The sequence below is a fragment of the Micromonospora lupini str. Lupac 08 genome (genome assembly GCF_000297395.2).
Lineage (GTDB): Bacteria > Actinomycetota > Actinomycetes > Mycobacteriales > Micromonosporaceae > Micromonospora > Micromonospora lupini.
The window spans coordinates 3,456,952-3,512,117 of the sequence record NZ_HF570108.1; the positions used below are offsets into that span (position 1 = coordinate 3,456,952).

Genomic DNA, 55,166 nt, shown 5'->3' on the forward strand with positions numbered 1-55,166 from the left:
GCCGACCCGTTCCTCCAGCTCGCGGACGTACTCACCCAGCTCGGCGTCCTGCTCGGCGGCGCTGCGCACCCGCTGCTCCCACTCGGCGGACTCCTCGGCCAGGTCGGCCATCGGCACCGGCAGGTCGACGACCTCCTCGACCCGGTGCAGCAGCGCGAGGGTCGCCTTGGGGCAGGGCGGATTGTTGGCGTAGTGCGGCACGTGCACCCAGAACGACACGGCGTCGACCTCGGCGCGGGCGCAGGCGTCGTGCAGCACGCCGACGATGCCTGTCGGCCCGTCGTAGCGGGTCGGGGTGAGCTGGTAGCGCTCCGCGGCCTGCGCGTCGGAGGCGCTGCCGCTGATCGGCAACGGCCGGGTGTACGGCACGTCGGCAAGCAACGCGCCGAGCAGCACCACCCGTTCCACCTCCAGGCTGTGGCAGATCTCCAGCACCTGCTCGCAGAACGTCCGCCACCGCATGCTCGGCTCGATGCCCCGGATCAGCACCACGTCCCGCTCGGTGCCCTCGGGGCTGGCCACCATGAACCGGGTCGTCGGCCACTCCACCCGGCGGGTCTCCCCGTCGGCCATGGTGATGGTGGGCCGGCTGACCTGGAAGTCGTAGAAGTCCTCCGGATCCAGCTCGGCGATCTGCCGCGCGTTCCAGACCTGCTCCAGGTGCTCGACGGCCGCGGTGGACGCGTCGGCGGCGTCGTTCCAGCCCTCGAATGCGGCAATGGCCACGGGGGACCGCAGTACCGGCAGTCCGTCGAACTCGGTCACGCCGTCACCTCACCCTGCTCGTCGCGGCCGACACCGGGACCGCGCCCGGTCGTCGGGCCGTGGTGCACGGTGGCGTCCCTGTTGTCCTTCACGTCCGTCAGCCTACGTGCCGGGCAGGGATGCGGCCCGTCGGCCGCGCCGGTCCGCTCGGTCCACCACCGGTCATACGGCAGCGAACCGGACAGCGTGATCCGCCCGACACAATATGGGATCGGGCACGGAGGGCGCTCGGGTTCACGCAGGACCGCACTAACCTGAACGGGTGCGGACTTCGTTGCTGGATGTGCTGGCCGATCGGATCCTCATCGCCGACGGGGCGATGGGCACGATGTTGCAGGCCGCTGACCTCACGCTCGACGACTTCGACGGCCTCGAAGGGTGCAACGAGATCCTCAACGTGACCCGGCCGGACGTGGTGCGGGGGGTGCACGACGCCTACCTGGCCGCCGGCGCGGACTGCGTGGAGACCAACACGTTCGGCGCCAACCTGGCCAACCTCGCCGAGTACGACATCCCGCAGCGCATCCGGGAACTGTCCGAGGCCGGCGCGCGGATCGCCCGGGAGGCGGCCGACGCGGCAAGCACGCCGCAGCGGCCCCGGTTCGTGCTCGGCTCGATCGGGCCGGGCACCAAGCTGCCGACCCTCGGGCACGCCCCCTACGCGACCCTGCGCGACGCGTACCAGGAGAACGCCGCCGGTCTGATCGTCGGTGGCGCGGACGCGTTGATCATCGAGACCTGCCAGGACCTGTTGCAGGTCAAGGCGGCGGTGGTCGGGTCGAAGCGGGCGATGGCCGAGCTGGGCCGGTCGGTGCCGATCATCTGTCACGTGGCGGTGGAGACCACCGGCACGATGCTCGTCGGCAGCGAGATCGGGGCGGCCCTCGCCGCCATCGAGCCGCTCGGCGTGGACCTGATCGGGCTCAACTGCTCCACCGGCCCGGCCGAGATGAGCGAGCACCTGCGCTACCTGTCGCAGCACTCCCGCATTCCGCTGTCGGTGATGCCGAACGCCGGCCTGCCGGTGCTGACCGCCGACGGGGCGTACTTCCCGCTGACTCCCGTGGAGCTGGCCGAGGCCCTGGAACGGTTCATCACCGAGTACGGCGTGGGGCTCGTCGGCGGCTGCTGCGGCACCACGCCGGAGCACATCCGGGTGCTGTCGGAGCGGCTGCACGGCCTCACCGCCCCGGCGCGCGAGCCGCGGCACGAGGCGGGTGTCTCGTCGGTCTACCACCCGGTGCCGTTCGCGCAGGACGCGTCGGTGCTGATGGTGGGGGAGCGGACCAACGCCAACGGTTCCAAGGCGTTCCGGGAGGCGATGCTCGCCGGTGACTTCCGCGCCTGCGTGGAGATCGCCCGCAGCCAGGCCCGCGACGGCTCGCACCTGCTCGACCTGTGCGTGGACTACGTCGGCCGCGACGGCACGCAGGACATGCGGGAGCTGGCCGGCCGGTTCGCCACCGCGTCGACGCTGCCGATCATGCTGGACTCGACCGAGCCGAACGTGGTGGAGGCCGGGCTGGAGATGCTCGGCGGTCGGTGTGTGGTCAACTCGGTGAACTTCGAGGACGGCGACGGCCCCGACTCCCGGTACGCGCGGGTGATGCCTGTCGTGCGTGAGCACGGCGCGTCGGTGGTGGCGCTGCTCATCGACGAGGAGGGGCAGGCGCGTACCCAGGAGTGGAAGGTCCGGGTCGCGGCGCGGTTGATCGACGACCTGACCGGCCGGTGGGGCATGGACCGCGCCGACATCCTGATCGACGCGCTGACCTTCCCGATCGCCACCGGGCAGGAGGAGACCCGCCGCGACGGCCTCGAGACGATCGAGGCGATCCGGGAGATCTCCCGCCGCTACCCCGGGGTCAACTTCACCCTGGGCATCTCGAACATCTCCTTCGGGCTCAACCCGGCAGCCCGGCAGGTCCTCAACTCGGTGTTCCTGCACGAGTGCGTCCAGGCCGGTCTGACCTCGGCGATCGTGCACGCCAGCAAGATCCTGCCGATGTCGAAGATCCCCGACGAGCAGCGCGAGGTCGCGCTCGACCTGGTGTACGACAGGCGCCGCGAGGGGTACGACCCGGTGCAGCGCTTCCTGGAGCTCTTCGAGGGCGTCGACGTGACGAGCGCGCGGGCCACCCGTGCGCAGGAGCTGGCGGCGCTGCCCCTGGACGAGCGACTCAAGCGGCGCATCGTCGACGGCGAGCGCAACGGCCTGGAGGCCGACCTGGACGAGGCGATGGCCGGCGGCCGGTCCCCGTTGTCGATCATCAACGACATCCTGCTGGACGGCATGAAGGTCGTCGGCGAGCTGTTCGGCTCCGGGCAGATGCAGCTGCCGTTCGTGCTCCAGTCCGCCGAGGTGATGAAGACCGCGGTGGCGTACCTGGAGCCGCACATGGAGACCACCGAGGACGGCGGCAAGGGCCGCATCGTGCTGGCCACCGTGCGCGGCGACGTGCACGACATCGGCAAGAACCTCGTCGACATCATCCTGTCCAACAACGGCTACGAGGTCGTCAACATCGGCATCAAGCAGCCGATCAGCGCCATCCTGGACGCCGCCGAGCAGCACCGCGCCGACGCCATCGGCATGTCCGGACTGCTGGTCAAGAGCACCGTCATCATGAAGGAAAACCTGGCCGAGATGGCCACGCGCGGGGTCGCGGAGCGCTGGCCCGTGCTGCTGGGTGGGGCGGCGCTCACCCGGGCGTACGTCGAGGACGACCTGCGGTCGATGTTCCCCGGCCAGGTGCACTACGCGCGGGACGCGTTCGAGGGGCTGTCCCTCATGGACAAGGTGATGACCGCCAAGCGCGGCGGCGCCCCGGTCATCGACCCGGAGCGGGAGGCGGCCCTCGCGACCCGGCGAGCGCGCCGCGAGCGGCAGCGCTCGGTCGTCACCGAGTCACTGCCGGAGCTGCACGACTCGTCGGTACGCTCCGATGTGGCCACCGACGTGGCAGTGCCCACCCCGCCGTTCTTCGGCACCCGGGTGGTCAAGGGCGTGCCGATGGCCGACTACGCGGCGCTGCTCGACGAGCGGGCCACCTTCCGCGGGCAGTGGGGGTTGAACGGCGCCCGGGGCGGCAACGGCCCGTCCTACGACGAGCTTGTCGAGACCGAGGGCCGGCCGCGCCTGCGGTACTGGCTGGACCGGCTGATCGCCGACCAGGTCCTTGAGGCAGCCGTGGTGTACGGCTACTTCCCCGCGTACTCCGAAGGCAATGACCTGGTGGTGCTCGACGAGAACGGGCACGCGGAGCGCGCCCGGTTCTCGTTCCCCCGCCAGCGCCAGGAGCGACGGCTCTGCCTGGCCGACTTCTTCAAGCCCAAGGGCGACCAGCTCGATGTGGTCGCGCTGCAACTGGTCACCGTCGGTCAACCCGTCAGCGAGTACGCGGCGAAGCTGTTCGCCCGCAACGAGTACCGCGACTACCTGGAGGTGCACGGCCTGTCCGTGCAGCTCACCGAGGCCCTCGCCGAGTACTGGCACCGGCGCATCCGCGCCGAGCTGACCCTGCCCGACGGGCGTCCGCTGGGGCACGACGACCCGACGGACCTGGCCGGCATCCTGCGCAACGACTACCGGGGCTGCCGGTACGCGTTCGGCTACCCGGCCTGCCCCGACCTGGAGGACCGAGCCAAGATCGTGGAGCTGCTGGGGTCCGAGCGGATCGGCGTCGAGCTGTCCGAGGAGTTCCAGCTGATGCCGGAGCAGGCCACCGATGCCATCGTGGTCCACCACCCGGAGGCGAGCTACTTCAACGCCAAGTAACGGGTGCAGGGTGGCTGAGCTCCTCGACGCCGGTCAAGACGCGCGATCAGCGGCTATCCGGATGCGGGATCAGAGGCCGAACGAGGCTCGGCAGCGGTCCATGCCGTCGACCCTGACGGCCAGCCGCTTGTGCTGGCGCCACCGCTGCAGAGTCAGCCGCAGGCGGTCGGAGACGACGGCCTCGCCGTCGCGCGCGTCGACGGAGATCCCGTCACGCTCGTAGCCGAGTTTGCGCGATACACCCTGGGAGGCGTGGTTATCCTGGAACACCTCGGTCAGTGCGGCGGTGGCACCGAGATGATCGAAAGCAAGGGTCAGTAGTCCAGCCCTGGCCTCCGTGCCGTAGCCCTTGCCCTGATGCTCCAAGCCGAGCCAGGCCGAGGTCGTCACCTGTCGCACCACCGTAAAGTCCTGTGCGCGAAGCGTGACCAACCCGATCGGCTGATCCGCCCGGAAGACCCCCATTCCGAGCCGCCATGCTGCCACGTCCCAAGACGCGAGCTGGTGCCAGTGCCCCTGCAGGACAGATTGGGCCCGGTCCGTATAGGTGCCATCCGTCCATGGCGTCAGGAATGGCCGTTCGTCGGGACGATGCACGCCCTGGCCCGCGAGACCAGCTAGCTCAGCGAGCTCATCCTCGCGTGGCAAACGCAGCTGCAGGCGCGGTGTGACGATGGTGAGACCGTACAGGGGCCACAGGTCAGCGAGCATGTCCCGCATCCTTCCGGCCAAGATCCGGCTGGGCAAACGGAATGCTGTCGACGCACCGCGATGTCGGGCTCCACTTGATGCGTTACGGAATGCGCTCAGATGATCCGTTACACATCCGGCTGGACGATCTTGGTTGTTTCTGGTCTCGGGCTACTGGTCGTCAGTCCCAGAAGTTGAACAGCAGCTCGCCGACGGTGATCGGCTTCCAGCAGTTGATCTGGTCGTGCTCGGAGGGGTCGAGAGCGCTCAGGTCGACCTGTGACAGAGGGGTTCGTAGCTGCTCGACGGTGAGGACCTGGGCGTCGGTCAGGTTGGTGATGGCGTCGGCAAGGTCGCGGTGGTCGACGAACGTGACGGTGACGTCGCCGCCGGCTCGGGTGCTTGCGAAGGCGATGAGGGGCAGTGCGATGTGCTGCAGCACCGCGATGTGGTGCTGGGCGTGGGCGATGTCGACGGTGTGGAAGTTAGGCGTGACACCGGCAGGAGTCACGCCGGTGACGGTGGCGTCGATGGCGCGGGCGGCGTGGTGACAGACGGCGGTGAAGGCGCCCAAGTCCGCCTGGTGGCCGGAACGCGGGTTGAAGCCGGTGGTTCCGGGTGGCAGCTTCATGGTCCGGCTCCCTGGTCGTCGCGGTCGGTGCAGGCTATCCGACGCTGTCGTGCAGGTTCGGGCTTGCGGACCTTGAACCGGGCGATGGGCTTGGTGGTCGTGCGAGGCACCTCGGTGAGGAGTTGGTCGCCGTCGGGACGCGGAAGGTAGTGTCGGGGCCTTCGACGATGAGGGTTCGAGCTGCCTGGCCGATGCCGACGTGGATTCTCTGGTCGGCGATGACGAGGGCGCCGGGGCTGCTGACGCGTTGTTCGACGCGTTGTGGTTCGGGTGTCGAGGTGGGTGGAGGTCCGCCCCAGCCTCGTCGTTCGCCGGGGCCTCAGCCCTCGTGTGAGCGTCAAGGTCCGCTTGACGGGTGGGTTGCGACTACGGTCGCACGATCTTGACCCTCTGCCGCACCTCTTGCCATGCTGCGCCGGTGCAGCACCCCATGCAAGACGGCGTTGAGGTGACGATTCTTCGTAACCGGCGAGATCTTCGCCGCACTACGCGCGAGATCTACACTCGCGAGATCGGCTGGGTAAGCCTAGGGGGAATGATTGCGGGGCTGACTGGAGTGATCGCCCTCTGCGCTGAGCAGTTGGTTGTGGCGGCTATTTGTTCGCTGGGCGTCTTGGCCGCTTGGACCTACCAGTGGTGGCGCATTGAACTGATAGTTTGGCGTTTCCCTGACTGGGCGTACAGGCCAGTCACCTTTCGGATCTCTGAGCAAGGTGTGGAGATAGAGACTGCGGTATCTCAGCGTCAGATCCGATGGGAGGACATGACGGACGTGCTCGTCACGCCCGACGCTTACTTCTTTGGATCGCCGAATCAGAAGGGAATTATTCTGCACCGCAGATCTCTGGCCGAGCTGGATACGGCTGCAATCAACTCAATTATGGAACGGTGTCGGGAGCCTGTGGATGGGTCAACGAAGCCAGTTCCGTTGGACTGACATTCGTGGGTAACGGCGAACAACGCTTCGGACGAAAGTTCAGCCTGCCCGTCCCGTGCCCCGACACGCGGGTTCACAGCGGCGACGCTTCCGCCTCCATGCCGACGCTCGGTAGCTGCGTCTCATGTGGTTCGACTACGTATCGTGCAGGTCGATGCGATTCCCAAGCTGAGCGTCCGAGCCTGCGATGATGTGTGCCGTGAGTCAGACGGTGGGATGGGACCGCGTTGTCGAGGGCGCTCGTGTCCGCTTCATGCCCGGCCAGGGCGACGATCCTGCGACGGCCGACAACATCGATGCCCACATCTATCTCGTTGACGGTAGCCATCGGCACGCCACCTTCATGACGACGGTTGAGGTCGGCCGGGTCCTGCGAAGGTGGGCTGAGACCGGGGAGGCCGGCGGCGGTCAGTACTTCTGGTGCTCCGACTTGGTCATCGTCCCGAGACCGGGCGTCGAAGCGATGGCGGCGGCCCTGGGAGAGATGATCCGCTCCGGTGACGTCGAGGTGATTCTCAGCAAAGTGGAGGACGGCTCGATCTAGCTGAGTGACTAACCGGGTGACGGTCGGCTTGGACGTCAACGGACGAGCGTGGACACGCCTAATCAAGAAGGGGGACCGCGCAGTCGTCCGGATCTGCCGGCGGTCCAACCACTATCACTCGTAGCGGTACTTGAGCGAGTCCGCCTCCGCCTGTTCGATGTCGGCGATCGTCAGCTCCGGCATCCGTAGCTGTGCCAACGTCACCTCGGCGGAGGTCGGCTGGGCGTCCGCTGGCAGCCACCGCTCCGGGTCCCAGACCCCGGTGCGTAGGAGCGACTTGGGGCAGTGCGGGTAGACCTCCTCGATGCCCACGACCAGCGCGCTGGCCGGTGGCTTGCCCACGGCGGTCAGCTGCGACAGCAGGTCGGGGCGGGTGGAGACGCAGGCCCGGCCGTTCACCCGAAGCGTCGTGGTGCGCCCCGGGATGAGGAACAGCAGCCCGGCCCGCCCGGTGGCGATGACGTTCTGCAGGGTGTCCAGGCGCTTGTTGCCGGTCGCGTCCGGGATCGCCACCGTCCGCGCGTCCAGGACGGCCACGAACCCGGCGGGGCCGCCGCGCGGGGAGACGTCGCAGTTGCCCTCGGCGTCCACGCTGGCGACCAGGACCAGTGACGAGCAGCCGATCAACCGGCGGGTCTGGTCGGTGAGTTCGGTCATCTGTTTACGCACGGCCGCCTCACTCGGAAGTTCGTAGGCCCGGGGCAACGTTTCCTGATCGGGCACGGCGTCGAGGCGCAGCGAGTCGAACGCGGTGGTGGCAGGGGCTGGCGTCATGCCGCCGACCCTATGGGGCCTACAGCAGCCGTGGGGGGACCACGATGGCCCCAGTTCAGACCGTCCCGGACGCGCCGGCATCCCGGCCGACCCAGGTGGCGACGCACACCTCGTTGCCCTCGGCGTCGGCCAGAACCCACCACATCGGCGCGTGCGCGTCGGACACCAACCGGCCGCCGGCGGCCAGGGCCGCGGCGATGCGCGCCTCGGCCTGATCATGCGGGACGGCGACATCGAGGTGCATACGGTTGCGGTGCGAGCGCGGTACGTCCATCTGCTGCAACCCGAAGCCGGGACCGCGGCGCGACGGGTCGTAGAGGTAGTCGTGGCCGATCGGGGAGTAGCCGAGCACCGCGCGCCAGAACGGCAGCACGTCCGCGCCGACGAGCGCGTCGAGGGTGACGTTGATGACCTGCACGGCGGTCGGGTCGGCAGAGAGCCCCCGATCCCGCGCGGCCGCTGAGATCCGCCGGGCCAGCCCGGCATCGCGCCGGGACAGGGACACCGTGACGCCGGCGCCGCGCAGGTCGATGCTCAAAATCTGTTGCTCGGCCTCGTCGGCGAGCCGGCCGATCTCGTCGACGAGGGCAATGCCGTCGGTCAGCGAAACGGTGGGGAAGTGGGCGGAGACCAGGTGGTACAGGGAGCGCCAGTCCTCGACACCCTCGGCGGCGTGAAACTCCGTTGCCGTGATCTGCCGAGTCATGCCGGCGAACCTAACATCGGACGCCCAACCGGAGAGCAGGCGAGACTCCGTCCAAGGACGGCGACGTCAGTCCACGAGAGTCTGTGCGTGCGTGACGGTCACCCTCGGCGGCGCTAGCGTTACGTTCAGCGTCCGTCGCTGCGCGACGCGCGATGTCGTCCACTCGTCTCCCTGGGAGTGATCGCCGTGACCGAACCATCGTTCCCGAGCCGTATGCGGCAGCTTCGCAGGGAGCGTGGCCTGTCCCTGCGTGACCTCGCGAAGGCCACCTACCACGCCAAGACATACCTGCACGAGCTGGAGACCGGCGCGAAGTCGCCCACCCCGCAGACCGCCCGTCGCGTCGACGACGCGCTCCAAGCCGCCGGAGAACTGGCCGCGCTCGCCACGACTTCCCCTGGCATTCGCCGCCGGGAGCTTGTCGCCGCAGCCGGGTTGGCCGCCGCGCTTCCACACACTCTGCTCGCGCACGGCCGTCGCGTCGGCACGGCCACGTCCGCCCAGCTCATCGAACGCACCGCCCGGCTACGTCGCCTCGACAACTACCTCGGCGGCGCTGACACCCGCGAGATCTACACCGCTGAGGTTGAGGCGACGACTCGGCTCATTCAGAACGGGGCATACAACCAGCCCACGGGCCGGCAACTGCTGGCGATCCTTGCCGAACAGGCGCAGTTGGCCGGTTGGGCGGCGTTCGACGCCGGCGACCACCGCGACGCGGAGGGGAAGTTCCGGTTCAGCCTTGCCGCTGCGCGCGACGCCGAGGACCGCGCGCTCACGGGGAAGGGGCTGGCATTCCTGGCGTATCAGCAACTGACCACTGGTGGTCGGGGCCCTGACACCGCCAGCGCGGCCTGCGAGGCGGCCGGTAGCACGGCGACGCCGAGGGTGCGGACCTTGCTGCACCTACGGGCCGCGTGGGCGTTTGCTGTCGCAGGCGACGCGCCGGCCGCTGTCAGGCACCTTGGAATCGGTACGACCCTTCTGTCTCAGCGGGCTGACCGGCCCGAGCCGGATTGGGTGTACTGGGTGGACTCCACCGAAGGTGAGATCATGACCGGCCGATGCTGGGCGGTGCTCCACCGACCCCTTCGCGCAATCCCCGTCCTGGAGCGCGCCCTGGCGACGTTTTGCGACACGCAGGCCCGGGACAAGGCGCTCTACCTGTCGTGGCTCGCTGACGCCTACCTTGACGCGAACGAGGTAGAGCAGGCATGTCAGACGGCGGCGGATGCGTTTCGTCTCGCCGGCGGAGTGGGGTCCGTCCGCCCGGTCCAACGGCTCCAGACGTTTCTCGATCGTTTGGAGCCGTTCGCCACGGTGCCCTGCGTCGTCGAGTTGCGGGCACTCGCGGCAGCCGCGCCTACACGTCCTCGACTGAGCGGCTCAACCACGCCAGGTACTCAGGAGAACCCTGAACGATGGGAACCGCGCTGACCTGAGGGTTGGTCCAGGGGTGCTCCTCCAGGACGAACCGCTCCAACTGCGGGTACCGCTCGGCCGTGGTGTAGAGCAGCACCTGCCACTCCTCACCCGTGCCCTGCGTCCCGTGATGCCAGAACACGCTCGTGATCGGACCGACGACCTGAGCACTCGCGGCTAGCCGCGCGGCGACTGCCCCTTCAGCAAGCTGCACGCCGACGTCGCGCGTCTCGGTGGCCGTTGACACCTGCAGGTAGTCACTCACCCGCCACACCCTAGCGGCGCGGCTGTCCGCGGACAGTGCGGACAGCCTGCGGACGCCACCAGCCTGGATGACCTGAGCCGCCGGGGAGACGCTGTCCGCACAGGAGTGGCGCGGCCCTGGCGAACATCCGCCTCCCGAGGACGGGCCGCGTCCGCGAGCGGAGGGGACCGATTTCGATGGAAACAATCGTCGGGTTGGGGAGGCTGCTGTGGCGGCGGCCGAAGACTCACCGGCAGGCGCCGGCGCCGTCCGGGACCGGTCAGGCCATCCAGGAGCGTGAGCAGCAGGCCGCGCACGGTCGCATTCTGGCGTACGCGCGTCGGATGCCCCATGAACAGCGGATGTGTGACGAAAGCCGGGTGGCATCAGTGACCGCCTGGAAGATGTCCGGCCACCCGGCCCACGTGTCGCTGCGGCCTGGTGAATGGCAGTCCAGCCCGGGCGTCGAAGGCCGCACCGATCAGAACATCCGGATCGTCTCTGTCCATCAGTCTCACGACCAGCGGTACGCCTGGGTGTACGGGCACACACTGGAGTGCGAATGGGAGTCGGCGGACTGCAACGCACCGTTCTGTAGGGAGTTGCTGGTTGACGTCGACGTCCTTGCCGCGAACGCCGCCGGTGGGTGGCCGTGAGCCCGCTGATGCTGGCCCGGCTGGCGGAACTCTGGGGACGGACGCTCGTCGAGCACCAACCCGTCAACGGCCGTTGCCCGCGCTGTCGCACCCGGGGCCGTTGCTGGGAGTGGGCCAACGCGTTCGGCCAACTCGTCGCCTACGACATGGTCCCCTCCACGGGCTGGCAGCCAGCCCATCACACCCAGTCGTGACGCCTCCAGCCTGAAAGCCGAGTGGGCGCTCAGCGTGTCTTCGGCCGAACCTGGGTGACGGCAGCGTAGGCGACGCTTCCGAGCAGGGCGCCGAGCGCGGCGATCAGAATGCCGTCCCAAGGGTGCGGTAGCGACCCCTGCAACAGCACCTCGGCAGCAAGGGCCGTCGGCACCGCAGTCAGCACCGCCGAGCCGAGGGCCCACTCCGAACGGCGATCGTCCTTGCGGTGCAGGAAGCCCAACGCGGTGAGGATCGCGAGCATCCCGTCGGAGTAGAACCACGACAGGGCCAGGACGAGGAGAGTGCCCAAGCCGAGGCCAATGGCCCAACGCCGCAGGGCGGTGGCGAGCGACACTCCCTGCCGAGGGGCGCTGTCACCGCCGACGGGGTCATCGTTCGTGCGTCTCCGCGTGTCGAGCCCAAGCTTGAGCGCGGCCTGCCTCCTCACCAGCTGGGCAGCCAGGGAGCGGCGGCTGGAGAGGTAGACGCCAATCAGCATCATGTAAAACTTTCAGATGACGACGAACGTGAAAGCCGTAAGCGCGACAATCAGGTACTCCTAGCGGAGCGTACGCAGAAATTCGCGCACTGTAGCCGATGTCATCAGCTCGTGCGGCCCCTGCCGAATCGGCCTTGATTGCCATCGCCCCACGTTCGAGTCTGCTTGCGAGAAGCGGCCCGCGAGGCCTGCCAGCACGCGCGAGCCGCCACTCACGTCCTCAGTCCCAACCCGGGTCTCATCCAGGAGGAACCATGCAACGGACGTGTCCAAGAGTAGTGCCCCGCGCGCTGATGGCGCTCGTCGCGACGATCACTTGCGTCATCGCCGCCACTCCCAGCGGCGCGGCCACGGCGGCCCCGGCGCAGCAACCTGCCGTCAGCGTCGCCGGGTTCAGCAGCGTGTTGACCCTCAATGGTCGACCCGCGCCGAACGCCTCGGGCGCCACGCCGATGGTGTTCCCGCCGTCGGGCAACCACGCGTTCACCCCGCAGGCACCGTCGTGGTCGTTCGGTGACGGCAACGGCAGCGGCTCCGAGCAGATCACCTACGGTAGCAGCCTTACTGAGGCCTGGGGCTACCTCTTGTCGTCCTACATGCGCTCATCGTCGGCAATGTCACGGAGAACGCCGACCTGTACTGCGGCAGCTCCAAGGTGACCAACTACGGCCAGCATGTCGTCGCTTCCAGCTACCAGTTCCACGGCAAGCGAGGCAGCCTCACCAACGGGTGCGCCTACCGCACGATCATCACGTTCGCCTTCCGACACAACCAGGGCGGCGGCGGCACCGGCACACTCACTGCGCAATGGAACTGGGTCATCACCTGGGTGTAACCCAGACTCACCACCGGAGGCCGGGCGCGGCAGTTTCGTGCCCGGCCTCCGCCCAGCCGATACTCTGGCAATCGTGAGTGATCAGGGCCTGCAGGACACCGGCGTGGTGAAAATCTGGCACCTCGAAGAGGGCTGGGGAACTATCGCCCTCGATCACACTGATCTGACCGTTTGGGTGCACTTCAGCCACATCGTTGCAGGGCCCACGGAATACCGAAGCCTGACGCCGGGTCAACGAGTGCGATGCCACTACGAAGTCCCAGGCCAGGACGGCTACCCCGCCCGAGCTGTCGAAGTCGCCACCCTCTGAGCCGGCGCAGCGCGCCCGCATTGGTACCGAAACAACCTGCCGATCAAGCCGGCTGTCCTCAGGATGGCGCCGAGTTCAGGTAACGATCTTTGACACTGACCGGCTAGCGATCAACGATCGACCACCACTGGTGGTGCCGAAAGAACCTGCCCGGGTGGTGCCGGTTCGACCTGCCGGACTCAACCAAGCACAACCTCAATCGCGGGCATCACCCGATGATGTCACTTCGGCAGTCCGAGCCGGCGGAGCCTGCGCCAGCGATCGGTTAGGTTCGAATCATGACCGGCCGGATGGTTGAGCTGATCGCCTTCAGCGATGGGCACCTCGACGACGGGGACGTCAGCCGTTTCCTGTTGGCCTACGAGCGCGCTCGCGGCGGGCTGAGCTGGGTTGGCGAGAGCGCGCAGGCATTCGACAAGATCGATATTTATGGCACGCGCGAGATCGGGCTCACGCACGCTTTTCTGGCGCCAGGGTCATGGAAGGCAGCTGCGATGGAGCAGCGGCTCCTTGCCGAGGTGCGATGGCTGGTGAAGTGGCTGAAGGACATCTCGGGTGACCTGGGGTTGGTCTTTGGGCTTCGCTTTGACGACCGCGACATCGGTTGGATACGCAGGGGCGTCACCGACGACGCCATCAGCGAAGGGCTGATCGGCCTTTGGGAGCGCGACGTGGAGCGCCTGAGACGAGAGTCGCCGACACGCTGAGCGCGCGGGCATCGACTGACCGGGGTCCCCTGGCAGCTGTGGCAACCGGGTCGGTCGCGACGATTGAGGACTGCTGGGGGCGATCGGCTGACCCTTGGAACCGATTACACCGATCGCGGGTGTCGAACAACCGCCGCGTCACGGTCTCCTTCGAGAAGATGATCCGGACAGTGTCGAGAACACGCCGGTGGCTCCGTCTCAGGGGAGGATGCGACCACGGCGGCCGCAGCAGAGCGAGGAGATCCGGCATGGCGATCCAGCGGATGGACAACGTCCTCATTGTTGTCAACGACCTTGACGCGGTCATCGCGTTCTTCGTCGAACTCGGCATGGAGCTGGAGGGCAGAGGGCCGGTCGAGGGACGGTGGGTGGAGCGTGTCCTCGGCCTCGACGACGTCCGCCAGGAGGTCGCGATGTTGCGGACCCCGGACGGTCACGGCAAGGTCGAGCTGGCGATGTTCCACACGCCGAAGGCGATCAGCCACGAACCGGAGAACGCGCCGACGAACACCCTGGGGATTCGCCGGATCATGTTCGCCGTCGACGACATCGAGGACGTCGTCGCCCGGCTGCGCGCCCATGGGGCCGAGCTCGTCGGGGAGGTGGAGCGGTACGAGGACATCTTCCTGCTCTGCTACCTGCGCGGTCCGGAGGGCATCATCGTCGGACTGGCCGAACAGCTCACCTGAGTGTCAGGCACCGATCTCGGCGACCATCGTGTCCGCGTCCGTGAACGACTCGACCGTGCGGAACCCTTCCGCCGCGTAGAGGCGGGCGGCGGCGTTGGCCCGCTCGACGCTCAGCGACACCGTGCGGATGCCGCGTCCTCGTGCGGCGTCCAGGACAGCGCGCAGCAGCGCCCGGCCCACACCCCGGCCCCGCCAGGCGTCCACGACTCCGATGGTCAACTCCGGCACGTCGTCGGCGACGTACCCGTAGCCGGGATCTTCGGCGGTGAGGTAGCGGAACCAGGCCGCGCCGACCGGCTGATCGGCGGGGTCCACCGCGACCACACCGAGGTCGTCCTGCCGCATCCACCCCGCCACGTAGTGCGCCAGCGCGGGGTCGGCCAGGATCCGCTCGCGCGGCCAGTTCCGTTCGGGCAGCCAGTTCACGGCCTCGGCGAGCATGTCCACCAGGAAGTCGGCGTCGGCCGGGGTGGCCGCGCGGATGCCGAAGTCGGTCACCGCGCAAGCCTCGCACACGCGAGCGGATGCGGGAGCCGGTCGGCGCCACCACAATGGGCGCCGGAGGTGATCGAGGATGGCCGAACAGGAGAGCGTGCCCACGCTGTGCCAGGTGGTGCTCGACTGCACCGACGCCAGGTCGCTGGCGGAGTTCTACCGGCAGTTGCTGGGTCTGGTCTACCGGCCCGGCGACGAGCCGCCACCGCCGGGGCAGGATGATCAGCGCGGGCGCGACTGGTTGGTGCTCAGGACTCCCGAGGGCGCTTCCCAGATGGCGTTTCAGCAGGTGGATCACCTGCCCGAGGCGACCTGGCCGGACAACGCGGTGCCCCAGCAACTGCACCTGGACCTGACCGTGAAATCCGTCGAGGAACTGCTCGTCCAGCACGAGCGGGTCCTGCGCCTCGGTGGTCGCCTGCGCTACGACCGCATCGACGACCCCGACGAGCCACTGCGGGTGTACGCCGACCTGGCCGGCCACCCCTTCTGCGTGTTCGTCGGCTGAGCGATGTGGCCTGTCCGGGGTGGCCGAGGGCAGAGTGCCCGGCAAGCGCTGCAACGTGGCCACAGTGCGCGGAGTCGATCGGCCCGGAGAGCCGTATACCTGTGAGTCATAGTTATGACTCACAGGTATACCGCTCAACAGCGATACCGCCTCCGGCTCACGGCGGTGGCGGCGGCCTCTCCGGGAGTGAGCCGAGCCGTCGTCCACGGCCTACTCGCCAGCAAGCAGGAACGTGCCGCTGAGAGCGAACATGCGGTACGCCGGAGCGTGCGGTCCCTACGATGTCCGAAGAGGTGACCGCTGTGGACGGGGATGAACATGCCGGAACCGCGCGCTTTCTGGATCGACGAGCACTTCGACCGGGAGCACGACGTCGACGGCCGCGGCCGGTACGAGGCCGAGGTGCTGAGGCGGATCGACGAGTTCACCCCCAGTTGGGACGACATCGCGCCGGTGAGCTTCGCGGCGACCGCGTGGCGCATCGCGGCTGAGCTGGAGCCGGGCTACGTCCGCTGGCACCGGCGGATCCTGTCGGCGTCCTGCACGCGCAGCCCGTGGGACGGGGGAATGGTCTGCGCCGTGACGGTGATCTCGCGCTGGCCGGCGGAGCTGACCTGGACGAAGCAGTGGCAACGCGACAGGGGTTGGCAGGACTGGCCGCAGATGTTCGGTCAGTACACGACCCCGTCGGAGCAGGACGTGACGCGCCGCCCGCACCTGCGTGCGCAGCTTCAGGTGGAGGCGCCGGTTCCGCTCGGTGAGCTGCCGCCGGCGCCCTCCGGGCCGCAGGATCAGGTGGCGTCCGCCGCGCGCAGGGCGGTCACGGTGCTGACCCGGGAGCTCAACGACCTGCTCGCGCCGATGATCGGCCAGCTCGAGGCCGGAGTGCCGGCCGACTCCTGAAAGCCGCCGAGCCTCGACGCCGCCGATCCGCCGGACCAGCGAAGCAGGCGTCACCGCGCCAGCCGCCCCACCCGGACACCGGTGACAGCGACACAGGGAGTCCGGGGCGACGGCAGCCGCCCCGGACTCCATCGGGTCACGCGGTTCGGTAGGCCCGCAGCACCGTCTGCGTCACCGTGTTGCCGGCGGTGTCGGTCGCCGTCACGCGCAGCGCGACGAAACCCGGCCGGCGGGGATGAGCGATGAGCGCGACGCCACGCACCACCGGCAGCGCGATCCACGTCCTGCCGTCGTCGAACGACGCGGAGACGCCGAGCTTCCGGTTGGGCGCGGCCGACGAGCCGGCCTGCCGATCCAGGCTGACCGGGATCGCCATGACCCGCCCCGCCCGGGCGGTGTTGGTGTCGTCGAGCGTCGGCGTCGGTCGGGCCGTGGTGAGGGGCAGCCGCTGCGGCGTCGAGGTGTGCGCAGAGGTGAACGTCCAGGCCACCGAGACCGACGTCGACAGGGTGTCCGGGGCGCCGCGCCCGGCGGTGGCCTCCAGCCGGTACTCGGCCTTGCCGGCGGGCACCGTGAACTCCGCCCACGGGCTGTCCGACGTGCCGATCCGCGTGCCGTTGCGGAACAGCCGGAACTCGACCGGCAGGTCGTCGCGGCTGGCGGGGCGGCCGGTCGCGTCACCGAACAGCGGCAGCCCGGCGATCGAGATGGTGTCGCCGTCGCGGCCCGCGTACCCCAGGGGGTTGAGGGTTGGCGCCTGGCCCACCGACGGGCCGAACGGGGCCGCGTTCCAGGTCTGCGTGTACGCCCGCCCGGGTTGGAAGGTCGACTCCTGGATGGTGGAGTTGTCGCCCTCGAGGAACGTGGAGGTCCAGGTGAGGCCGCCGTCGGTGTTGTAGTACTCGGTGCCGTGGAACGGCAGGTCGATGCGCGTGTTCGACCCGATCGGGCCCGATCCGCCGGGTGCCGCCGCGCGGTGGAACCGGACGGCCGTCGCGGTGCTGGACTGGCGGTGGTAGGTCGCGGTGACGGTGGCGAGGTTCTTCGGCGTCAGCTTCGTCGACAGGCCGGTGAACATGTCGCCCTGGCGGACGTAGGCGAGGTCGTACGTGTAGGGGCTGTTGCGGAAGGTCCCGTCCCGGCCGGGGCGGGCGAGCCCGACGCCGAGCGTCGCGGCGAACTCGGGGGCGGCGACGGCGGGCCCGATCCGGCCGAAGAACACGTCCGCGAACGACACCCCGCTGAGCTGCACGCCCGGGTAGCGGAAGCCGTCGTCCCAGTTCGCGCTCACGTTGATCGCGGTGGGCGCGGCGTCGCGCTGCGGCACGGTCAGGGCGACGGGCTTGGCGGTACGGGCGTCGACGGCCTCGGTGACCGGGCCGTGGACGTCGAGGACCGGCTGGACGAGCAGCGTCGAGGCGTCGCCCTCGTGGATGGTGCTGTAGAGCGCGTAGCGGCCCGTGGGCAGCCGCAGGGTGCCGCCGCCGGGCGCGGAGGTGAGGGTGCTGAACTCCCCGGTGGCGAGGTTCGCCGCCACTGTCGTGTACTCGGTGGCCGGCTTCCCGTCCCGGCCGGTGTGGGGGAGCGCGACGTCGTAGCTCTCGATCTCGCGGTTGAGGGCGAACGGCGTGCGTACCCGCAGGTCACCGGCGCCGGTGGCGAGGACCGCGCCCTGGTAGACGCCGTCGGCGGCGTCCACGCGGGTGTCCACGGTGATCGTGGCCTCGGCCCGGCCGCCGGCCGGCACGACAAGCGTGGTCGGGCTGACGGTGAGCATGCCGGCCGGCGCGGGGGCGACGGTCAGCGACAGGGTGACCGGCGCGGCGCCGGTGTTGCGGTAGCCGACGACCTGCGTGACGGGGGTGTCGTCGGCGTGCGGCCAGCGCTGCACCGGGAAGTCGATGGCGGCCACGTCGGCGGCGACCGGCTGGGCGACCGCGCGGGCGATGTCGACCCGGCCCGCGCCCTGCTCGTAGAGGGTGTCCGCGCCGGTCGGCTTGGCCGAGTCCATCAGCGCGGCCTTGAGCTGCGCGCCGGTCCAGTCCGGGTGCTGGCCGGCGAGGATCGCGGCGCTGCCCGCCACGTGCGGGGTGGCCATCGAGGTGCCCGACATGGTGGCGTAGTCACCGCCGGGGGCGGCCGCGACGATGTCGACGCCCGGCGCGCTGATCTCGGGCTTGATGTGGTTGTCGCCGACGCGGGGGCCCCGGCTGGAGAAGTACGCCCGCTGGTCGTCGGCGTCGACGGCCGCGACGGCGAGCGCGTCGTCGGCGGACGCCGGTGAGGACACGGACTTCGGCTTGCCCTCGTTGCCGGCGGCGACCACGAACAGCGTGCCGTACCGGTGGCTGAGGTCCTGCACCGCCGTCTCAAGCGGGTCGAGGCCGGGCGCGTCGTCGCCGCCCACGCTCAGGTTGACCACCCGGGTCTGCGGGGCGAGCCACTGCATGCCGGTGATGATGTCCGAGTCCTGGCACTCGGTGGTGGCGCAGACCTTGCCGACGAGGAGCTTCGCGCCCGGCGCGACACCCCGGTACCGACCGCCGGAGGCGGCGCCGCTGCCCACGATGGTCGACGCCACGTGGGTGCCGTGACCGACCGCGTCGGCGGGGTCGCCGCCGCCGGTGAAGTCCCGGACCTCGGTGAGGTGCCCGGCGAAGTCGGGGTGGGCGGCGTCGATGCCGGTGTCCAGCACGCCGACGGTGACGCCGGTGCCGTCGAAGCCGGCCTGCCAGGCCGCCGGGGCGCCGATCTGCGGCACGCTGCGGTCAAGCGTCACCCGCCGCTTGCCGTCGAGCCAGATGGCGCTGACCCCGTCGGCGAGGGTGCGCGCCATCGAGGTGCCCCGGGTGAGCGACGACCACAGCGTCACCCGGTCGTCGCGGCCCGCCCGTACCGCGAGGGCGTGGGCGGCGGGCAGGTCGGCCCGCACGCGCCCGTCGCCCCCGACGGTCGCGGTCCGCGCCCCCGCCGCGTTCTTCCCGGGGTACGCGACAAGCAGCGGCAGGTCGGTCGCCCGGTCGTCGTAGCCGAACCCGGCCAGCGTGGTGAGGTCGAACAGTCGCCGGTCGAGCCGGCCGTCGCGCAGCAGCGGCAGGGCGTCCACCGGGACGACGAACTGGTGGCCGCCCTCCCGGCTGGTCACGAAGCGCATCGCCGTCCGCCCGGGCCCCCGCTCGATCGCCGGGCGGCCGGCCCCGTCGACGGACACCCGGTCGCCGGTGATCAGCGTGAAGGTGCCGGGCGTGCCGGAGACGGTGGCCGCCGGTCGCACCTGCGCGCTCGCCGGGTTGGCCGCCAGGCCCGCCGCGACAAGTGCTGTCGCGAGCACCCCGGCCGTCAGGGCGCGTCGTTGACGTCGTCGCACATCGTCCTCTCCGCCACGGGTGTCTCCCGGGACGGCACGATGACGCCTGGGCCCGCCACCCGGTTGATCTCTACTGGTGTGACCGTGATCACAAACCGACCGGGGTGGACGTCGGCCAGGTCGGCGCGGCGAGTTCCATGCGCGGTGACCAGGGGGACGAGGCTTCGAAAGGCGCAGGTCGGATGCGTGACGCTGAGGAGTTCGACGCCCTCTACGCTGCCTGCGCCGGGCGGATCGTGGGGCACGTCTACGCGCTGACCGGCAACCGCAGCGAGGCCGAGGACGCGGTCGCGGAGGCGTTCATGCGGGCCTGGCAGCGCTGGCACACCGTCCGGGAGTCGGACAGCCCGGAGGCGTGGGTCCGCGCGGTCGCCTCCCGGGCTGCGGTGAGCAGTTGGCGCAAGACGTTCAACCGGATCCGCGCCCACCACCGGGCCGCCGTCGACCAGAGCGTGCCCGGCCTCAGCGAGGACCACGTCGCGCTGATCCAGGCGTTGCAACGGCTCAGCGCCAACGAGCGTCGCGCCGTCGTGCTGCACCACCTCAACGACCTCAGCGTCGCCGAGGTGGCAGCCGAGATGCGGGCCCCCGTCGGGACCGTCAAGACGTACCTCGCCCGTGGTCGCCGGGCGATGGCCGGGTTGCTGACCGAGGTGAACCAGGAGGGCTCCTCCCATGCCTGATCCGCACGACGACCTGCGGGCGATCGTCGACGAGGTCCGACGCGTCACGACCCTGCCCCCGGCGGGGGCGCTGCGCGGACGCAGCGACCGGCGGCGGCGACGCCGGGCGGCCGTCACCGGCGTGGGGCTGGCCGTGCTCGTCGCGGCCGTCGGCACCACAGTGCTGCGGGTACGCGCCGACGTCACGTCGCCGACCGCGGGCCCGGCGGGCGTGACCTCCCCGTCGACCGTCCCGTCGTCGCTCGCCCCGAGCGAGACCTCCCCGAGCCCGGCCTCCCCGGCGGGGCCGCAGGACATCCTCGGCGGTCGCCGGCAGGTCCGGATCGTGGTTCCCGGCGTGGGTGGGGCGGCGTTGGCGAGCGGCCCCGACGACGACCGGGTGCGGGCCACCGCCGGGGCGGGCGTCGACGACCGGGCGCTGTGGGTCCTGCGGCCGGCGGGGAAGGCGTTCCGGATCGTGGCGGCCACCCCGGCCGGCGCCGGCCAGATCTGCATGACAGTCGTGCACGACGCCCCGCCGGGCAGCGTCCGTGCCCGCGCCTGCGACCCGACGGCGGCGACGCAGCTCTTCACCATCGACCGGGTCGCCGACGGCAGCTACTCGATCCTGCAGGGCAGGCGCTACGTGCAGGTCGTCGACGGGACGTTCGCCCTCGTCCCCGACCTGCCGGAGGCGCTGACCACCACCTACGAGTTCGAGGACCGAGGCCCGTCGGGCCCCTGACCGCCACGGCCGTGCCCCACGAGCGACACTGCGGGGTCGGGCTCAGGAGACCAGGGTGCCGCCGTCGATGGTCACCACCGTGCCGGTCGCATAGGTCGCCCGCAGCAGGTAGAGGAACGTCTCGGCGACCTCCTCCGGCTCGCCCACCCGGCGCAGCGGCAGTGACTCGCTGAGGTGGGCGTACATCTGCTCTCGGGTCTCCTCCGACAGTGAGTCCCACAGCGGCGAGCGGATCACGCCGGCCGAGACGGCGTTGACCCGGATCGGGGCGAGTTCGACGGCGAGCGCGCGGACCAGCGCGTCGATGGCCCCGGTGATGCTGGACACCACCGACCAGCCGGCCTTCGGCCGATGGTGGGCGGTGCCGGTGGTCAGGGTGATCGACCCACCGGAGCGCAGGTACGGCAGCGCCGCGTTGACGGCCGACAGGGCGCCGAAGTACCGCAGGTCGAAGGCGGTACGAGCGGCGGCGAGGTCGAGGGCGTCGACGGACATCAGGACGAGCGGCTCACCGGCGGTGTAGACGAGGTGGTCGAATGGGCCGAGGCTCTGGAACAGCCGGGCCACGTCGCCGGGGTTGGTCAGGTCGACGACGTGCCCCTGGACGCCGGTCGGCAGGGTGGCCAGGGCGCTGTCGACGCTGCGCCGGGTGCGGGAGGCGACGACGATCTGGGCGCCCTCGCGGGCGGCCCGGATGGCGGTGGCGAGCCCGATTCCCGAGGTTCCGCCGAGTACGACGACACGGTGGTCGCTGAGATTCATGATCGTGTCCTTCCGGATCCGTGGTGGAGACGGTTTCCACCATGCGCCGGCGTCGACACCCACGTCCAAGACCTCTTTCACCTCCTGTGATACCCAGCGGGTATCGTGGATGTGGCCGCGAGGCGGGACCGGACGGGGGACCGGATGGATGTCGATCTGCGTAAGCTCCGCTACTTCGTGGCGGTCGCCGAGGAGCTGCACTTCGGGCGGGCCGCGGCGCGGCTGCACATCGCCCAGCCGGTCCTGTCGCGCCAGATCCGGGCCTTCGAGCAGGAGTTGCAGGCCGAGCTTTTCGTCCGGGACCGTCGTTCCACTGTGCTCACCGAGGCCGGCCGTCAACTGTTGACCGACGCTCGTCCGCTGCTCGCCTCGGCCGAGGCGCTGCGTCGGCGGGTGCGACGGGCCACGCACGGCAGGTCGACGTTCACCATCGCGTTCATGCCCGGCATCATCGTCACCGCCGAGGCTCGCGCGATCGCCGACCTGCACCCCGACCTGTCCGTCGATGTCGTCCGCACGTCCCCGAGCGACCAGGCCGACGTGGTGCGCGAGGGGCGCGCCGACGTCAGCTACGTCCGGCTTCCGATCGACCAGCGCGGCCTGAGCCTGCGCCCCCTGTTCACCGAACCCCGGGTCGTGGTCCTGCCTCGGGAGCATCGCCTGGCCGGCAAGGAGTCGGTCGAGCTCGCCGAGCTGGTCGGGGAACGGCTTCTCCAAGACCCGGACGTGGTGCCCGAGTGGCGGGACCTGCCGAACCGTCCGAGCGACAGCGATCCGCGCCCCCGGCCGGTGCTGAGCTCCGTCGAGGAAAAGCTGGAACACGTCGCCGCGTACGCGGGGATGGTGATCCTGCCGCTGTCGATCGCGACGTTCTACACCCGGCCGGACGTCACCCACGTCCCCGTCGGCGACCTCGGGCACAACCAGGTGTGCCTGGCCTGGGCCGAGGACGATCGTTCGCCGTTGGTGCGGGAGTTCGTCGACATCGTCGAGCGGCAGGCGCAGACGGCTGGGCGGGGCCACGAGTAGGGACGGCCACTGGCTACGCTCGGGGCATGTTCCGTGCGGCCCGGCCCGATGACTTCGCGCAGATCATCCGCCTCTACCGGCAACTCAACCCGGACGATCCGGTGCTTGACGACGGCGCCGACGAGGCGGTCTTCCAGCAGATCGTGGGTTCGCCGGGGCTGCGTCTCTTCGTCCTCGAATCCGACGGGGTCGTCGTCGCCACGACGTACCTCAACGTGATCCCGAACATCAGCCGGTCCGCGTCGCCGTACGCCGTCATCGAGAACGTCGTCGTCGAGGAGTCGCGGCGCGGCACCGGTCTGGGTCGGCAGATCATGGCCGGCACGCTCCAGGCGGCGTGGGACGCCGGCTGCTACAAGGCGATGCTGATGACGGGCTCGCGCAATGCGGCGACCCACGCCTTCTACCGCGCCTGCGGGTTCTCGGCCGACGTCAAGACCGCGTACCTCGCGCGCCCGACCAGCGCTCGTCCGAGCACTCAGGACGGCTGAGTACCCGCCCTCAGGTGGCCGGCGCGACCGGCCAATAGTGTTGCCGCGTGGTGACATTCCTGCGTCGGTGGACCCTGCGGGCCGCGAGCTTCGCCCTGACCTGGCTCTACACCCTCTACCGGATCCATCCGGCGGTGTGGCGGCTCACGGCACGTCAGTACCGTCCCTTCATGGGGCGCTTCGCCCGACTGCACGCCTGGATGACCTGCCAGTTCGCCGCGATCGACGTGCCCGCGTACGGCGATTTCCTCCGCCGCCACCAGTGGCGGTTCCGCTGGTTCGATCTGTCGTCGTACCCGCCCACCGACAAGCGGTCGTACGTGCAGGCGTACCCGGAGGCGCAGCGTTGTCGGCACGGGGAGATCGAGATCGCCGGCAGCGTGGTCGACGAGTCGTCGGGCTCGTCCGGCCAACCGTTCAACTGGATCCGCAGCCGCCGCGAGCTGCGCTCGGTGCACAAGAACCTGGCCGGCTACGCGACGATGGTGTTCCCGTCGAAGCGGCGGTTCGTCATCAACGCGTACTCGATGGGCGCCTGGGCGACCGGGACCAACACCGGCATCGCCATGTCGGCGATCGCGATGGTCAAGAACACGGGGCCCGACCTGCGCAAGATCGTCGACACCCTGTCGTACTTCGGCCCCGGTTTCGACTACGTCGTCACCGCCTACCCGCCGTTCCTGAAGCACCTACGCGACACGCTCGACGCCGAGGACTTCCCCTGGGCCGAGTACCGCATCAGCGGACTTGTCGGCGGTGAGGGGATGACCGAGGCGCTGCGCGACTACCTGGAGGAGCGCTTCGTCAAGGTGCGCTCCGGCTACGGGGCCAGCGACCTGACCATCGGCATGGCCGGGGAGAGCGACTTCAGCGTCTGGATCCGCCGACGACTGCGTACCGACGCCGCACTGCGGAGCGCCCTGCTCGGCGCCGACGAGCACCGGCTGCCGATGGTCTTCCAGTACAACCCGCTGGAGACGTACCTGGAGACCACGCCGGACCACGAGCTGCTCTGCACGATCAACTCGACGGCGGTGCTCAATCCCCGGGTCCGCTACAACATCGGCGACGAGGGCCGGCTGATCTCGTACCCGGATGTCCTGGCCGCGATCACCGACCCCACGGCGCGGGCCGCCGCGGACCGTGCCTGGCAGGTCGACCGGATGCGTCTACCACTGCTGTTCCTGTACGGCCGCAAGGACAGCACCATCTCGTACATGGGCGCCAACATCTACCCGCAGGACGTCGAGTACGGCCTCTACGCCGGCAATCCCCGGGCGCACCTGCTGCAGAGCTTCTGCCTCGCGGTGACCGAGCAGGCCGACCTGGAGAGCCGGCCGGTCGTCAACCTGCAACTCCGCGAGGGCCTGATGCTCGACCCGGTGCAGCGGCGAGCCCTCACCGAGACCTGCCGCGCGGGAGTGTTGCGCCACCTCGCCGAGGTCAGCCGGGACTTCGCCGAGTCCCTCGCCGAGGACCCGTCGGCGGCGGACCTGCGGGTGGAGGTCCACGAGTACGGCACCGGCCCGTTCGCCGACGCGGCATCCCGAATCAAGAACGTCTACCTGGTGAAGGGCGTGCCGGCATGAGGACCACGGACTTCTCCGCCGCGCCCCCGGTGGGCCAGGCGACAGCCATGTTCGTCGGCGCCACCCGTTACCGGGGGCCGCGCTCGATCCTCACGCTCACCCGGACCTGGTTCCGGATGGTCCGGCAGATGCGGCGGATGGACGGGTACCGGTGGCACACCGTCTACTACCAGTTCCCGTTCACACTCGGCACCATCGCCTTCTTCAGCGACCGTGACGCGCTGCTGACGTTCGCCCGCAGCCGCCACCACCGTGACCTCATGTGCTGGGTGACCGATCACGGCACGACGAACGCGACGGGCGGCTACATCCGCCTCTACAACGCCGAGCCCGAGGGCTACAGCAACGGCGTCTGGCGCGCCGAGGGAGACGGCATGGCGCACATACCGACCTTCACCCCGCTGTCGCGTGAGACGTCCGGCCCGCCGGTGCACCGCGCATGAGACTGGATCCCGTGCGATCGCGGGCCGACCTGCGGGCATTCGTCGACTTCCCGCTTCGGCTCCACCCGACCGACAGGTACGTGCCGCTGTTGTCATCGGTCATCGCGGCCCACCGCGGCGCCGCCGAGCTGTTCCTGGTCCGCGACCGGCGCGGCGAGGTCGTGGGACGCACCAGCATGCACCGCAGCGCGCCCCTCGACGCCAAGGTCGGGCCGCGGCAGCTGTTCGGGCACACCGAGTTCGTCGATGACGACGACGTCTTCACCGCCATCATGGACGCCGTCGAGGCCCGGGCCGACGGTCGACACCTGTTCGGGCCGGTGGCCCTGCTGCCCAACCAGACCGGCGGGGTGATCACCTCCGGCTTCGCCGACCGTGGCTTCGTGGACTCGGCGTGGAACCCCGCCTACTACCCGGACATGTACGAGCGGCACGGCTTCCACCGTCGCTTCGAGGCCGACACCTGGCGTGTCGACCTCGACGGCACCGCCACTGCTGCTCGGCCCGCCGCCGGCGCTCCGGCCGGAACCGACCACGGGTTCGCCTTCGACGATGCCCGGATGGCCGCCGAACGGCTCGTCATCCGGCACGGCTCCCGGTGGCGCCTGCGTAGCCAACTGCCGATCCTGCGCCGGATGCTCAACGCCAGCTTCGCGCAGTTGGGCTACTACACCCCCATCTCCGCCGAGCAGTTGGCGGAGCAGACCGACGGCCTGGCGTTCCTGCTCGACGAGGGGCTGCTCCTCTGGCTGGAGAAGGCCGGCCGACCCGTCGCGTTCGTCGTCACCGTGCCGGACATCTCCGAATACCTCATGAGCGTCGGCGGTCGGCTCGGCGTCCTCAACCAGCTCCGGCTTCTCGCCACCCGCGGCCGGTACCGGCGGGACGCGGTCCTCATCATCAAGGGCACCGTGCCCGACGAGCAGGGCAACGGGTACCTGACGCTGCTGTCCCGGGAGTTGCACCGCAACCTCGCCCGCAACGGCTACCGGACGCTGCGCAGCACCTTCGTCGAACGGACGAACGTCGCCTCGGCCGCCCAGTACCGGCGCGCGGGTGGGCGGCCACTGCACGGGTACACCTTCTACGAGCGGGGAGCCCGGTGAGCTGGGTCGAGCAGTTGCGGGCCACCGAGGCGATCTGCCGCCGGGCACCGAGCGCGCACAACACGCAGCCGTGGCGGCCGGAGTATCACACCGACGAGATCACCATCGACGTCGATCCCGCCCGCCGCCTGCCCGACTCCGACCCGACCGGGCGCGACCTGGCCCTCGGCATCGGCGCGTTCGTCGAGACCTGCCTCATCGTCTCCGCCGAACTCGGCCTCACCGTCACCGTGGCGCCCGGTCCACGACTGGTCCCCGCGGCGCACCGGTACGCGACTCCGTTCACGATCGCCGACATCGAGGCCCGCCGGGTCGCCCGTGGTCCGTACGCACCCGGGTACGTCGACGACGCCGTCCTCGCCGATCTCGAGCCGGGTGTCGCACACGTCCCGACCCGGGATCTCGTAGCGGACCTGGTCGTCGCCGACAGGTGGATGTTCGGCACACCCGCCGTCGCCGTCGAGTTGCGGGACTGGCTGCGCCTGAGCCCACGCCATCCCCGATATCACCTCGACGGACTCACCGACCGGGCGCTCGGCCTGTCCCGGATCGAAGCGCGCGTCCTGTCCGCCGCGCTGCGCGCGTACCCGGTCACCCGCCGGCTGGGCCTGCCGACGCTGCTGGCCGCCAGCGGCCGCGGCCTGTTGCGCTACGACGGCAGCGTCCTGGTCCTCCGCGCCGCCGATGGCGAAGACCAGTTCAGCGCGGGCCGACGTCTGCTGCGTACGTGGCTGGCTCTCGCCCGGCACGGCCTGGCGGTCCATCCGCTCAGCCAGCTCATCGACTGCCCCGCGACCGCCGGTCGGCTCGCCGAGCGGGTGGCAGGCCTTCCGCTCGCGGTGTTTCGGGTCGGCCGACCCCTCGTCGCCCCGGTCCGCTCAGCCCGACGCGGTGAGCAGCCGTCGACTCGGCCGGACTAGCCCTGTTTCGCTCTGGCACACCTGCTCAGGTCAGGCGGGGAACGTCTCGCGCAGCGCGGAGTCCAGCGACCGGCCGGTCGTCGGCTCGACGAACAGCTCGGCGAGCAGCAGGTCCGCGAGGTGGGTCGGGTTGATGCCCGACTCCTTGCCGCCGAGACCCTGCGCCGCGCCCCCGAGTCGGAGGGCTGCCTTCGCCGCGCCGGTCGGCAGTCGGCCGACCCGGCGGGGTCGGCCCACCGCCTCGGCGATGCGCCCGAGCATGTCGTGCCAGGTGAGGTTCTCGTCGGCGACCGGGATGTCCGCGCCACTGGCCTGCTCCAGAGCGTCCACCGTGGTCGCGGCGACGCTGCGCGCCGAGGCCGCGGCGCTCCCGCCGGTCGGGGCCACCAGAGGGGTACGGGAGCGGGCCCACCGGTCCAGCGGCCCGGCCCAGTTCGGCAGCCGGTCGCCGGAACGACCGAAGACGAACGGCAGCTCGAGGACGGCGACCGGCAGATCCGGGCCGGCCGCCGCGCGTCCCTCCCGGGCCTGCTCGACCCGGCACCTGACGTACGTGTGCCGCTCGGCGAGCCGCCACTGCGGATGCCGCCTGTCGAAGTAGGTGTAGTACGAGCCCATGACGACGCCGCGGGTGAGGCCCTCCAGGCGGGCGGCGGTGAACAGGCGCACGACAGGCTCGACGTTGTCGCGGCGGAACTGCGGATAGATCGGCTTGGGCAACGGCCGCTGCTCGTCGGTGCGGGTGGCGTACACGACGCCGTCGTGACCGGCGAGCAGCGGCCGCAGTTGCTCGATCGATGCGGACCCGACGTCGAGCAGGTGGTCGACGCCCGGCTGGGCGGTCCGCGCCACAGTGGTGGTGGCATGGCCGCGCTCGCGCAGCACGTCCACGACATGAGCGCCGATCAGGCCACTGCCACCCACCACGAGAATCCGCACGGTGCATCGTCCACTCTAGAACCGGGTGCCTGTCAAGCCACCGACCGGAAACGGGTCACTGCTTGTTCTTCGCCACGTTGTAGATGTCCAGGACGTCGTCGTCGAAGTACGGGCCGTACATGTTGCCCGAGTACTTGTACGACATCACCGAGTTGACGTACCCGAACCGGAGGTCGTTGTCCCAGGCGCGCAGGAACGGGCCTCCGCTGGAGCCGTGGTTGAGCGGGCAGTCCTTCAGCTTGACCCGCTGCGCCCCGGCGGCCTTGATGCCACCCTGTGCGTAGTACTGCGACTGGCCGTCGTACGGGGCCTCGCCGGGGTAGCCGAGCAGCAGCGCCGTGAGCGACTTGGACTTGTTGACGCTGAGTCCCTGCCCACCGGTGACGTGCACGAGCCGGTCGCCGTTGCGGGGGTGCATGGTGACGAACGCGAAGTCCCACCAGAGGTAACCCCAGTCGACCCAACCCTCGACCGAGGTGAACTCCTTGGCGAACCAGAGGCCGTGCAGCGCGACACCGTCGGTGAACTCCGGGGCGTACGCCCAGTTGTCGAACCAGACCGACCCGCCGTCACCGGGATGGACGCAGTGCCCGGCGGTGGACACCATGTTGGCCTGCGGGTTGTTGATGGTCCCGCCGGAGCAGAAGAAGTCCTCGTCGTTGTGGGTGAAGAAGACGCGCCCGACTCCGGGTGAGGCGTTCACCGACTGGGTGCCCTGGCTGGCGCCGTCCACTGCCGCGCGCACACCGGCCGTCGACGATCGTGGGGCCGCCGGCGTCGCCACGTCCCGGGCCGCGCCGATTCGGCCGGGACGGTCGGCGGCCTCCCCGTCGACGGTGTCGACCCCGTCCGGCATGGGGGCGGGCGGGCCGCGCGCATGCGCTCCGGCGTCCAGTAGGCGTTTCCCGCCGACGCCGCGGCGTCCGCGTCGGTGGACACCCGCCCGTGAATGGTGGCGCGCGCCCCGGTCACGGTCGCCGAGGCGCTGGGCGCGGTCGCCGCCGCCGCACCCGCCCGGGCCGGCGTCTGCGCGACGGCGAGAGTGGCCACCAGCATGATGCCCACCGGGACGAATCCGAGTTTCCTGCGCACGAGACCCCCTGAGGTTGACGGTCGACGTCACTACGCTCCGACGTCGCACCGCCCACGCTAGGCGCGGGCATTCGATCCCCAGTGGTCCTGTCGCGTACGGTCGGTGACGGTTGCCTGACTGCGGAACGCGCTCCGCCGTGTCTGAGAATCCTTCACTATCGCCTGTGGGGACTGGTCTCAGAAAGAAGCCGGGGCGGACGGTGTGCACCGTCCGCCCCGGACTTCCGCCGTTTCACGGCCCGGCCGCCGACCAGGCCGGGTAGCGCCGCCTAGCTGGTGGTGAGGACGAACCTCTCCCAGGACCCGACGGACGTGCGGTTGGCGATCAACGCGCCCGCCCCGGCGTTCTCGGCGGCCACGATCTGGTTGTTGGCCAGAGCCCGCAGGCCGATCGTCCCGTCCGAGTTGTTGATGATCTGGAAGGTCTCCCACGGGCCGATCGTCGTACGGTTCGCGATCAACGGGTTGGCGCCCGCGTTGTCAGCGCAGACGTACAGCCCGTTGGCGCGCGAGCGCAGGGCGATGTTGCCGTTGCCGGCGTCCACCCGGTCGAACTGCTCGGTCGTCGAGACGCTCGCCTTGTTGGCGATCAGCGGGTTGGTGCCGACGGCCGACACGTACTGGTTGTTGACCTGCGCCCGCAGCGTGATCCCCCCGGTGGGTGGGGTGGTGGTGCCGGTGGTGAAGGTGAACGCGTCGAGGTCGAACAGGTTGCCCGAGCCGCCCTTGAACACCAGGTACAGCGTGGTCGACGCGGTCGGCGGGTTGCTGATGGCCGCCGAGACGTCGACGAAGGTCTCCCAGTTACCGGTCACCGGCACCGTGGCGGTGCCGAGCAGGGTGCCGGTGGCGGACCCGGTGCGGACCTCGATGGTGCCGCCGGCGCCGGCCGAGGAGACCCGCGCCGTGAACCGGGTCGCGTTGGCCAGGTTGTACGGCTGGTACGAGATCCAGTCGTTGTTCTCGATGAACCCGGCCGTCCGGCCACCCTCGGCGTTGGTGTGGTCGGTCGCCTGCACGCCGGACTGGGCGCTGAAGTGCTCACCCTGCCGGTGCTTCGGCTGGAGGGTCCTGATGCTGTGCGTGGTGAGCCCACCGTTGTCGGTGTAGGCCGCGTCGAAGACCCCGTAGATGTTGGCCGCGGAGTCGTGCTCCCCGTCGGTCGGGACGGTGATGGAGCCGCTGCACCCGTTCTTCGAGGTGATCTGGTGCGCGTGGCTGTCGTGGCCCAGCGCGTAGGTCAGGCTCACCTTGGAGCAGTCGATCGTGCCGTCCTGCGGGTCGCTCACCGAGATCTGGTACGACACCGTGTCACCGAAGCTGAACAACTGCCCGTCCACGGGCGAGGTCAGCGTCACCGTCGGCGCGGTGTTCCCCACGGTGACGACCAGGCTCGCCGTGCCGGACAGGCCGGTCGGGTCGGTGACCTTCAGGGTGGGGGAGAAGGTGCCGTTGGTGGTGTACGTCTTGGTGGGGTTGGCCGCCGTCGACGTGGTGCCGTCGCCGAACGTCCACAGGTAGCTCAGCGCCCCACCCTCCGGGTCGGAGCTGCCGGCCGACGAGAAGTTGACCGTCAGCGGGTTCGACCCCGAGGTCGGGTTGGCCGAGGCCACCGCGATCGGGTTGCGGTTGCCGCCACCGATGTACTCGATCCGGAACAGCGCCTGGTTGTTCGAGCCGGTGCCGTAGTCGAGCACGTAGAGCGCGCCGTCCGGGCCGAAGGCCATGTCCATGACCTGCGTGCCGCTCCACGGGAAGCTGGAGATCTCCCCGCGCGAGCCGTCGGCGTTGATCGCGATCGGCTTGATCCAGCGACGGCCGTACTCGCCGGCGAAGAACAGGCCGTTGAGCGACTGCGGGAACTTGACGCTTGAGTTGAGCGAGGCGTCGTAACGGTAGACCGGCCCGGCCATGGGCGACTCGGAGCCGCTGCCGAACTCCGACGGCGATCCGGAGTCACCGGCGTACTTGATCCAGGCCGGCTTCGCCGCGGGCAGCGTGCCGAGACCGGTGTTGCGGAACGAGTTGTTGGTCGGCCCGCCGGTGCAGTTGTACTTCGACTGCGACGGCCCGGACGGGAAGGTGTATTCGTTGTATGTTTCCGTGCTGGTGTTGCTGCCGGTGCAGTACGGCCAGCCGAAGTTGCCCGGTGCCGTGATGCGGTTGAACTCGACCTGGCCGGAGGGGCCACGGCTGGAGTTCGTGGACCCGGAGTCGGGGCCGTAGTCGCCGACGTAGACCACGCCTGTCGCCTTGTCGACGCTCATCCGGAACGGGTTGCGCAGACCCATCGCGTAGATCTCCGGACGGGTGTTGGCCGTGCCGGGCGCGAACAGGTTGCCCGACGGGATGGTGTACGTCCCGTCCGCCTGCGGCTTGATCCGCAGCACCTTGCCCCGCAGGTCGTTGGTGTTGCCCGCCGAGCGCTGGGCGTCGAACTGCGGGTTGCGGTTGGTCCGCTCGTCCAGCGGCGCGTACCCGGACGACTCGAACGGGTTGGTGTCGTCGCCGGTGGTCAGGTACAGGTTGCCGGCGCTGTCGAAGTCCAGGTCACCGCCGACGTGGCAGCACTGCCCACGGTCGTTGTTGACCTGGAGCACGACCTTCTCGCTGCTCAGGTTCACCGTGTCGTCGCTGTTGAGGGTGAACCGGGACAGGTTGAGGTGCCCCTTCCACCGGTCCCAGTCCGACTGCGAGCCGGTGGTCGGGGCGTCCCCGGACGGGGTGCTCAACGTGGGCGAGTAGTACAGGTAGATCCACCGGTTGGTGGCGAAGTTGGGGTCGACGGCGACGCCCTGCAACCCCTCCTCGTCGTGCGTGTAGACGGACAGGGTGGCGGAGGTCTTGGTGTTGCCGTTCACGTCGGTGACCCGCAGGACGCCGTTGCGGGCGGTGTGCAGCACCGAGCGGTTGGGCAGGACGGCCAGGGACATGGCCTCACCCAGCTCGGCCGAGCCGGTGGCGAGTTTGACCTGCTGATAGTCGGAGGCCGGGATGACCACCGCCTGAGCGGTGGAGGGCGCGGCCACGGCCAGGGCCACACTCGCGGCGGTGGTTACCGCAGCGACGAGTGCCCGGGACCAGCGCCGGGGGTTCGAAAGCATGATCGTCCTTTCTCGACGACCAGGGCCGGGGCGTGCGGGGGCGCACCACGGCCAGGTGAGGTGGTGGAGAGCTAGCCGCGGAGCGGTCAGTTGGTGACGAAGTCGAACTTCTCCCACTGACCGATGGAGGTCCGGTTGGCGATCAGCGGGGAGGAGCCTCCGTTGTCGGCGGCCACGTACCGGCTGTTCACGGTGGCTCGCAGGCTCACCGTGCCGTCGGAGTTACGGATCAGCTGGAACGTCTCCCACGCGCCGGCGGTGGCCCGGTTGGCGATCAGCGCGGACGCCCCGGCGTTCTCCGCCGCGACGAACTGCCCGTTGCTCTTGGCGCGCAGCGCGACGTTGCCGTTGGCGAGGTTGACCACCTCGAACCGCTCACTGGTGCCGGCGGAGGTCTTGTTGGCGATCAGCGGGGTGGTGGCGTTGGGTGCGCTGACGTACTGGTTGTTGGCGCGAGCCCGCAGGGTGGAACCGGTGGCGGCGGGCGGCGGGGTGGTCGGCGGGGCCGTCGTCGGCGGGGGCGTGGTCGGCGGCGCGGTGGTCGGCGGGGCCGTCGTCGGCGGCGGGGTGGTCGGCGTCGTCCCCGGCGAGCAGTTGGCGCTCACCGAACCCGCGGCGACCTGCAGGCCGCCGAGCAGCATCCGGGTGAAGTTCGGGTCGGTGTACGACGCCTCGGTGTGCCCGAGACCCGTGTACCAGGCCCGTCCGCCGCCGACCGTCTTGCACCAGGTGATCGGGTGGTCGCCGTTCATGTTGCCGCCGCTGTAGGACGACTCGTCGAGGCTGGCGAGGACCCGCGCGGTGGAGCGGGGGTTGGTGCGGTAGTTGTACCACTCGTCGGAGCGGGACCAGGTGGCGGGCAGGTGAGCCGTCGACGGGTTGGTCCGGTCCTCGATCTTCACGGTCGCCGTCTGGATCGCCGGGTGCGAGTCGAACCACGCCCCGACGAGCTGGCCGTACCACGGCCAGCTGTACTCGGTGTCGGCGGCGGCGTGCACGCCGACGTACCCACCACCGGACCCGATGTACGACTCGAAGGCCGTCTGCTGGCTGGCGTTGAGGACGTCGCCGGTCGTCGACATGAAGACCACCGCCTGGTACTGGGCCAGGTTGGAGGTGGTGAACTGGCCGGCGTCCTCGGTGGCGGTCACGCTGAAGCCGTTCGCGGCGCCGAGCTGCTGGATGGCGGCGATGCCGTTGGGAATGGCCGAGTGGCGGAAGCCTGCGGTCTTGCTGAACACGAGGACCTTGGTCAGCGGTGCCGCCGAGGCGGTGGTCGGCAGTGCGACCAGACCGGCCATCATCACGGCCAGGCCGGTGACGAGGGCCAATAGACGGGGACGGGAACGCATGGTGTTGCTCCTCTGCTGAGCGTCGACCCCGAAGGTGTGCACGAGGGCACGCCGGGGCCACGGTGGCGGTGGTGCGGAAGCCGGGCCGCCGATGCTCGGCTGAGATGGTGCGGTGATGTGGTGCGGTGATGTGGAGCGGTGGTGAACGTGCGATTGGCCAGCCGATGACCCCGACCAACCTCAGTGGACGGTCGGCGTGCATCGACTCGCATCGCTGACGCAGTAAACCTCCGATGTCTGGGCCCCGTCAAGCCCACCCGCCCCGGCCAGGGACGCACCGTGGCACGGTCAGCGCCGGCGTCGGGGCGGGACGTAGGGTCGGCCGTATGTCCACCGACGAAGATCGGGAGCGGCTCGCCGGGCACCTCGCGGCGCTGCCGGTCCGTGAGCTGGTCGACGTCCTGCGGCGTGTCCTACCGCACTTCGAGCAGGAGGCGTACGGCATGCGGACGGCGCTGACCCTGGCCAACGTCACCTGGTACGAGGACGATGTCGACCCGGGCCTCGACGTCGAGCTTGTCGCCTGGCCCGATCGCGACCACTACGGCGGGGAACTGGGCCCGGATCAGGGTCTGTGGGAGAACGGCAGGTGCCCACGCTGCGACGTCGAGGTCACCTCGAACGCCAAGCGGGCGCACTGCCCGTACTGCGGCACCGCGTGCGCCCTGACCTGACGGTGGGCGCCGGCGTCGCGCTGGTCAGCTCCGGCTGTCCGTGGCGGGACCGCGAGTGCCCCGGGTCGCCATGAGGATGAGGTCGGCGATCGTCTCGGGGTGCGTGACCATGGCGAGGTGCGAGGAGTCCACCTCGATCGTCGTCGCGTCCATCCGCTCGGCCAGGAACCGCTCCAGCTCGGGCGCGGTGGTCCGGTCCGCCGTGGAGACGGAGTAGTAGCAGGGGCGGTTCCGCCAGGCCGCGACAGTCGTGCGGCCCGCGAACAGGTCCCCGGCGATCGGCCCCTGCGCGGCGTAGAGAGAACGCGCCCGGGACTCCTCGACGCCGCCGGCGAAGTCGTCGAGGAACGCCTGCTCGCTGAGCTGCGCGAAGCCGTCGTCGTGCACGAGCCCGGCGTTCGCCGGCGGGGTGGGGAACCGCGCCGCGAGCGCCGTGAAGTCCTCCCCGGCGTCCGGCGCGCGGGCGGCGACGTACACCAGGGCGGTGACCGCGGGATGGTTGCCGGCCTCGCTGATGACCGTGCCCGCCCAGGAGTGGCCCACCAGCACCGTCGGCCCGTCCTGCCGGTCGAGAGCGCGGTTGGTGGCCGCCACGTCGTCGGCCAGGGAGGTCAGCGGGTTCTGCACCGCGGTGACCGTCAACCCGGCCCGGTGCAGGAGGGGAATGACGTCGGACCAGGAGGAGCCGTCGGCGTACGCGCCGTGCACGAGGACGACGTTGCTGACGGGCCCGGTCGGGGTCGTGCCGCTCATCCGCACCTCCGCACGCCACGACGCCGTGCCACCGCCCGGCCGTCGACGACAGTTCTCGTCAGCACTCTTCCCCACCGGGGCGGGGTCGGTGGGCCGAACGGGCGAGCTTCCGCCAGCGGGGTCAGCGACCGAGGACGAGGTACGCGAGGCCGAGGACGTCGCGGTAGCCACCCACGTACTGGCGCAGCCGGTCGTCGAGCTCCGCGCGGACCTGGTCCGCGCGGGGATCCTCGGGGTACGTCAGCAGCCACTCCTGCCGCCCCGCGAGCCAGGTGGACTCGAAGTCGTCCCACTCGCGCTGATCGGCGGTGCTCAGGTGCAGCAGCCGCCAGCCCCGCTCGCGCGCGGCCTCGACGAGGCCCGCGAGATCGGTGACCTCCGTGCCGAAGATCTGCTCGGCCTCCGTCGTGGGGTCACGCTGCCAGTACGCCTCGCCGAACAGCAGTCGCCCACCCGGACGGACCACGCCGGCGAGCGCGTTGAGAGCCGCCCCGGTGCCGCCGAAGGCGTGCGCCGAGCCGATGCACAGGACCCGGTCGGCCGGCTCGTGCCAGGCCGCCGCCTCGCCCATCACGAAGGCGACGTGCCGGTTCAGCGACCTCTCGGCGGTGAGCCTGCGTCCCCGGGCGAGGGCCGCCTCGTCGGTGTCCACACCGACACCCCTCGTCGCGACCGGGCCCGTCACGCCGCCCGCGGCGACGGCGCGCAGCAGCAGCTCGCCCCAGCCGCAGCCCAGGTCGAGCACGCGCGCGCCGGGGCGTACGTCGAGTCGTCGCAGCAGCAGGGCGGCGTGCTCCTCCGACAGCGGCGTGTTCCAGCGCATCCGCGCGTAGCGGCTGGCGGCGAGGTGGTCGGTGCTGTTCATCCGTTCAGGGTGTCAAGTCGTGATCACCGGCGCGCACCGGGTGGGGCGCGTTCGCGTTGTGCGCAGGTCGGGACGCGCGTCGGGGCGTACGGCAGGATCGGTGGGGTGGACGCGGGCGCGGCGCAGCCCTGGCGGCCGCCGACCCGCCACGAGGTCGCGGCCGCGGCCGGTCGCGGCCTGGTGGACGTGATCGGTCCCGGCCTGCGGGTGCTCTTCTGCGGCTTCAACCCGGGCCTCTACTCGGCGGCGGTGGGGGAGCACTTCGCGCGCCGGGGCAGCCGCTTCTGGCCGGCCCTGCACGGCGCCGGCTTCACCGACCGGGAGCTGCGCCCGTGGGAGCGCGCCGAGCTGCTGCGCCAGGGGCTGGGCATCACCAGCCTGAGCAACCGGGCCACCGCCCGTGCCGACGAGCTGACCTCCGCCGAGCTGGTGGCCGGCGTGACCGGGCTGGCGGTCAAGGCGGAGCGACACCGGCCACGGTGGGTGGCGATTCTCGGGGTGACCGCGTACCGGATCGCGTTCGTCCGGCCGAAGGCCGGGCTGGGTCCGCAGCCGGAGCGGCTCGGCCCGGCCCGGGTCTGGGTGCTGCCCAACCCCAGCGGCCTGAACGCGCACTTCCCGCTGCCGGCGCTCACGGCGGAGTTCGCGGCGCTGCGCCGCGAGGCCGGCCCCTAGGCGTGTGGCGCGGCCTCGGCGGCGGCCAGCGCCTCGTAGTAGGGCGTCATGGCGGGGTGGTACTCGTCGAACTCCGGTCGGGGTGAGCCGTCCCGCGCGGCGACGAACAGGTCCAGGTAGTACTCCCAGCCGGCGCCCACCTCGGCGATGCCCTCCACGCTGGTGAGGTGCTGCACGAAGCGCAACCCGGTGGTGCCGTCGGCCTCGGTCAGCGCGAACTCCAGCAGCCAGGTGCCGTAGCTGTCGGTCATCGACACGGCGAGGCGCCGGTGCGGGTCGCACGCGTCGATGTGGACCTCGCACCAGGGCAGCTCCTCCTCGTACGCCATCTGGACCCGGATGGTCCGGCCGGGCCCGGCGTCGCCCTCCCACGGGCCGAACCAACGGGCCGTACGCTCCGACTCGGTCAGGCTCGCCCACACGTCCGCCGCCGGGGCACGGAACATGCGGGTGAGGACGAGATCGTGGCCGGTGGCGGTGCGAAACAGGCGTCCCGCGGGTGTACGCGTCATGCGACGTGCTCCGTTCGATGCTCTGCCGGGCCGCGGGCGCGGCGTTCCCGGCGGGTTCGATGGACCTCGGTCTCCAGCGCGTCGAGGCGCTGCTCCCACCTCTGCGGTGCGGTGAACTCGGCGAGCCAGTGGGCAAGTGCGGCGAGTGGGCCGGGGTCGAGCCGGTAGATCCGGCGGCGGCCGACCACCTCGTCGCGGACCAGTCCGCTCTCCCGCAGCACCCGCAGGTGGCGGCTGACGGCGGGTCGGCTGATGGCGAACCGTTGGGCGATCTCGCCGGCGGCCAGCGGCGCGTCGCGCAGCATGGTCAGGATGCGCCGCCGCACCGGGTCCGCGATCGCGGTGGCCACCTCGTCCACGCCGGAAGCGTAACCCATGGGTTACGGGTTTGGGTGCCGCTGCGTCGATGGTGGGCGCATGATCACGTCAGCTGGCACTCTTGACGGCATGCCAGCCCAGCTTCGATCCCGCCTGCTCGACTGGACCGTCGCCGTACCCGTGCTCGCCGTGCTGGTGTTGCTCGTGACGTGGGGACGAGACCTTCCCGCCCCCGTCGTCGTGGTGGTCGCCGCGTTGCTGGGCGGCGCCGTGCTCGCCGCCGTGCACCACGCCGAGGTGGTCGCCCACCGGGTGGGGGAGCCGTACGGCTCGCTGGTGCTCGCCGTCGCGGTCACCGTCATCGAGGTGGCCCTGATCGTCACGCTGATGATCAGCGGGCCGGAGAAGACCCAGTCGCTCGCCCGGGACACCGTCTTCGCCGCCGTCATGATCACCTGTAACGGGATCCTCGGCCTCTCCCTCCTGCTCGGGGCGCTGCGCCGACGCGTGGCCGTGTTCAATCCCGAGGGCACCGGCGGGGCCCTCGCGACCGTGATCACCCTGGCCACGTTGAGTCTGGTCATCCCGACGTTCACGGCCCGACCCGGCCCGCAGTTCAGCCCGGCCCAGCTCACGTTCGCCGCCGTCGCGTCGCTGGCGCTCTACGGGTTGTTCGTGCTGGTGCAGACCGGCCGGCACCGCGACTACTTCCTGCCGGTCGACAGCCAGGGCCGGGTGATCGACGCGGAGGAGCACGCCAGGCCGCCGACCACCCGCGCGGCGCTGGTCAGCCTCGGGTTGCTGCTGGTGGCGCTTGTCGCGGTGGTCGGCGACGCCAAGACCGTCTCACCGACCATCGAGGCCGGCGTGGCGGCCGCGAACCTGCCGCACGCGTTCGTCGGCGTGATCATCGCCCTGCTGGTGCTGCTGCCGGAGACTCTGGCCGCCGCCCGCGCCGCCCGCCGGGACCGGGTGCAGATCAGCCTCAACCTCGCCCTCGGCTCGGCGATGGCAAGCATCGGCCTGACCATCCCGGCCATCGCCGTCGCCTCGATCTGGCTGGACGGCCCGCTGCTGCTCGGCCTCGGCGGCACCCAGCTCGCGCTGCTCGCCCTCACCGCCGTGACCGCCGTGCTGACCGTCGTGCCGGGCCGGGCCAACGTGTTGCAGGGCGGCGTGCACCTGGTGCTGCTTGCCGCGTTCGTCTTCCTGGCCGCCAGCCCCTGACCCGCACGGCCCTGCCGGCTCAGCCCGGCGGGTCGTCCGCGAGACGGTCCGCGCGGGCGTTCAGGTAGCGCTGCTGCGCCAGGTTCGTCGAGCGTGCCGCCGCCATCCGGTACGCCTCCCGTGCCGCGACCCGCTCACCCACCCGCTCCCACAGGTGGGCGCGGGCGGCCGGCAGCCGCGGATCGTCGGCCAACCGGACGTCGTCGGCCAGGTCGGCAAGCAGCGCCAGACCAGCCGGCGCGCCCCGGCTCATGGCCACCGCCACCGCGTGGTTGAGCGCCACGACCGGATTGTCGGACAGGCCGAGCAGCACCTCGTACAGGGCGGTGATCTGCGCCCAGTCGGTGGCCGCCGCGGTGGGCGCCTCGTCGTGCACCGCCGCGATGGCGGCCTGGAGCTGGTACGGCCCGACGACCCCGCGCGGCAGTGCCCCGGTGATCAGGGCGACCCCCTCGGCGATCTGGTCGGCCCGCCACCGGCGGCGATCCTGCTCGGCCATCGGCACCAACTCGCCGTGCGCGCCGATCCGCGCCGGCGCGCGGGCGTCGGTGAGCAGCATCAACGCGAGCAGCCCCGCGACCTCGGGGTCGTCGGGCAGCAGCCGGTGCACCAGCCGCGTCAGTCGGATCGCCTCGGCGGTCAGGTCGGCGCGCAGCAACCCCGGGCCGGCGGTCCGCGCGTACCCCTCGGTGAAGACCAGGTAGAGCACGTGCAGCACCGCGGCGACCCGGTCGGCGCGCTCCGCGGGCGTCGGCGGCGCGAACCGGAGGCCGCTGTCGCGGATGCGCTGCTTGCCCCGGCTGATCCGCCGGGTCATCGTCGCCTCCGGCACCAGGAACGCGCGGGCCACCTCGGCGGTGCTCAACCCGCCCACCGCGCGCAGCGTGAGCGCGATCTGCGACGCCGGGGTCAGCGCCGGGTGGCAGCACAGGAACAGCAGCACGAGCGTGTCGTCCGCGTCCGCCGCCGCCGGCCGGTCGGCGGCCGGCGCCCGCCACTGCTCCGGCAGCACCCACCGCGCCACCGTCTCCTCCCGCCGCGTCCGTGCCTGGTCGCGCCGGAGCAGGTCGGTCAGCCGCCGGGACGCGACGGTGATCAGCCACCCCCGGGGATTGTCCGGTACGCCGTCGCGCGGCCAACCGTCCGCCGCCGCGATCAGCGCCTCCTGCACCGCGTCCTCGGCGGTGTCGAAGTGCCCGTAGCGGCGGACCAGCGCGCCGAGGACCTGCGGCGCCAACTCGCGCAGCAGGTTCTCGGCGGGCGTTGCCGGCACCGGTCAGCCGACCAGGTCCTCGACGCCGTCCAGCACCGGCCGCACGTCCACGTACGCGCCGGGGGTGTCCGGGTCGACCAGGCCGGCGGCGATCTCGGTGGCCCGGTCGAAGCTGGCGCACTCCACGATCGTGTAGCCCGCCAGGACCTCCTGCGTCTCCGGGTACGGGCCGTCGGTCACCACGGACGCCCCGTCGCGTACCTGCACGCGGCGGGCGTGCACCGGCTCACTGAGACCCCGCGCGTCGACCAGCTCCCCGGACTCGGCGAGCGCCTGGTGGAACGTCTCCATGTGCTGGTGCATGGCCGCGATCTGCTCGGCGGACATGACCGGCCGATCGGTTGCCCGCCCCGACAGCACGTCATAGTCCTGCTGCGACCCGTAAAGCAAGATCATGTACTTCACACCGCTGCCCCCTTCTGACAAGCGCACCGCCCGGACCGGGCCGGCGTCACCAGAAACGTCGAACCCACCCCGCCCACCCGGACACCAACCCCACCCCATCCCTGGTTGATCATGAAGTTATTGCCCTCGATGCCGGCGTGTCGGCGCAATAACTTCATGATCGACTAGGTGGGGCGGGGGTTGGGCGGGGTGGGACGCTCGGGTGCGCCGGCAGCGGTATGAGGCCGAGCGGCACGCTGACCAGGGCGACACCTGGCAGCGCGGACGCGATTCCAGCGGATGAGGGTCACTGACCGTAGGAGAGGCGGAGGCGGTCGTTGATCAGGTAGTTGAGGCGGTGGCGCAGGTAGCCGAGGGTGCTCTCGCTCGGCAGGTCCGCCTCGGTGGTCAGGGTCCAGCGCAGCGTGCAGTCCCCGCCGGGTGATCCGTGCGTCACGTCGAAGCGGATCCGGTCCAGCGGCCGGTGCGGCCACAGTGACGACCACACCAGCAGCACCGGCGCGTAGCCCGCCACCACCCGGGGCGGCACCTCGTCGTCGCGCAGCTCCAGCCAGGGGCGAGCGCCCGCCTCGTACGGGTCACGCAGCGACCGCCACACGACATGCGCCGGGGCCGGCTGGCTACGTCGGCGGCTGCCCAACACGTGCACGTCGCCCTCCTCGCCGGACGGTCCCGTCCGCCCCGGGTCATTGTGGCGGCCCGGCGCCGGCCCGTGAACCGTCCGGCCCGGTCGTGCGTGCATCCGGTGGGCGTGGCGGTCGTACCGTCGGGGTAACGCACAGCCTGAGCGCCGATGTCTGGGGAGGCACCGTGGGGGCATGGTCAGGACGCGACGCCCGGGGACCACTGGCCGGCCTGTTGGTCGCCGCGCTGGTGTCACTCGCCTGCGCCGGCGGTGGGCTGGCCGAGCCGGAGGGCGAACGCCCGGGGGCGAACCCGTCGGCAGCTTCGCCGGGGCCGAGCGCCACCCGCGCCGACAGCACCACAAGCGTGGCCGAGTTCAAGCAGGACGTCGCCGACGCGCAGGCGGTCGCCGAGCGCTACTGGGCGGCCCAGTTCAAGGCGTCCGGGAAGCGCTTCGCACCCATCCGGCGGGTCACCCCGTACCAGCGGGCCGGCGAGGTCTCCTGCGGCGGGCAGCCGCTGCCCCGCAACAACGCGGTCTACTGCTCGCAGGGCGACTTCATCGCGTACGACGTCGCCTGGTCGGTCGCGGCGTTCCGCGAGGTCGGTGACGCGTTCGTGTTCTACCTGCTCGGCCACGAGTACGCCCACGGCATCCAGGTGCGCCTCGGCATCAACTACAGCTTCACCATCCAGCAGGAGTTGCAGGCCGACTGCATGGCCGGGGCGTACCTCGGCGATTCGGTGCGCTCCGGCGACCTGAGTCTCGCCGAGGGCGACCTGGACGAGTTCCGGGAGGGGGTGGCGGCCGTCGGCGACGACCCCGACCAGCCGTGGTTCGCCGAGGGCGCGCACGGCACCGCCGAGCAGCGCACCGACATGTTCTTCCGCGGCTACGAGCGCTCGCTGAAGGAGTGCGACCTGGGCTGAGCGGGGTTGCCCGGATCACCCGGGCGCCCGTTGCCGCCACCGGCGACGGTCCGTGCTGGCAGGATCGCCGGTGTCGGCCACGACCCTGGAGGATCCGCTGAGCAGCCATCACCCCGCCGCCGTGCTCTTCGACATGGACGGCACCCTGGTCGACAGCGAGAAGCTGTGGGACGTCGCGTTGCAGGAGCTGGCCCGCGAGTACGGCGGTGACCTCTCCGCCGACGCCCGCCGGGCGATCATCGGCACCGCCATGGCCGAGTCGATGCGTATCCTGCACGACGATCTGGGACAGCCGGAACGGGATCCGGACGTCAGCGCGGCGTGGATCAACGCCCGGATCCTGGAGCTGTTCCGCACCGGTCTGCGCTGGCGGCCGGGGGCGTTCGACCTGCTGCGCGCGGTCCGCGCGGCGGGAATCCCCACCGCGCTCGTCACCTCCAGCCCCCGGGCGCTTGTCGAGATCGCCCTGGACACCCTGGTGCGGGACAACTTCGACGTGGTGGTCGCCGGTGACGAGGTGGTCGCCGCGAAGCCCCACCCGGAGCCCTACCTGACCGCGGCGAGGCTGCTGGGTGTGCCGATCGAGCGGTGTGTGGCGATCGAGGACTCACCGACCGGGGTGGCCAGCGCGCGCGCCTCCGGCGCTGCCGTGGTGGCCGTACCCGCCGAGGTGCCGCTGCCCAGCCTGACCGGCGTACACCAGGTGGAGAGCCTGACCGGGGTGGACCTGGAGCTGCTCGCGGCCCTGGCGGCCGACCGGGCCGGCGCGAGCGGCTGAGCCGGGCCGGCGCGGTTCAGGGACGCTCGGCGAAGACCGCCGCGACCACCTGGTAGCCGTCGAACGCCCGCGCCGCCCCCGCGTAGGCGGCCAGGTGGATGAACAGTTCGACGATCTCCTCCCTGGTCACCCCCGACTGCAGGGCGATGCGGAGTTGGCCACGCAGCGGTTCGTGGGTGCCGAGGGTTGCGGCGATCGCCACGGACACCAGGCTGCGGCTGCGCAGGTCCAAACCCGTTCGGGGCCATGCCTCGCCGAAGGTCTGCAGGGTTGCCAGGCGGCGGAACTCCTCGCCCACGGAGGGCTCGCCGTCGCCCAGGGGCAGCACGAGCGGTTGACCGAGCAGTCGCTCGGCGGTCGCGAGCGCGCGCTGGTACGCGTCCTCGTCGGTCATGTCGTCCGTCCCGGGTCTCGGCCGCCGCGACTCGTGGGCGGGCCGACGCCGTGCCGGCCCGACCAGCCTGGCAGCCGCGCGCGACCGACGGGGACGAATCGGCCAGCCCGGACGGCCGAGGCCCCCGACCGCGCAACGGCGGTCGGGGGCCTCGGTGGCGCGGTCAGTCGTGGGCGATCGCGCCCAGGACGTTGATCCGGGCCGCCCGCACGGCGGGGAGCACCGCGGCCACCACCCCGATGATCGCGGCGAGACCGAGGAAGACGCCCATCTGCCCCCACGGCAGGATCAGGTCGGTGATGCCCTCGTCCTTGAGTGCCTCGACGACTGCGGCGCCGAGGCCGCTGCCGACCGCCACGCCCAGCAGCGCGCCGAACACGGAGATCACCACCGCCTCGACCGTGATCATGCCCATGGTCTGCCCGCGGCGCAGGCCGATGGCCCGCAGCAGGCCCAGTTCCCGGGTCCGCTCCAGCACCGACAGCGCGAGGGTGTTGATGATGCCCAGGACGGCGATCACGATGGCCAGCGCCAACAGGATCTGGATCATCGTGAGCAGCCCGTCGAGCGAACTGGTCTGCTGCTTGATGAACGCGTCCCGGTCGGCCACCGACACCTCGGGGCTGTCCGCGAGAAGCGTCTCCACCTGCGGCTGCACGTCGGCCACCTGGGTGCCCGGCGCGAGCTGGATGAACCCCTGGATGGGCTGCGGGATGGCGAAGTCCTTCGCCGCGGTCGCCGGCAACGTCACCGGGTTGGTCAGCTGCGACGACTCGTAGATGCCGCTGATCGTGTACGTCCGGGCCTCGCCCCGGGTCAGCTGCACGTTGACTGTCGAGCCGACCGACCAGCCACGGGACGTGGCGGTGTCGGAGCTGGCGAGCATCTGGGTCGGCCCGAGCCGGTCGATGTCGCCGGCGGTGGCCTTCGCGCCGAAGATCTGCCGCAGCGATGCGATGTCGCTGCTCGCCGCCACCCACGTGCTCTCGCCGTCGATCCGGCCCATGTCGCCGTACTCGCCATCGACCATCCGCACGCCGGGCAGGGCCTTGGCCTTGTCCAGGACGCCCGGGTCGAAGCTCGGCGGACGCGGACCGCCCTGCTGCCCGGAGATCACCAGCTCGGCCTTGATGGTGTCCTGGGCGAGGGCGCTGATGCTGCCCTTGGCCGAGTCGAGGATCACCGTGACGCCGGTGACCAGCGCGATGCCGACCATCAGCGCGGCCGCGGTGATCGCGGTGCGGCGCGGGTTGCGCCCCGAGTTCAGCCGGCCCAGCTTGCCCGGCACCGACCAGGAGAAGATCGCCCCGAGCAGGCTCACCACCGGCCGGCTGATCAGCGGCGTCAGCAGCGCCACGCCGATGAAGGCGAACAGCACCCCACCCAGGATGGTGGACAGGGTCTGACCACCCGCGTTGCCGCTGAGCCCCAGGAAGAGCAGCACCGCGCCGATGCCGGTGACGACCGCCCCGGCCACCGTGACCTTGGTCAGTGGCCGGTCCGGGGTGGCCACGTCCTGCATGGCGGCGATCGGCGGGATCCGGGATGCCCGCAGCGCCGGCAACAGCGCCGCCACCACGGTGATCACCAGACCGACGCCGAACGACCCGATCACCGCGGCCGCCGGCACACCGATCCCGGCCAGGGTCAGCCCACCGGCCAACTTGCCGAACAGGAACGCCAGCAGCGCCCCCACCCCGATGCCGGCCGCCAGGCCGAGCACCGACGCGATCAAACCGACCGCGATGGCCTCCAGCACCACCGAGCCGATGATCTGCCGGCCGCTGGCCCCGATCGCGCGCATCAGCGCCAACTCCCGGGTGCGCTGCGCCACGATGATCGAGAAGGTGTTGAGGATCAGGAAGGTGCCCACCAGCAGCGCCACCGCGGCGAAGCCGAGCAGGATCTTGTTGAAGAAGGACAGGCCCTCCTTCAGGCTGGCCGAGGCGTCCGCGGCCACCTGCTCGCCGGTCTTCACGTCGAAGTCCGCGCCCAGGTTGCGGGCCACGTCGTCGCGCAGCGTCTCGTCCGAGACGCCGTCGGCGGCGCGCAGCGTGATGCTGCTGAACGTGTCCGGCTCGCCCAGCATCAGCCGCTGCGCGACAGGCGTGGTGAAGAAGACCTCGTTGACCCCGCCGATCGAGTCCCGGTCACCGCTGTAGCCCATGATGCCGACGAGCGTGAAGTCCCGCTTCTTCGACTCGAACGCGGTGAGCACACCGACCTTCTGACCGACCTGCACCTTCGCCGTCGTGGCCAAGGCCTTGTTGAGGACGATCTCGTTCTCGGCCTGCGGCGCGCGCCCCTCCCGCAGCTGCATCAGGTCGCTCTCGCCGATCCAGTTCTCGCCCAGCTGCGGCGGACCGAACGACGTGACGACCTTGCCGTTGCTGCCGATCACCCGGGCGCCGTCGGCGTTGACGATCCCGGTGGCCGAGGCCACCCCCGGCACCTGCTTGACCCGGTCCACCACGGCGGCCGGCAGCGGAGCGGCGGTCTGCTCGCCCTCCATCTCGTTGACCTCGACCTTCGGCTTCGCCGCGACGTTCACGTCGATCTCGGAGAAGCCGTCGGCGAAGACGGAGTCGAAGGAGCGGCCCAGCGTGTCGGTCAACACGAACGCGCCGGAGACGAACATGACCCCGAGCACCACCGCCAGCCCCGACAGGATCAGCCGGACCTTGCGGGCCAGCAGACTCTTGAGTGTCGCCCGGAACATCAGTTGCCCACCTCAGCCGGAGCGTCCAGCTTCTTCATGGTGTCCAGCACCGTCTCGGCGGTCGGCTCGATCAACTCCGAGACGATCTGCCCGTCGGCGAGGAAGACCACCCGGTCGGCGTACGCCGCGGCGGTCGGGTCGTGGGTGACCATGACGATGGTCTGGTTGTGCTCACGCACCGAGTTGCGCAGGAAGCCGAGCACCTCCGCGCCGGAGCGCGAGTCCAGGTTGCCGGTCGGCTCGTCCGCGAAGATCACCTCGGGGCGGGACACCAGGGCCCGCGCGCACGCCACCCGCTGCTGCTGACCGCCGGAGAGCTGCGCCGGCCGGTGGTCCAACCGGTCCTGCAGGCCCACCGTCTTGATCACCGTGTCGTACCAGGCCGGGTCCGGCTTGCGCCCGGCGATCGACAACGGCAGCAGGATGTTCTCCTTCGCGGTGAGCGTCGGCAGCAGGTTGAACTGCTGGAAGATGAAGCCCACCTTGTCCCGGCGCAGCTTCGTCAGCCCCGAGTCGCCCAGCCCGGTGACAGTCGTCGCACCGATCGACACCGTCCCCCGGGTCACCGAGTCCAGACCGGCCAGGCAGTGCATGAGCGTCGACTTGCCGGAACCCGACGGGCCCATGATCGCGGTGAAGCGGCCACGTTCGAACTCCGCGCTGACCCCCCGCAGCGCGATGACCTGAGCCTCGCCGCTGCCGTACACCTTCCACACGTCGTTCGCCCGGGCCGCGGCCTGCGCCTGCTGGCCTACCGTCGCGGTCACGTCATCTACCTCTTCCGTCTGTCCGTATCTCACGCCGCCCCCCGATGGTCCGGCGCGACTGTTCCATCATCGGCGCTGCTCGGGCCCGCCTTGTCCGCCCACGGGGGGACCCGGCGCGGATTTCCCGCTGCGGGTGCACCCCCATGCCGCATCAGGGTTGCCCCTGACCCGACGGCCGGTCGACAGGTTTCCCGACCGGCGAAACACCGCCGGACACGACACTTCCCCCTCACGCCACAGGAGGGTCAACCGCGCCGAGCCACCTACGGTCACGGTAGGTGACCACGGCAACAGGGCCGTCCCCCCACGGAGGGATCTTCGAGTACGCCGGGTGGGGTATCCGCCGCGCGGCCACTACGCCCGCGGGCGGACCAGACCCGACTCGTACGCCAGCACGACCGCCTGCACCCGGTCGCGTAGCCGCAGCTTGGTCAGCAGGTGCCCGACGTGGGTCTTGACGGTGGTCTCGCTCACCGACAGCACCGCGGCGATCTCGGCGTTGGACAACCCCCGGGCCACCTGCACCAGCACCTCGCGTTCCCGGTCGGTGAGCGCGCTGAGCGCCGGCGACGGTGTCGCCGCCGGGTCCGGCAGCAGGTCGGCGAAGCGTTCCAGCAGCCGCCGCAGGATCCGTGGCGCGACCACCGCGTCCCCGCCGGCCACCGTGCGGATCGCCGCGATCAGATCCTCGGCCGGCACGTCCTTGGCCAGGAACCCGCTGGCACCGGCCCGCAACGCGCCCACCACGTACTCGTCCAGGTCGAACGTGGTCAGCACCAGCACCCGCACCGGCAGGCGGGCGTCGACTATCGCCCGGGTCGCCGCCACCCCGTCCATGCGGGGCATCCGAATGTCCATCAGCACGACGTCGGGCAGCAGCCGACGGGACAGCTCCACCGCCTCCACGCCGTCGCCGGCCTCCGCCACCACGTCCAGGTCGCTCTCGGCGCCCAGCACCATCCGGAAGCCCGTGCGCAGCAGCGGCTGGTCGTCGGCGAGCAGGATCCGTACCGGCCGCGCCGAGGGCGCCTGATCGCTCATCTCGTCTCCCGTCCCGCCGACGTCGTGGCGCGCACCGGTCATCCTCGCGTACCGGAGCCGGTGCGTCGCGGATCACCGTAGAGGCCGGCCCGTCGAACTGTCCCGACCGCTGCGGCACCGCTGCGGTCGGGCCCCCGGGCGTCGGCGTGCGATCCCGGCGGCCCGGGTCGCCGCGCCGCGCGTACGCGTCGCTCGGGCCGGGTCAGTCGTCGGCGCCGGGCACCACCGGAGCGGATCGGGCGTCGCGCAGCGGATCGGCGTTCGCCGCCGCGACCGGGAACGGCGGCGGGGTCCCGCCGAAGGTGGGGCAGAGCGCCTGGTGACTGCACCAGTCGCACAGCTTGCTCGGACGGGGCCGGAAGTCCTGTCGGGCGGTGGCCTGCTCGATCGCCCGCCACAGCGCCACCACCGTGCGCTCGAAGCGGACCAGCTCGTCGGCGTCCGGGGTGTAGTCCAACACCTCCGCGTCGCGCAGGTAGAGCAGGCGCAGCACCCGGGGCACCACCCCCCGGGTGCGCCACAGCACCAGCGCGTAGAACTTCAGCTGGAACAGCGCACGGGCCTCGAACGCCTCCCGGGGAGCGCCGCCGGTCTTGTAGTCGACCACCCGCAGCGCGCCGTCCGGGGCGACGTCGAGCCGGTCGAGATAGCCCCGGATCAGCAGCTCCTCGTCGACCACCGCGGAGATCAGGCTCTCCCGCTCGGCCGGCTCCAGTCGGGTCGGATCCTCCACGGCGAAGTAGCCCTCCAGCAGCCCCGCCGCGGAGCGCAGGAACTCCACCGGGCCGGCCGGCTCGGCGCCGTCGAAGATCCCGGCCAGCTCCGGCTGCTCGGTGACCAGCCGGTCCCACTGGGGAGCCACCAGGTCACCGGCCGCGGCCGGTGTGCGGCCCTGCGCGGGCAGGTCGAACAGCCGCTCCAGCACCGCGTGCACAAGCGTGCCCCGCGCCTGCTCGACTGTCGTCCGCTCCGGCAGCCGGTCGATGCTGCGGAACCGGTAGAGCAGCGGGCAGGTCTTGAAATCCGCCGCCCGCGACGGGGACAGCGAGGCCCGCACCGTCGTCGGCGTCTGCGCCGGGGAGGAGGACTGGGGGGTGGTGACCGGTTCCGCCGTCATGTCCGCAAAGGTTAGGGCACCGGTGTGACACCGCCCGCCGCCCGCCCCACGCCGGGCCGGTCCGTAGCATCGGTGCGATGGAGCAGACATCCCCGCCGCCGCGTCGGTCCGACCGGCGACCCGGTCTGAGCGTCGGCCGGGTGCTCGGGGTGCCGCTGCACCTCAACGCCTCGATGCTCCTGCTCGCCGTGCTGGTCGCCGTGCTCTACGCCGAGTTCGCCCGCCGGCAACTGGACCTGCCGCAGGTCAGCGGCTACCTGATCGGCTTCGGGTTCGTGGTGTCACTGCTCGGCTCGGTGCTGCTGCACGAGCTGGGTCACGCGCTCACCGCCCGCCGCTACGGCATCGGTGTGCGCGGGATCACCCTGGAACTGCTCGGCGGGTACACCGAGATGGACCGGGACGCCCCGACGCCCAAGGTCGACCTGCTGGTGTCGCTCGCCGGCCCGGCGGTCTCCGCGGTGCTCGGCGTCCTGGCGGTCGCCGCCACCGTGGCCCTGCCCCAGGGCACCGTGGCCCACCAGCTCGCCTTCCAGCTCGCCCTGAGCAACGTCATCGTCGCGGTGTTCAACATCCTCCCCGGGCTGCCGCTGGACGGCGGGCGTGCCCTGCGCGCCGCCGTGTGGGGTCTCACCCGCGACCGGCACCGTGGCACCGAGGTCGCCGGCTGGGCGGGCCGCGTCGTCGCCGTCGGCACCGCCGCCCTGGTCGGCCTGCTGACCCTGGCCGACCAGCTGGCGCCGGTGGCGCTGCCGCTGATGCTGCTGGTCGCCGTCACGCTCTGGCGCGGCGCCGGGCAGTCGATCCGGGCCGCGCGGGTCGGCCGACGGTTCCCGCTGATCGACCTGTCCCGGCTGGCGCGGCCGATCTGGCCGGTGCCCACCGGCACACCACTGTCCGAGGCCCAGCGCCGCCGCGCCGAGGGCGGGCAGCCCACCGCCGCGCTGCTGGTCACCGACTCCACAGGTCACCCCGTGGCGCTCGTCGACCCGGCCGCCGCCGCGGCCGTCCCCGCCGAGCGTCGACCCTGGCTGGCGGTGGACGCCGTCGCCCGCGCGCTGGCCGGTCTCCCCACCCTGCCGGTCGGGCTCGACGGCGAACGGGTGATGGAGGCCGTGCAGACCCACCCGGGCGCGCAGTACGTGGTGACGTCAGGCGAAGATGTCGTCGGCATTCTGCACATCGGGGACCTGGCACAGCTCCTCGAACCCAACCGGAAGATGACATCGTGACCGCAACTCCCTCCACCGTCGCCGCCGACACCGCCCCCGGAGCGCTGACACCCGTGCACCGTGGCCCGTTCCGGCCCGGCGACCGCGTGCAGCTGACCGACCCCAAGGGGCGGATGCACACCGTGACGCTGGAGCCCGGCAAGGAGTTCCACACCCACCGCGGCATCCTGGCGCACGACGCGCTGATCGGGCTGCCCGACGGCAGCGTGGTGACCACCTCCGGCGGCGGCACCGCCTTCCTGGCGCTGCGCCCGCTGCTCTCGGACTACGTGCTGTCCATGCCGCGCGGCGCCCAGGTGATCTACCCGAAGGACTCGGCGCAGATCGTGGCGATGGGCGACATCTTCCCCGGCGCGAAGGTCCTCGAGGCCGGCGCCGGCTCCGGCGCGCTCAGCTGCTCGCTGCTGCGCGCCGTCGGCACCGAGGGGGAGTTGCACTCGTTCGAGCTGCGCGACGACTTCGCCCAGATCGCCAAGCGCAACGTCGAGGCGTTCTTCAACGGGCCGCACCCCTCCTGGAACCTGCACGTCGGCGACGTCGCGCAGTGCCAGGAGACCGGCTTCGACCGGATCATCCTGGACATGCTCACCCCCTGGGAGACCCTCGACATGGTCGAGCGGGCACTGGTGCCCGGCGGCGTGTTCATCGGCTACGTCGCCACCACGCCCCAGCTCTCCGAACTCGTCGAGGCGCTGCGCGAACGCGGCGGCTGGACCGAGCCCCGCGCCTGGGAGTCGCTGGTGCGCGACTGGCACGCCGAGGGCCTCGCCGTCCGCCCCGACCACCGGATGATCGCGCACACCGCGTTCCTGGTCTCCGCGCGCAAGCTCGCCCCGGGCGTCACCGCGCCGCCGCGCCGCCGCAAGCCCAGCAAGGGCACCGAGGCGTACGTGCAGCGCCGGCAGGACCTGCGCGACGCCGAGGCGGCCCGACAGGCGGCAGCCGCCAGGGCCGCCGACGCGCAGCCCGACGCGACCGGGGAGATGGACAGGCCGTGACCATCGGCGAGCGGGGGGAGGCGGCGGCATGAGCCGACCGGGTTACGGCGGCGGCGACCTGCCCGCCGTGTTTCCGGACTGGTCGCCCTATCAGGACCTGGAGTCGGCGGCGCGGGCCTATCTGCGCGACCCGGACGTCGCCCTGGAGGCGCTCGGCGGGGTGCTGCGCGGCGCCTCGGTGCTCGGCTTCACCCTGGAACGGTTCGTCAACGAGGTCAACGGCGTGTGGCAGGAGGTCGTCGTCTGCGACGGCAGCCGGCTGATCCTCTGGCACGGTGAGGACGTGCCGCCGGGGGAGGGCCCGCCGGGCTCGATGACGTCGTCGCTGCGGGTCGTGCCGGTCTCCACGGTCACCGAGGTGGGCTGCCGGCGGCGGCTCAACCGCTCCGACAGCGGCGAGATCCGGGTCGACAGCATCGACGTCTACCTGCTGCTCACCTCGCTGGACGAGGCGCCGCCGAGCGAGGAGATGGCGGGTACGCCCCGGCACGACGCGCTGCGCTTCGGCAAGACCCTCGACGACGGCGGCGCCGGGCAGATCGCCCGGCTGGAGGAGTTCGCCCGGCTGGTGGCGTCGGTGGTCGGCCGCCCGATGCTCTGAGGACGTACACCGGACGGGTGGAGCCGGCGCCGCGCGGACGGCGCGACGTCGGCTCCCGTCGGGCTCAGTCGTCCTCGGCGTCCGGCCCGGCGACCTCGACACCGTCGCCGCGCACCACGTGGATGCAGTCGCCCGGACACTCCTTCGCGGAGTCGATCACCTCGAGGCGCAGGTGCGCGGGCACGTCCACCCGGCTGCCCGGCGCCATCCGCAGCTCACCGTCGACGCCCTTGACGTACGCCAGGCCGTCGATGTCGAACTCGAAAACCTCCGGCGCGTACTGCACGCAGAGCCCGTCACCCGTGCAGAGATCCTGGTCCACCCAGACCTGCAACTGGTCGGTCGCGACCTCGGCCACCGGTGCACCCCCCATGTTCTCCCGTACCAGCCTCCGACGGTACCCGAACGCCCGTACCGGCCCGCCGGGCCACCCGTGGCGATCAAGGTTCGGTGACGAGGGTGTTGCGTGGGACCGAATCGGGCTCATAGCGGCTAGTGTTAGGTCAGAACGTTCAAGCCCCCCGGGGAGGTGGGACGTGGCAGCACGCAGCGACGACGCGGACTCGCGCGCCGCACGGTGGGAGAAGGAAGCCCACGATCTCTCCACGCAGGTCGCGTTCCTTCAGGAGGAACTCGCTCTGGTGCGGCGTAAGTTGACCGAAAGCCCCCGACACGTCCGGCAGCTCGAAGAGCGGCTGGCGGCCACCCAGGCACAGTTGGCGCGGCTGACCGAGAACAACGACCGGCTGGTGAGCACCCTCAAGGAGGCTCGCACGCAGATCGTCACGCTCAAGGAGGAGATCGACCGGCTCGCGCAGCCGCCGAGTGGCTACGGAGTCTTCCTGGCCAAGCACGACGACGGGACGGTGGACGTCTTCACCGGCGGCCGCAAGCTGCGGGTAGCCGTCTCGCCCTCACTGGACGTGGACGAGTTGCGCCGCGGCCAGGAGGTCCTGCTCAACGACGCGCTCAACATCGTCGACGCGTTCGGGTACGAGCGGGTCGGTGAGGTCGTGATGCTCAAGGAGATCCTGGAGGGACCGAACGGCGGGCCGGGCGACCGGGCGCTTGTGGTCTCCCACTCCGACGAGGAGCGCATCGTGCACCTCGCCGAGACGCTCATCGGCTCGGCGATCCGGGCCGGCGACTCGCTCATGATCGAGCCCCGCTCGGCGTACGCGTACGAGCGGATCCCGAAGAGCGAGGTCGAGGAGCTGGTCCTGGAGGAGGTGCCCGACGTCGACTACGGCGACATCGGTGGCCTCCAGTCGCAGATCGAGCAGATCCGCGACGCGGTGGAGTTGCCGTTCCTGCACGCGGACCTGTTCCGCGAGCACCAGCTCCGCCCGCCCAAGGGCATCTTGCTCTACGGCCCGCCCGGCTGCGGCAAGACGCTTATCGCCAAGGCGGTGGCCAACTCGCTGGCCAAGAAGATCGCCGAGCGGCAGGGCAAGGAGAAGCACACCAGCTTCTTCCTCAACATCAAGGGCCCGGAGCTGCTCAACAAGTACGTCGGCGAGACCGAGCGGCACATCCGGCTGATCTTCCAGCGGGCTCGGGAGAAGGCCGGCGAGGGCACCCCGGTGATCGTGTTCTTCGACGAGATGGACTCGATCTTCCGCACCCGCGGCTCCGGCGTCTCCTCCGACGTGGAGAACACGATCGTCCCGCAGCTGCTCAGCGAGATCGACGGCGTGGAGGGCCTGGAGAACGTCATCGTCATCGGCGCCTCCAACCGGGAAGACATGATCGACCCGGCGATCCTGCGCCCCGGTCGGCTCGATGTGAAGATCAAGATCGAGCGACCGGACGCCGAGGCGGCGAAGGACATCTTCTCCAAGTACATCCTCTCCGGGCTGCCGCTGCACCCGGACGACCTCGCCGAACACGGAGCCGACCCCCAGGCCACCGTCGCCGCGATGATCGACGCCGTGGTGCTGCGGATGTACTCCGAAACCGAGGAGAACCGCTTCCTCGAGGTCACCTACGCCAACGGTGACAAGGAAGTCCTCTACTTCAAGGACTTCAACTCCGGCGCGATGATCCAGAACATCGTCGACCGGAGCAAGAAGATGGCCATCAAGGAATTCCTCACCTCCGCTCGCAAGGGCCTGCGCCTGCAACACCTGCTCGACGCCTGCGTCGACGAGTTCCGCGAGAACGAGGACCTCCCCAACACCACCAACCCCGACGACTGGGCCCGCATCTCCGGCAAGAAGGGCGAGCGGATCGTCTACATCCGCACGCTCGTCTCCGGCGGCAAGGGCGCCGAGGCCGGCCGGTCCATCGAGACCGCCAGCAACACCGGCCAGTACCTCTGAGCAAACGGTGACACCAGCGGGCCCGGGACGCGACGCGTCCCGGGCCCCACCCGTTACGCGGCCGCCCCCACTCGCCCGACCGCAGCCGGTACGCTGTGGCGCCCCCCTCCATCGACCCGTCGAGGACCCGCGTGCCGTCCGAGCTCACCGTCACCGCCCCGCCGGCACACACCGCGGTCGACCCGGGCACCCCGCCGCCCGTCCGCCCGTCCCGTTCGGTGCTCATCGCCCTCGCGGCAGCCTGGCTGATCCCCGCGGCGGCGTACCCCCTGCACCTGGCCTGGCTGCTGCCCCCGCTCGTGCTGCTGGCCACGGCCAGCCTGCTGCGCGGCGGCCGGACCCTGCTCGACCGCCTGCTGCTCGGCACTCTGCTGCTCGTCGGCGCCACCACGGTCGCCGGCCTGCTCTTCACGGTCTGGCCGTGGGGGCTGCACCCGGTCGCGGTCAGCGGCACCGCGCTGACGGCGCTCACACTCATCGCGGCGGCCACCGGCCGACGTCCCACCCTGCCGCGCCCTAACTGGACCGACCTGCTGCCGATCATCGCCACCGCCGGCGCCGTCGGCTATCTCGCCCAGCCCTGGCTGCGCGCCGGCACCCTCGCCGGCCGACTCAGCCTGCTCGCCCTCGGTGAGGACAACTTCCGCCACGTCGCCCTCGTCGACGCCATCGGCCGGCTCGGCGGGTACGTCTTCCTCGACCCGGCGGGCTCCCGCGACCACATCGTCTCGGTGCTCGTCCGCTACCCGCAGGGCTGGCACCTCACCACGGCGCTCCTCGACACGCACCTGCGCTCGGCCACCGGCACGCCCAGCGGGATCAGCAGCCTCACCCACTACGGGTGGTGGTGCCTCGCCACCTTCGGTCTGCTCACGCTCACCCTGTTCTGGGCCGCCCAGCGACTGCCCGGCCCCCTGCACCCGTTGCACCGGGTCGTCCTGACCGTCGTCGTCGGCGCGCTCGTCCTCGGCAGCCAGATGCCCCGCCTGCTGATCGCCGGCTACCCCAGCGAGGTGCTCGGCCTCACCCTCGCCGTCGCGCTGACCGCCCTGG

Annotated in this window: 57 protein-coding genes and 1 pseudogene (2 of these 58 only partly in view); 31 read left to right on the forward strand and 27 right to left on the reverse strand. The window is 71.0% G+C overall.

The annotated features are described in order from the left end of the window. On the reverse strand, nt 1-765 hold the 5' portion of the coding sequence (locus MILUP08_RS16940) for a PAC2 family protein (protein WP_007459801.1). The gene continues 105 nt to the left of window position 1, outside the view; 765 of the gene's 870 nt are visible here — the first part of the coding sequence; it begins with the start codon at nt 763-765; the stop codon falls past the left edge of the window. Between the two features lie 262 nt (nt 766-1,027). Here MILUP08_RS16940 and metH point away from each other — a divergent pair, with 262 nt between their 5' ends. Beyond that, entirely contained in the window at nt 1,028-4,543 is a 3,516-nt protein-coding gene (metH, locus tag MILUP08_RS16945; RefSeq protein ID WP_007459803.1) for a methionine synthase, read from the forward strand. A gap of 69 nt (nt 4,544-4,612) precedes the next feature. Here metH and MILUP08_RS16950 read toward each other — a convergent pair whose 3' ends face one another. Then, nucleotides 4,613-5,254 carry a GNAT family N-acetyltransferase gene (locus MILUP08_RS16950; RefSeq protein WP_007459805.1) on the reverse strand — a complete coding sequence of 214 codons (642 nt, stop codon included), beginning with the start codon at nt 5,252-5,254 and terminating at the stop codon, nt 4,613-4,615. Between the two features lie 160 nt (nt 5,255-5,414). Continuing rightward, the gene (locus MILUP08_RS16955) at nt 5,415-5,864 is read right to left on the reverse strand and encodes a hypothetical protein (RefSeq protein ID WP_007459806.1); all 450 of its coding nucleotides are present in this window, start codon (nt 5,862-5,864) and stop codon (nt 5,415-5,417) included. A gap of 418 nt (nt 5,865-6,282) precedes the next feature. On the opposite strand from MILUP08_RS16955, the gene MILUP08_RS16960 reads away from it, so the two are divergent. Together MILUP08_RS16960 and MILUP08_RS16965 are read left to right on the forward strand one after the other, a co-directional pair. Continuing rightward, complete coding sequence (locus tag MILUP08_RS16960) at nt 6,283-6,801, forward strand: YcxB family protein (RefSeq protein WP_144056946.1); 519 nt, start codon at nt 6,283-6,285, stop codon at nt 6,799-6,801. Between the two features lie 199 nt (nt 6,802-7,000). After that, nucleotides 7,001-7,345, forward strand: coding sequence for a hypothetical protein (locus MILUP08_RS16965; RefSeq protein ID WP_144056947.1), 345 nt, complete (start codon nt 7,001-7,003; stop codon nt 7,343-7,345). A 114-nt stretch (nt 7,346-7,459) separates the two neighbouring features. Here the strand turns inward: MILUP08_RS16965 and MILUP08_RS16970 are convergent, their stop codons facing one another. Together MILUP08_RS16970 and MILUP08_RS16975 are read right to left on the reverse strand one after the other, a co-directional pair. Next, nucleotides 7,460-8,119, reverse strand: a complete 660-nt coding sequence (locus MILUP08_RS16970; RefSeq protein ID WP_007459816.1) for an MSMEG_1061 family FMN-dependent PPOX-type flavoprotein — start codon at nt 8,117-8,119, stop codon at nt 7,460-7,462. A 55-nt stretch (nt 8,120-8,174) separates the two neighbouring features. Then, nucleotides 8,175-8,825, reverse strand: a complete 651-nt coding sequence (locus MILUP08_RS16975; protein ID WP_007459818.1) for a VOC family protein — start codon at nt 8,823-8,825, stop codon at nt 8,175-8,177. A 186-nt stretch (nt 8,826-9,011) separates the two neighbouring features. Here MILUP08_RS16975 and MILUP08_RS16980 point away from each other — a divergent pair, with 186 nt between their 5' ends. Continuing rightward, entirely contained in the window at nt 9,012-10,262 is a 1,251-nt protein-coding gene (locus MILUP08_RS16980) for a helix-turn-helix domain-containing protein (protein ID WP_007459820.1), read from the forward strand. Here MILUP08_RS16980 and cutA read toward each other — a convergent pair. After that, nucleotides 10,189-10,521: a divalent-cation tolerance protein CutA gene (gene cutA / locus MILUP08_RS36745; RefSeq protein WP_337588116.1), complete on the reverse strand. Its 333-nt coding sequence runs from the start codon at nt 10,519-10,521 to the stop codon at nt 10,189-10,191. The genes MILUP08_RS16980 and cutA overlap by 74 nt on opposite strands. A gap of 167 nt (nt 10,522-10,688) precedes the next feature. Here cutA and MILUP08_RS36750 point away from each other — a divergent pair, with 167 nt between their 5' ends. Next, nucleotides 10,689-11,147 carry a hypothetical protein gene (locus tag MILUP08_RS36750; RefSeq protein ID WP_007459824.1) on the forward strand — a complete coding sequence of 153 codons (459 nt, stop codon included), beginning with the start codon at nt 10,689-10,691 and terminating at the stop codon, nt 11,145-11,147. After that, nucleotides 11,144-11,341, forward strand: coding sequence for a hypothetical protein (locus tag MILUP08_RS16990; protein WP_007459825.1), 198 nt, complete (start codon nt 11,144-11,146; stop codon nt 11,339-11,341). Before MILUP08_RS36750 ends, MILUP08_RS16990 begins: the two co-directional genes overlap by 4 nt. A gap of 29 nt (nt 11,342-11,370) precedes the next feature. Here MILUP08_RS16990 and MILUP08_RS16995 read toward each other — a convergent pair whose 3' ends face one another. After that, nucleotides 11,371-11,841: a hypothetical protein gene (locus tag MILUP08_RS16995; protein ID WP_167626055.1), complete on the reverse strand. Its 471-nt coding sequence runs from the start codon at nt 11,839-11,841 to the stop codon at nt 11,371-11,373. Nucleotides 11,842-12,134: 293 nt separating this feature from the next. Here MILUP08_RS16995 and MILUP08_RS17000 point away from each other — a divergent pair, with 293 nt between their 5' ends. From MILUP08_RS17000 to MILUP08_RS17015, 5 genes are all read left to right on the forward strand, one after another. Beyond that, entirely contained in the window at nt 12,135-12,500 is a 366-nt protein-coding gene (locus MILUP08_RS17000) for a hypothetical protein (protein ID WP_144056949.1), read from the forward strand. Then, a complete protein-coding gene (locus MILUP08_RS36350; RefSeq protein WP_007459831.1) occupies nt 12,497-12,676 on the forward strand; it encodes a hypothetical protein in 180 nt (59 codons plus the stop codon). Before MILUP08_RS17000 ends, MILUP08_RS36350 begins: the two co-directional genes overlap by 4 nt. 73 nt (nt 12,677-12,749) lie before the next feature. After that, nucleotides 12,750-12,986 (forward strand): cold-shock protein, encoded by a 237-nt coding sequence (locus MILUP08_RS36355; protein WP_007459833.1) that lies wholly within the window; start codon nt 12,750-12,752, stop codon nt 12,984-12,986. Between the two features lie 278 nt (nt 12,987-13,264). Beyond that, the gene (locus MILUP08_RS17010) at nt 13,265-13,693 is read left to right on the forward strand and encodes a hypothetical protein (protein ID WP_007459834.1); all 429 of its coding nucleotides are present in this window, start codon (nt 13,265-13,267) and stop codon (nt 13,691-13,693) included. Between the two features lie 248 nt (nt 13,694-13,941). Then, nucleotides 13,942-14,382 carry a VOC family protein gene (locus MILUP08_RS17015; protein ID WP_007459837.1) on the forward strand — a complete coding sequence of 147 codons (441 nt, stop codon included), beginning with the start codon at nt 13,942-13,944 and terminating at the stop codon, nt 14,380-14,382. A 3-nt stretch (nt 14,383-14,385) separates the two neighbouring features. Here the strand turns inward: MILUP08_RS17015 and MILUP08_RS17020 are convergent, their stop codons facing one another. Further along, nucleotides 14,386-14,880, reverse strand: a complete 495-nt coding sequence (locus MILUP08_RS17020) for a GNAT family N-acetyltransferase (RefSeq protein WP_007459839.1) — start codon at nt 14,878-14,880, stop codon at nt 14,386-14,388. Nucleotides 14,881-14,956: 76 nt separating this feature from the next. On the opposite strand from MILUP08_RS17020, the gene MILUP08_RS17025 reads away from it, so the two are divergent. Beyond that, nucleotides 14,957-15,385: a VOC family protein gene (locus tag MILUP08_RS17025; RefSeq protein ID WP_007459842.1), complete on the forward strand. Its 429-nt coding sequence runs from the start codon at nt 14,957-14,959 to the stop codon at nt 15,383-15,385. Between the two features lie 318 nt (nt 15,386-15,703). Further along, on the forward strand, nt 15,704-16,288 hold the full coding sequence (locus MILUP08_RS17030) for a hypothetical protein (RefSeq protein WP_144056950.1): 585 nt from the start codon (nt 15,704-15,706) through the stop codon (nt 16,286-16,288). 136 nt (nt 16,289-16,424) lie between these two features. On the opposite strand, the gene MILUP08_RS17035 is transcribed toward MILUP08_RS17030, so the two are convergent. After that, nucleotides 16,425-19,655 (reverse strand): S8 family peptidase, encoded by a 3,231-nt coding sequence (locus MILUP08_RS17035; protein ID WP_007459848.1) that lies wholly within the window; start codon nt 19,653-19,655, stop codon nt 16,425-16,427. 182 nt (nt 19,656-19,837) lie between these two features. On the opposite strand from MILUP08_RS17035, the gene MILUP08_RS17040 reads away from it, so the two are divergent. After that, nucleotides 19,838-20,338: a SigE family RNA polymerase sigma factor gene (locus tag MILUP08_RS17040; protein WP_007459849.1), complete on the forward strand. Its 501-nt coding sequence runs from the start codon at nt 19,838-19,840 to the stop codon at nt 20,336-20,338. Next, nucleotides 20,331-21,062, forward strand: coding sequence for a hypothetical protein (locus MILUP08_RS17045; RefSeq protein ID WP_007459851.1), 732 nt, complete (start codon nt 20,331-20,333; stop codon nt 21,060-21,062). The genes MILUP08_RS17040 and MILUP08_RS17045 overlap by 8 nt, the downstream gene beginning before the upstream one ends. Nucleotides 21,063-21,104: 42 nt before the next feature. On the opposite strand, the gene MILUP08_RS17050 is transcribed toward MILUP08_RS17045, so the two are convergent. Further along, the gene (locus MILUP08_RS17050; RefSeq protein WP_007459853.1) at nt 21,105-21,824 is read right to left on the reverse strand and encodes an SDR family oxidoreductase; all 720 of its coding nucleotides are present in this window, start codon (nt 21,822-21,824) and stop codon (nt 21,105-21,107) included. Between the two features lie 144 nt (nt 21,825-21,968). Between MILUP08_RS17050 and MILUP08_RS17055 the strand changes: the two genes are divergently transcribed. The 6 genes from MILUP08_RS17055 to MILUP08_RS17080 are packed head-to-tail and all read left to right on the forward strand — an operon-like array spanning nt 21,969 to nt 27,402. Continuing rightward, nucleotides 21,969-22,853, forward strand: a complete 885-nt coding sequence (locus tag MILUP08_RS17055) for a LysR family transcriptional regulator (RefSeq protein ID WP_007459854.1) — start codon at nt 21,969-21,971, stop codon at nt 22,851-22,853. 26 nt (nt 22,854-22,879) lie between these two features. Then, nucleotides 22,880-23,344: a GNAT family N-acetyltransferase gene (locus MILUP08_RS17060; protein ID WP_007459856.1), complete on the forward strand. Its 465-nt coding sequence runs from the start codon at nt 22,880-22,882 to the stop codon at nt 23,342-23,344. 47 nt (nt 23,345-23,391) lie between these two features. Continuing rightward, nucleotides 23,392-24,933: a phenylacetate--CoA ligase family protein gene (locus MILUP08_RS17065; protein ID WP_007459857.1), complete on the forward strand. Its 1,542-nt coding sequence runs from the start codon at nt 23,392-23,394 to the stop codon at nt 24,931-24,933. Beyond that, complete coding sequence (locus MILUP08_RS17070; RefSeq protein ID WP_007459858.1) at nt 24,930-25,376, forward strand: hypothetical protein; 447 nt, start codon at nt 24,930-24,932, stop codon at nt 25,374-25,376. Before MILUP08_RS17065 ends, MILUP08_RS17070 begins: the two co-directional genes overlap by 4 nt. An 11-nt stretch (nt 25,377-25,387) precedes the next feature. Then, nucleotides 25,388-26,482, forward strand: coding sequence for a hypothetical protein (locus MILUP08_RS17075; protein WP_237747099.1), 1,095 nt, complete (start codon nt 25,388-25,390; stop codon nt 26,480-26,482). Next, nucleotides 26,479-27,402, forward strand: a complete 924-nt coding sequence (locus MILUP08_RS17080) for a nitroreductase family protein (protein ID WP_007459860.1) — start codon at nt 26,479-26,481, stop codon at nt 27,400-27,402. Before MILUP08_RS17075 ends, MILUP08_RS17080 begins: the two co-directional genes overlap by 4 nt. A 30-nt stretch (nt 27,403-27,432) precedes the next feature. Here MILUP08_RS17080 and MILUP08_RS17085 read toward each other — a convergent pair whose 3' ends face one another. From MILUP08_RS17085 to MILUP08_RS37545, 4 genes and pseudogenes are all read right to left on the reverse strand, one after another. Beyond that, nucleotides 27,433-28,341 carry an NAD-dependent epimerase/dehydratase family protein gene (locus MILUP08_RS17085; protein ID WP_007459861.1) on the reverse strand — a complete coding sequence of 303 codons (909 nt, stop codon included), beginning with the start codon at nt 28,339-28,341 and terminating at the stop codon, nt 27,433-27,435. Nucleotides 28,342-28,396: 55 nt separating this feature from the next. Further along, nucleotides 28,397-29,197, reverse strand: a complete 801-nt coding sequence (locus tag MILUP08_RS17090) for a trypsin-like serine peptidase (protein WP_007459862.1) — start codon at nt 29,195-29,197, stop codon at nt 28,397-28,399. A 505-nt stretch (nt 29,198-29,702) separates the two neighbouring features. Further along, entirely contained in the window at nt 29,703-32,537 is a 2,835-nt protein-coding gene (locus tag MILUP08_RS17095; RefSeq protein WP_007459864.1) for a PQQ-dependent sugar dehydrogenase, read from the reverse strand. A 575-nt stretch (nt 32,538-33,112) separates the two neighbouring features. Further along, nucleotides 33,113-33,841: pseudogene (locus MILUP08_RS37545) on the reverse strand (ThuA domain-containing protein); the annotation flags it as partial. 374 nt (nt 33,842-34,215) lie between these two features. On the opposite strand from MILUP08_RS37545, the gene MILUP08_RS17105 reads away from it, so the two are divergent. Continuing rightward, nucleotides 34,216-34,563 carry a hypothetical protein gene (locus MILUP08_RS17105; protein ID WP_007459866.1) on the forward strand — a complete coding sequence of 116 codons (348 nt, stop codon included), beginning with the start codon at nt 34,216-34,218 and terminating at the stop codon, nt 34,561-34,563. Nucleotides 34,564-34,587: 24 nt separating this feature from the next. Here the strand turns inward: MILUP08_RS17105 and MILUP08_RS17110 are convergent, their stop codons facing one another. Next, nucleotides 34,588-35,316: an alpha/beta fold hydrolase gene (locus MILUP08_RS17110; protein ID WP_007459867.1), complete on the reverse strand. Its 729-nt coding sequence runs from the start codon at nt 35,314-35,316 to the stop codon at nt 34,588-34,590. 121 nt (nt 35,317-35,437) lie between these two features. Next, entirely contained in the window at nt 35,438-36,181 is a 744-nt protein-coding gene (locus MILUP08_RS17115) for an SAM-dependent methyltransferase (RefSeq protein ID WP_007459868.1), read from the reverse strand. A gap of 105 nt (nt 36,182-36,286) precedes the next feature. Between MILUP08_RS17115 and mug the strand changes: the two genes are divergently transcribed. Next, the gene (gene mug / locus MILUP08_RS17120; RefSeq protein WP_007459870.1) at nt 36,287-36,856 is read left to right on the forward strand and encodes a G/U mismatch-specific DNA glycosylase; all 570 of its coding nucleotides are present in this window, start codon (nt 36,287-36,289) and stop codon (nt 36,854-36,856) included. Here mug and MILUP08_RS17125 read toward each other — a convergent pair. Both MILUP08_RS17125 and MILUP08_RS17130 read right to left on the reverse strand, forming a co-directional pair. Then, nucleotides 36,853-37,368: an SRPBCC family protein gene (locus MILUP08_RS17125; RefSeq protein WP_007459872.1), complete on the reverse strand. Its 516-nt coding sequence runs from the start codon at nt 37,366-37,368 to the stop codon at nt 36,853-36,855. The two genes, mug and MILUP08_RS17125, sit on opposite strands and share 4 nt — an antisense overlap. Then, the gene (locus MILUP08_RS17130) at nt 37,365-37,727 is read right to left on the reverse strand and encodes an ArsR/SmtB family transcription factor (RefSeq protein ID WP_202805221.1); all 363 of its coding nucleotides are present in this window, start codon (nt 37,725-37,727) and stop codon (nt 37,365-37,367) included. Before MILUP08_RS17130 ends, MILUP08_RS17125 begins: the two co-directional genes overlap by 4 nt. Before the next feature lie 88 nt (nt 37,728-37,815). Between MILUP08_RS17130 and MILUP08_RS17135 the strand changes: the two genes are divergently transcribed. Then, the gene (locus MILUP08_RS17135) at nt 37,816-38,913 is read left to right on the forward strand and encodes a calcium:cation antiporter (protein WP_039906166.1); all 1,098 of its coding nucleotides are present in this window, start codon (nt 37,816-37,818) and stop codon (nt 38,911-38,913) included. A gap of 19 nt (nt 38,914-38,932) precedes the next feature. Here the strand turns inward: MILUP08_RS17135 and MILUP08_RS17140 are convergent, their stop codons facing one another. The 3 genes from MILUP08_RS17140 to MILUP08_RS17150 form a co-directional block, all read right to left on the reverse strand. Further along, complete coding sequence (locus tag MILUP08_RS17140) at nt 38,933-40,186, reverse strand: RNA polymerase sigma factor (protein WP_007459878.1); 1,254 nt, start codon at nt 40,184-40,186, stop codon at nt 38,933-38,935. Nucleotides 40,187-40,189: 3 nt separating this feature from the next. Then, nucleotides 40,190-40,582, reverse strand: a complete 393-nt coding sequence (locus MILUP08_RS17145) for a YciI family protein (RefSeq protein ID WP_237747105.1) — start codon at nt 40,580-40,582, stop codon at nt 40,190-40,192. Nucleotides 40,583-40,877: 295 nt separating this feature from the next. Beyond that, the gene (locus tag MILUP08_RS17150) at nt 40,878-41,240 is read right to left on the reverse strand and encodes a hypothetical protein (protein ID WP_007459884.1); all 363 of its coding nucleotides are present in this window, start codon (nt 41,238-41,240) and stop codon (nt 40,878-40,880) included. A gap of 161 nt (nt 41,241-41,401) precedes the next feature. Here MILUP08_RS17150 and MILUP08_RS17155 point away from each other — a divergent pair, with 161 nt between their 5' ends. Together MILUP08_RS17155 and MILUP08_RS17160 are read left to right on the forward strand one after the other, a co-directional pair. Beyond that, a complete protein-coding gene (locus MILUP08_RS17155) occupies nt 41,402-42,145 on the forward strand; it encodes a neutral zinc metallopeptidase (RefSeq protein WP_007459886.1) in 744 nt (247 codons plus the stop codon). Nucleotides 42,146-42,266: 121 nt separating this feature from the next. Further along, complete coding sequence (locus MILUP08_RS17160) at nt 42,267-42,923, forward strand: HAD family hydrolase (protein ID WP_039908208.1); 657 nt, start codon at nt 42,267-42,269, stop codon at nt 42,921-42,923. A gap of 16 nt (nt 42,924-42,939) precedes the next feature. Here MILUP08_RS17160 and MILUP08_RS17165 read toward each other — a convergent pair whose 3' ends face one another. From MILUP08_RS17165 to MILUP08_RS17185, 5 genes are all read right to left on the reverse strand, one after another. After that, on the reverse strand, nt 42,940-43,317 hold the full coding sequence (locus MILUP08_RS17165) for a carboxymuconolactone decarboxylase family protein (RefSeq protein WP_007459890.1): 378 nt from the start codon (nt 43,315-43,317) through the stop codon (nt 42,940-42,942). Nucleotides 43,318-43,480: 163 nt separating this feature from the next. Then, nucleotides 43,481-46,036 (reverse strand): ABC transporter permease, encoded by a 2,556-nt coding sequence (locus MILUP08_RS17170; protein WP_007459891.1) that lies wholly within the window; start codon nt 46,034-46,036, stop codon nt 43,481-43,483. After that, nucleotides 46,036-46,803 carry an ABC transporter ATP-binding protein gene (locus tag MILUP08_RS17175; protein WP_007459894.1) on the reverse strand — a complete coding sequence of 256 codons (768 nt, stop codon included), beginning with the start codon at nt 46,801-46,803 and terminating at the stop codon, nt 46,036-46,038. The genes MILUP08_RS17170 and MILUP08_RS17175 overlap by 1 nt, the downstream gene beginning before the upstream one ends. Before the next feature lie 354 nt (nt 46,804-47,157). Further along, a complete protein-coding gene (locus MILUP08_RS17180; protein WP_007459896.1) occupies nt 47,158-47,844 on the reverse strand; it encodes a response regulator in 687 nt (228 codons plus the stop codon). A 202-nt stretch (nt 47,845-48,046) separates the two neighbouring features. Beyond that, on the reverse strand, nt 48,047-48,961 hold the full coding sequence (locus MILUP08_RS17185) for a RecB family exonuclease (RefSeq protein WP_007459897.1): 915 nt from the start codon (nt 48,959-48,961) through the stop codon (nt 48,047-48,049). A 173-nt stretch (nt 48,962-49,134) separates the two neighbouring features. On the opposite strand from MILUP08_RS17185, the gene MILUP08_RS17190 reads away from it, so the two are divergent. From MILUP08_RS17190 to MILUP08_RS17200, 3 genes are read left to right on the forward strand one after another with little or no spacing between them, the layout of a single operon-like run. After that, entirely contained in the window at nt 49,135-50,193 is a 1,059-nt protein-coding gene (locus MILUP08_RS17190) for a site-2 protease family protein (RefSeq protein WP_237747262.1), read from the forward strand. Then, nucleotides 50,190-51,191: a tRNA (adenine-N1)-methyltransferase gene (locus MILUP08_RS17195; RefSeq protein WP_007459900.1), complete on the forward strand. Its 1,002-nt coding sequence runs from the start codon at nt 50,190-50,192 to the stop codon at nt 51,189-51,191. The genes MILUP08_RS17190 and MILUP08_RS17195 overlap by 4 nt, the downstream gene beginning before the upstream one ends. A 28-nt stretch (nt 51,192-51,219) precedes the next feature. Next, the gene (locus tag MILUP08_RS17200) at nt 51,220-51,792 is read left to right on the forward strand and encodes a hypothetical protein (RefSeq protein WP_007459901.1); all 573 of its coding nucleotides are present in this window, start codon (nt 51,220-51,222) and stop codon (nt 51,790-51,792) included. A gap of 64 nt (nt 51,793-51,856) precedes the next feature. On the opposite strand, the gene MILUP08_RS17205 is transcribed toward MILUP08_RS17200, so the two are convergent. Beyond that, nucleotides 51,857-52,150, reverse strand: a complete 294-nt coding sequence (locus MILUP08_RS17205) for a ferredoxin (RefSeq protein WP_039908212.1) — start codon at nt 52,148-52,150, stop codon at nt 51,857-51,859. Nucleotides 52,151-52,328: 178 nt separating this feature from the next. Between MILUP08_RS17205 and arc the strand changes: the two genes are divergently transcribed. Together arc and MILUP08_RS17215 are read left to right on the forward strand one after the other, a co-directional pair. Continuing rightward, on the forward strand, nt 52,329-54,113 hold the full coding sequence (gene arc / locus MILUP08_RS17210; protein ID WP_007459903.1) for a proteasome ATPase: 1,785 nt from the start codon (nt 52,329-52,331) through the stop codon (nt 54,111-54,113). Between the two features lie 131 nt (nt 54,114-54,244). Continuing rightward, nucleotides 54,245-55,166 carry the 5' end (the start) of a hypothetical protein gene (locus tag MILUP08_RS17215; RefSeq protein ID WP_007459904.1) on the forward strand. 1,043 nt of this gene lie beyond the right edge of the window, so 922 of the gene's 1,965 nt are visible here — the first part of the coding sequence; its start codon is at nt 54,245-54,247; the stop codon falls past the right edge of the window.

What these genes read in the sequence shown, in the direction of transcription:
- MILUP08_RS16950 (WP_007459805.1), bottom strand. Translation starts at nt 5,254, where the DNA reads ATGCTCGCTGACCTGTGGCCCCTGTACGGTCTCACCATCGTCACACCG.
- MILUP08_RS16955 (WP_007459806.1), bottom strand. Translation starts at nt 5,864, where the DNA reads ATGAAGCTGCCACCCGGAACCACCGGCTTCAACCCGCGTTCCGGCCAC.
- MILUP08_RS16970 (WP_007459816.1), bottom strand. Translation starts at nt 8,119, where the DNA reads ATGACGCCAGCCCCTGCCACCACCGCGTTCGACTCGCTGCGCCTCGAC.
- MILUP08_RS16975 (WP_007459818.1), bottom strand. Translation starts at nt 8,825, where the DNA reads ATGACTCGGCAGATCACGGCAACGGAGTTTCACGCCGCCGAGGGTGTC.
- MILUP08_RS36750 (WP_007459824.1), top strand. Translation starts at nt 10,689, where the DNA reads ATGGAAACAATCGTCGGGTTGGGGAGGCTGCTGTGGCGGCGGCCGAAG.
- MILUP08_RS16995 (WP_167626055.1), bottom strand. Translation starts at nt 11,841, where the DNA reads ATGCTGATTGGCGTCTACCTCTCCAGCCGCCGCTCCCTGGCTGCCCAG.
- MILUP08_RS17000 (WP_144056949.1), top strand. Translation starts at nt 12,135, where the DNA reads ATGGCGCTCGTCGCGACGATCACTTGCGTCATCGCCGCCACTCCCAGC.
- MILUP08_RS17010 (WP_007459834.1), top strand. Translation starts at nt 13,265, where the DNA reads ATGACCGGCCGGATGGTTGAGCTGATCGCCTTCAGCGATGGGCACCTC.
- MILUP08_RS17015 (WP_007459837.1), top strand. Translation starts at nt 13,942, where the DNA reads ATGGCGATCCAGCGGATGGACAACGTCCTCATTGTTGTCAACGACCTT.
- MILUP08_RS17025 (WP_007459842.1), top strand. Translation starts at nt 14,957, where the DNA reads ATGGCCGAACAGGAGAGCGTGCCCACGCTGTGCCAGGTGGTGCTCGAC.
- MILUP08_RS17030 (WP_144056950.1), top strand. Translation starts at nt 15,704, where the DNA reads ATGCCGGAACCGCGCGCTTTCTGGATCGACGAGCACTTCGACCGGGAG.
- MILUP08_RS17040 (WP_007459849.1), top strand. Translation starts at nt 19,838, where the DNA reads ATGCGTGACGCTGAGGAGTTCGACGCCCTCTACGCTGCCTGCGCCGGG.
- MILUP08_RS17045 (WP_007459851.1), top strand. Translation starts at nt 20,331, where the DNA reads ATGCCTGATCCGCACGACGACCTGCGGGCGATCGTCGACGAGGTCCGA.
- MILUP08_RS17050 (WP_007459853.1), bottom strand. Translation starts at nt 21,824, where the DNA reads ATGAATCTCAGCGACCACCGTGTCGTCGTACTCGGCGGAACCTCGGGA.
- MILUP08_RS17055 (WP_007459854.1), top strand. Translation starts at nt 21,969, where the DNA reads ATGGATGTCGATCTGCGTAAGCTCCGCTACTTCGTGGCGGTCGCCGAG.
- MILUP08_RS17060 (WP_007459856.1), top strand. Translation starts at nt 22,880, where the DNA reads ATGTTCCGTGCGGCCCGGCCCGATGACTTCGCGCAGATCATCCGCCTC.
- MILUP08_RS17070 (WP_007459858.1), top strand. Translation starts at nt 24,930, where the DNA reads ATGAGGACCACGGACTTCTCCGCCGCGCCCCCGGTGGGCCAGGCGACA.
- MILUP08_RS17090 (WP_007459862.1), bottom strand. Translation starts at nt 29,197, where the DNA reads ATGCCGGACGGGGTCGACACCGTCGACGGGGAGGCCGCCGACCGTCCC.
- MILUP08_RS17095 (WP_007459864.1), bottom strand. Translation starts at nt 32,537, where the DNA reads ATGCTTTCGAACCCCCGGCGCTGGTCCCGGGCACTCGTCGCTGCGGTA.
- MILUP08_RS17105 (WP_007459866.1), top strand. Translation starts at nt 34,216, where the DNA reads ATGTCCACCGACGAAGATCGGGAGCGGCTCGCCGGGCACCTCGCGGCG.
- MILUP08_RS17110 (WP_007459867.1), bottom strand. Translation starts at nt 35,316, where the DNA reads ATGAGCGGCACGACCCCGACCGGGCCCGTCAGCAACGTCGTCCTCGTG.
- MILUP08_RS17115 (WP_007459868.1), bottom strand. Translation starts at nt 36,181, where the DNA reads ATGAACAGCACCGACCACCTCGCCGCCAGCCGCTACGCGCGGATGCGC.
- MILUP08_RS17125 (WP_007459872.1), bottom strand. Translation starts at nt 37,368, where the DNA reads ATGACGCGTACACCCGCGGGACGCCTGTTTCGCACCGCCACCGGCCAC.
- MILUP08_RS17135 (WP_039906166.1), top strand. Translation starts at nt 37,816, where the DNA reads ATGCCAGCCCAGCTTCGATCCCGCCTGCTCGACTGGACCGTCGCCGTA.
- MILUP08_RS17145 (WP_237747105.1), bottom strand. Translation starts at nt 40,582, where the DNA reads ATGATCTTGCTTTACGGGTCGCAGCAGGACTATGACGTGCTGTCGGGG.
- MILUP08_RS17165 (WP_007459890.1), bottom strand. Translation starts at nt 43,317, where the DNA reads ATGACCGACGAGGACGCGTACCAGCGCGCGCTCGCGACCGCCGAGCGA.
- MILUP08_RS17170 (WP_007459891.1), bottom strand. Translation starts at nt 46,036, where the DNA reads ATGTTCCGGGCGACACTCAAGAGTCTGCTGGCCCGCAAGGTCCGGCTG.
- MILUP08_RS17180 (WP_007459896.1), bottom strand. Translation starts at nt 47,844, where the DNA reads ATGAGCGATCAGGCGCCCTCGGCGCGGCCGGTACGGATCCTGCTCGCC.
- MILUP08_RS17185 (WP_007459897.1), bottom strand. Translation starts at nt 48,961, where the DNA reads ATGACGGCGGAACCGGTCACCACCCCCCAGTCCTCCTCCCCGGCGCAG.
- MILUP08_RS17190 (WP_237747262.1), top strand. Translation starts at nt 49,135, where the DNA reads ATGCTCCTGCTCGCCGTGCTGGTCGCCGTGCTCTACGCCGAGTTCGCC.
- MILUP08_RS17200 (WP_007459901.1), top strand. Translation starts at nt 51,220, where the DNA reads ATGAGCCGACCGGGTTACGGCGGCGGCGACCTGCCCGCCGTGTTTCCG.